The sequence below is a fragment of the Halobacterium rubrum genome (assembly GCF_021729015.1).
GTDB classification, from domain to species: Archaea; Halobacteriota; Halobacteria; order Halobacteriales; family Halobacteriaceae; genus Halobacterium; species Halobacterium rubrum.
In genome coordinates, this window is record NZ_JAJQQZ010000004.1 from 222,453 (window position 1) to 266,234 (window position 43,782).

Consider the following 43,782-nt stretch of genomic DNA (forward strand, 5'->3'; position numbering starts at 1 on the left):
ACGCGCAGGGCATCCGCATCGACCCGGAGGCAGAGGCCGAACACCCGCCGCGCCGTACGGTCATCTCGGCGCTGGTCGAACACGAGCCCGGCGTGCTCGCGCGTGTCTCCGGGCTGTTCAGCCGCCGGCAGTTCAACATCGAGTCGCTGACCGTCGCGGACACCCAGAACGACGACTGGGCGCGCATCACCGTCGTCGTGGAGGAGCCGGACCCGGGCATCGACCAGGTCGAGAAGCAGCTCGCGAAGGTCGTCCCCGTCATCCACGTCCGGGAACTCGAAGCCGACGCGCTCGCCCGCGAGCTCGTCGTCGTGAAAGTGGACGCGGACCGCCCGGAGGAGGTCCACGCCATCACGGAGATGTACGGCGGGAAGACGCTCGACGCCGGCCCGCGGACGGTGACGGTCGAGCTCACCGGTGACGAACAGAAGATCGACGACGCCATCGACGCCTTCCGCCAGTTCGGCATCCGCGAGATCGCCCGGACCGGACAGACGGCGCTGGCGCGCGGCGAGACCAAGACAGCAGTCGTTCCAGACCACCTCAAATGACCGATTCAGCAGCCACCAGTACTGACACAGCAGACGCCCAGTTCACGCAGCCAGTGTACCACGAGTCCGACGCCGACCGACGACACGTCGACGAGAAGACCGTCGCCGTACTCGGCTACGGCAGCCAGGGCCACGCACACGCCCAGAATCTCGCCGACAGCGGCGTCGACGTCGTCGTCGGCCTGCGCGAGGACTCTGCCTCGCGGACGGCAGCGGAAGCCGACGGCCTGCGCGTGGCGACACCCGTCGATGCGGCCAGCGAGGCGGACGTCGTCTCGGTGCTCGTGCCGGACACCGTCCAGCCGGACGTGTTCGACGCCATCGAACCCGAACTCGACGCCGGCGACACGCTCCAGTTCGCGCACGGCTTCAACGTCCACTACGGCCAGATCGAGCCGCCCGAGCGCGTCGACGTGACGATGATCGCGCCGAAGTCCCCGGGCCACCTCGTGCGCCGGAACTACGAGGCCGGCGAGGGCACGCCCGCCCTGCTGGCGGTCTACCAGAACGCCACCGGGGATGCCCGCCAGGAGGCGCTGGCGTACGCCGACGCCATCGGCTGCGCGCGAGCGGGCGTCGTGGAGACGACGTTCCGCGAGGAGACCGAGACCGACCTGTTCGGCGAGCAAGCCGTGCTCTGTGGCGGCGTCGCCGAGCTCACGAAGGCGGGCTACGAGACGCTGGTCGACGCCGGCTACAGCCCCGAGATGGCGTACTTCGAGTGCCTGAACGAGCTCAAACTCATCGTCGACCTGATGTACGAGGGCGGCATCGGCGCGATGTGGGACTCCGTCTCGGACACGGCCGAGTACGGTGGACTGACGCGCGGCGAGGCAGTCGTCGACGAGTCCGTCCGGGAGAACATGGAGGAGGTGCTGGAAGAAGTCCAGAACGGCGCGTTCGCGACGGAGTGGGTGGCCGAGAACCAGGCCGGCCGGCCGTCCTACAAACAGCGCCGGCAGGCCGAACAGGACCACGACATCGAGGACGTCGGCGAGCGCCTGCGGTCGCTGTTCGCGTGGGCCGAAGACGACGAGACCGAGGCTGGCGCCGAGCGGGAGCCGGAGGTGTCCGCGGATGACTGAGCGCACGATGCGGTCGGTCAGTCAGCGCAACCCCGCCGACCCCGAGCACGCCGTCGGCACGGTGTTCCGACGCGGGCCGGCGGTGGTCGCGGACGGCGGCGAGCGCGGCGGCGGTGCCACGCAGCGGCCCGACGGCGGGGAGGACGGCGACGACGCCGAAAGGGAGGGCCGGCGGCTGGCCGACGGCCCGAAGATGAAAGACGTCGACCAGACGCCCCCGGACGAGGACGCGAGCGCGAACCGCGTCTGGGAGCGCGGCGGCGAACCGCCAGCATCGAGCGGCGACGACGACCACGACGACCACGACGAGACTGTAGCCGATGAGTGAGGGCACGCTGTACGAGAAGGTCTGGGACCGACACGCAGTCACCGAGCTGCCGACCGGCCAGTCCCAGCTGTTCGTCGGGCTCCACCTCGTCCACGAGGTGACGAGCCCGCAGGCGTTCGGGATGCTCGAAGAGCGCGGGCTGGATGTGGCGTACCCCGAGCGGACGCACGCGACCGTCGACCACATCGTGCCGACGGCCGACCAGTCCCGGCCGTACAGCGACGACGCCGCCGAGGAGATGATGGCGGAACTGGAGGCCAACGTCGGCGAGGCCGACATCGACTTCGACGACCCGACGACCGGCCGGCAGGGCATCGTGCACGTCGTCGGCCCCGAACGGGGGCTCACGCAGCCCGGGATGACCATCGTCTGCGGGGACTCCCACACGGCCACGCACGGCGCGTTCGGCGCGCTGGCGTTCGGTATCGGCACGTCCCAGATTCGGGACGTGCTGGCCACCGGCTGCGTCGCGATGGAGAAACAGCAGGTCCGCCGCATCGAGGTCACGGGCGAACTGGGCGACGGCGTCACCCCGAAAGACGTGATACTGACCGTCATCCGGAAGCTCGGCACCGACGGCGGCGTCGGCTACGTCTACGAGTACGGCGGCGAGGCCGTCGAGGCGATGGACATGGCGGGCCGGATGAGCATCTGCAACATGAGCATCGAGGGCGGCGCTCGCGCGGGCTACGTGAACCCCGACGAGACCACCTTCGAGTACCTGCGGGGCCGCGACGACGTCCCCGAGGGCGAGACGTTCGAGGAGCTCAGGGAGTACTGGGCGTCGGTCGCCAGCGAGCCCGACGCCGAGTACGACGACGTGGTCACTATCGACGGCGACGACCTCGAACCGACGGTCACGTGGGGGACGACGCCCGGCCAGAGCGTCGGCGTCTCGGAGCCGATTCCGGCTCCCGGGGACCTGCCGGCGGACAAGCGGGACACCGCCCGGAGCGCACAGGCACACATGGACGTCGAGCCCGGCGACACGATGGCGGGCTACCCCGTCGACGTTGCGTTCCTGGGCAGCTGTACGAACGCCCGGTTGCCGGACCTCCGCGAGGCCGCCGCAGTCGTCCGGGGCCGCGAGGTCCACGACGACGTCCGCGCGATGGTCGTCCCCGGCAGCCAGCGCGTGAAAGCCGCCGCCGAAGCCGAGGGCCTCGACGACGTGTTCACCGAGGCGGGGTTCGACTGGCGGAACGCCGGCTGCTCGATGTGTCTGGGCATGAACGAGGACCAGCTCGTCGGCGACGAGCGCTGCGCGTCCTCGTCGAACCGGAACTTCGTCGGCCGGCAGGGCTCGAAGGAGGGCCGAACGGTCCTGATGAGTCCCCCGATGGTCGCCGCTGCGGCCGTCGAAGGCGAAGTGACCGACGTCCGCGAACTGGAGCCGGTCCCGGAGGTGCGAGCGTGAGCCCGAACGCCGACGGTTCGGACGGCGGCCCCGCCGACACGGTCCGACAGGTGACTGGGACGGGCGTGCCGGTGCGCGGGAACGACGTGGACACGGACGAGATCATCCCGGCGCGCTTCCTCAAAGTCGTCACGTTCGACGGCCTCGGGCAGTTCGCGTTCTTCGACGAGCGATTCGGCGACGACGACCAGCCCCTCGAGCACCCGTTCAACGACGACCGGTTCCAGGGGGCGTCCGTGCTCGCCGTGAACGCGAACTTCGGCTGCGGGTCCTCTCGCGAGCACGCGCCGCAGGCGCTGATGCGGTGGGGCATCGACGCCGTCGTCGGCGAGTCGTTCGCCGAGATATTCGCGGGGAACTGCCTCGCGCTCGGCATCCCGACCGTCACGGCGGCCCGGGAGGACGTCGAGGCGCTGCAGGCGTTTATCGACGAGCACCCAGATGCCGAAATCGAGGTGGACGTCGCCGCGGAGGAGGTCCGGTACGGCGACACCACTATCGACGCCTCGGTCGACGACGCCCAGCGCCGGGCGCTCGTGGACGGCGTCTGGGACACGACCGCGCTGATGGGCGCGAACGCCGACAGCGTCGACGCGACCGCCGCGAGCCTCCCCTACACCGATGACTGAGGAGATCGCAGTCGTGCCCGGCGACGGCATCGGCCGGGAAGTCACGCCGGTCGCCGTCGACGTGCTGGACGCCGTCGGCGACTTCGAGTTCGTGCACGCCGAGGCGGGCGACGCCGTCGCCGATGAGCGCGGGACCCCGCTCCCCGAGGAGACCCGGGAGGCCGTCGAGACGGCCGATGCGACGCTGTTCGGCGCGGCGGGGGAGTCGGCGGCTGACGTCATCCTGCCGCTGCGCTCGGCCGTCGACTCGTTCGTGAACGTCCGGCCTGCCCGGACGTATCCGGGCGTCGACGCCGTCCAGCCCGAGACCGACCTCGTCTTCCTCCGTGAGAACACGGAAGGCGTCTACGCCGGCCACGAGGCCGAGGTCGCCGACGGCGTCACGACCTGCACCCGAGTCGTCACAGAGGACGCGAGCCGCCGGCTCGCCCAGTACGCCTGCGAGTACGCGCCAGCGGGGTTCACCGTCGCGCACAAGGCCAACGTGATGCGCGTCACGGACGGCCTCTTCCGGGAGACCGTCGAGGACGTCGCGGCCGCCAACGGTGTCGACACCGAAGCGGCGCTGATGGACGCGCTCGCGATGCACCTCGTGGAGCGCCCCGAGCAGTACGACGTCGTGGTCTGTCCGAACCTCGCCGGCGACGTGCTCTCGGACCTCGCGGCGGGTCTGGTGGGCGGTCTCGGCTTGCTGCCGTCGGCGAACGTCGGACCCGAGCGCGGCGTCTTCGAGCCCGTCCACGGCACCGCCCCGGACATCGCCGGCGACGGCGTCGCGAACCCGGCGGCGGCCGTGCTGTCGGCCGCGATGCTGCTGGAGTTCCTCGGCCACGACGCCGCGGGCGCCCGCGTCCGCAGCGCGGTCGAGGACGTACTGGAACACGGGCCGACGACGCCAGACCTCGGCGGCGAGGCGACGACGCGCGAGGTCGGTGCAGCGATACTGGAGGGGGTCTGAGTGCCGGGGCTATCGCTGGCAACACCTGTGCCGTCGGGGGACTTTACCAGTCGCGGCTGCGAGGTGAGACCATGACCGGACAGAAGGACCCCGACCTGCCGAGCGCGGACGTCACCGAAGGGCCAGAGCGCGCCCCACACCGCGCGATGTTCCGCGCGATGGGCTACGACGACGCCGACTTCTCGTCGCCGATGGTCGGCGTTGCCAACCCCGCCGCGGACATCACGCCCTGTAACGTCCACCTCGACGACGTGGCCGAGTCGGCCGTCGACGGCGTCGAGGCCGGCGACGGGATGCCCATCGAGTTCGGCACCATCACCATCTCGGACGCCATCTCGATGGGGACCGAGGGGATGCGCGCCTCGCTGATCTCCCGCGAGGTCATCGCCGACTCCGTGGAGCTCGTGGCGTTCGGCGAGCGCATGGACGCACTCGTCACGGTCGCGGGCTGCGACAAGAACCTCCCGGGGATGATGATGGCCGCCATCCGCACGGACCTGCCGTCCGTATTCCTCTACGGCGGCTCCATCATGCCCGGCGAGCACGACGGCCGCGAAATCACGGTCCAGAACGTCTTCGAGGGCGTCGGCGCGGTCGCCTCCGGCGACATGACCGAGGACGAACTCGAGGAGATGGAGCGGGACGCCTGCCCGGGCGCCGGGTCCTGTGGCGGAATGTTCACCGCCAACACGATGGCGGCCATCTCCGAGGCACTCGGGCTCGCACCGCTCGGCTCCGCGAGCCCGCCCGCCGAGTCGGAGGGCCGCTACGAGGTCGCCGAGCGCGCCGGCCGGCTCGCCGCCGAGTGCGTGCGAGAAGACCGCCGGCCGTCGGACATCCTGACCCGGGAGAGCTTCGAGAACGCCATCGCCGTACAGGTGGCCCTGGGCGGCTCGACGAACGCCGTCCTCCACTTGCTCGGGCTCGCCGCCGAGGCGGGCGTCGACCTCGACGTCGAGGACTTCAACAGGATCAGCGACCGCACACCCAAAATCGCGAACCTCCAGCCCGGCGGCACTCGCGTGATGAACGACCTCCACGAGGTCGGCGGCGTTCCGGTCGTCCTCGCGCGCCTGCTCGAAGCCGGCCTGATTCACGGCGACGCGACGACCGTGACGGGCCGCACCATCGCCGAGGAGCTCGAGCACCTGGGCGAGGACGGTTCGGTCGAGGGGGACGTGGACTTCCTCCGGCCGGTCGACGACCCGTTCCACGAGACTGGCGCCATCACCGTCCTCACCGGGAACCTCGCGCCGGACGGGGCGGTACTCAAAGTCACTGGGAAGGACGAGACCCAGCACACCGGCCCGGCGCGCGTCTTCGAGTCCGAGGAGGACGCCATGGCGTACGTTCAGGAGGGCCACATCGAGTCCGGCGATGTCATCGCCATCCGGAACGAGGGCCCCCGGGGCGGCCCCGGGATGCGGGAGATGCTCGGCGTCACTGCCGCGGTCGTTGGGCAGGGCCACGAAGACGACGTCGCGCTCCTCACCGACGGCCGCTTCTCGGGGGCTACCCGCGGTCCGATGGTCGGTCACGTCGCCCCCGAAGCGGCCGACGGCGGCCCAATCGCGCTCATCGAGGACGGCGACGAGGTGACCGTCGACGTCCCGAACCGCGAGCTCTCCGTCGACGTCTCCGACGACGAACTTGCTGCGCGACGTGAGACCTGGTCGGCGCCCGACGCCCGGTATGACTCGGGTGTCCTCCGCAAGTACGGCGACCAGTTCGGGTCCGCCGCCCACGGCGCCGTCACCAACCCCGCCGCCAAGCAGGACGACTGACGACCCCGCCCCCACTTTTTTCACCTTGCTCGACGAGGCAAGGATGCATGGAGGTACGCGAGACTCCGTTCCACGACGCCGCAGGCGACGCCCTCAGGTCCCTGGCAGCCTACGACAGAGCGGAGCTGGAGCTCGTGTACGAACGCGACGACGTCGCCACCAAGGACCGCGTCATCGACGACATCCACGAAGAACTCATCCTCGACGACATCGGCATCGGCCGCCTCGAAGACCTCTTCGGTGTCGGCGAGTGGCACTGCACCATGCACCGCTTCGAGGACGCCGTCTGCATCCACCACTCCACCGGCGACTACCGGGGCGTCCTCGTCAGCGTCGACACTAACGCCGGCGTGGATTTGGAAGCCGTGGCGAGGACGTGCGACGACGTGTGAGAGCGCTGTTGCGCACGACAGGACACACGCGTCGCTCCGCGGTGAAGTGTTGAAGCAGTGGGGCCGGAGAGGTTCACCCCGAGTTCCGGGTGTTCAGTGAGCAAAATTCCTTCGGTCAGGGCCGCGTGTACGCGACGAGTATACGTATCTGAACTCTCGGCAAGATTCTTGGTTTATTATGGAAATTAAATCCACATAGCGCCAGTATTCTGAATTCTGCAAGCGATGTCTCGACGGATATTCCGTAGGTAGTTGTTTGGTGAGCAAGTCGAGATCTGCGGCGAGGTCCGCAAACAACTGTTCAATTTGATGAGGGGTCAGGCATCTGCGGAGTCGTTGGTAATGGTTGGCCGGCACGCAGGAACGGAGTAACTCTCAGATACGGTAAGAGAGGCTGTTCCCGCGCGGACCAGGCAGCGAGTTATCGTATCTAATCTGCGCCCCTGGTGAAACGTGTCGACATCAATGTCGAGGTTCGCCATGCGTTCTCTGAATCGGGATGATTCGAGCAGACCGAAATGAAGTCCTCGTCTTCCCAGTTGTGGCGAATAATGCCGACTAGAACCGCTAGACTGTCGACTTTGTCGTACAGCGAACCCGCGGTGTCGTTTATGAGTGGATGAAGTCGTCTTCTTCTTCCAGGAGCTCTTGAATCTCCTCGGGTGTGTTGTTCAGGAGCTCGGAGGGCCGTATTGCCTTGTCGTCGACGTAGAAGCCCTCGTGACCACACCACGGCTTCCCGTAGTGAATCTCGTCGTAAGGGATATCGTGTTCATCCAACCACTGCAGAAGCGTCTTCGCGGTATCCGCATTGATCTTGCCGAGACGCCCCTCATGCGTATTCATATTCCGTGCCGTATAGAGCATGATGTAGTACCCCTGCTCGTCGTATTCGCGGAGCGTCTCGACGACGTCCGGGTGGGGAACACGGTCTTCGTAGTCACGGTTACCGTCCTTCTTGCAGATGACACCGTCTATATCGAACACCACTCGCTTATCTTTTGGCGGAGTCACGTTTAGACCCGATTACCGGAAGTATAGAAAAGTAGCGGTTAGGGGGTGTGTGGAGCGAACTTCTCGATGCCCTGCGCGAGCATACACTGCTGCCGCTGGAAACTGTCGCCGTGCAGCGGCACCATGCTCAAGAACAACAGCGCCTCGATGAGTTGTACCGCTTTGACGTCGGCGTCAGTCTCGGCGGCCAGCATCGTGTCGAACCGTTGCTCTCGTTCTTTCTGGCCGTCCGTCGTGTAGATGTTGTAGGTCAACGCGGTGTCGTTCTCGCTGCCGCTGGCCTCGAATCTACCGTTGATGAGGTGTTCGTAGTGGCCGACGACACTATGCCGGAGTTTCGCCAGGTCGTACCGTGGATCGCCGTAGATGTCGAATGGCCCGAACTCGCCACGCGGGTCAATGAGCTTCAGAATCTCGTTGCGTGGGTCGTAGAGGACATTCGGGAGACAGAGATCGCCGTGGATGACAGAAACCGAGTCCATATCAAGCAACCCGACGTCCGCGACCACGTCATCCAGGCAGTCCAGTATTTGGCTGAGGCCGGGGTGGGGTTCGCCGTTTATGTGGACGGTATCAGCGTCGAAGAACGGCTGGAATCGGGCATTCTCGCGTAGACGGTCGAGGCGACGCCGAGTCTTCCCCAAGTACATATCGCGAAGCGCGCTCTGGATTTCCGCTTGGCTGGCGTCTGCGCTGTACGTCATGAACTCCGCGTGCATACTGAACAGCCGGTCGAATACGTCATTCCAAATGTGCTGGCGGTGAGACCCGTACAGTTGTAGGTCACTCAACGATGGATACCCGATGTACTCCATCTTTACGTACGCGTCTGCAGGTGAAGTTGAGGCGTCGTAGATTCGTGGAAGATACGGCTGCAGGCCAGTAGGGATGTTCTCGTACCAGGAAATCTCGTTGATGAGCGTCTCGGTGTCGTTGCTGCGTTTCGTGATTACGTTTTTCCCGTGGTTCTCAAGCTCGTTGAACTCACGAGCGTTCAGGAACCGCTTTTTTGCCCGGTGGTAGGTGTCGAGGTGGCCGACGTCCAGCCACGTTTCGGGCTGGTAGAGTTCGTACGTTCGCGGTTCGAGGTAAGAGAGTAGTGCCCGGTAGAAGTAGTCGAGACCGCTGTCCAACTCGGCCGGCGTGTCCTGCATCGCGTCGAAGAACGCGCCGGCATCAGCAAGCCCGAACTGGCCTGTGAAGCACGGCTGCGGACAATCCTGCGACCGCTTGTTTTTCTGGGTCGCGTTGGTGATGCGGTCGCTCTCGATGTCGAACGTTGTCCAGCGGTACGTCCGGTCGCGCTCCTGGTAGGCGACAATGCTCCTGTCATCAACCGTTCGCAGTGGTGAGATGAGCGTATCTGCGAAGTTCAGGTACACTGAGCGGTCTATAAGCGACTCCTCGTTAAAGGCATCCAGAGCCGTGTAGACCGTTTCGCCGAGCGACTGGGTGCCTGTGGCGTCTACCACCGTCCACTCGTAGTCACTCCGGGCGACGTACGTCTCGATGGAGTCAGCCGACTCGCCAACGGCGACGACCCGCGTTACGTCGTGGTCGCTGTAGGCTTCCGCGAGCCGTTCCAGCATCGGTTTCCCGTCGAGAGGAATCATCCCCGTTGGTACGGCGCCGACGTCGAGGCGGAGCTCGTCAGCAACTTGAATCGCGGACGGGACGATAAGGAGGTCGTCCCCAGGGTCGGTTGGCGTGGGCATAGTAGGTTCGAGAGCGTTATTCAGGCGTGAACTCGGGGTCGAATTCGCGGAGGTCTTCAGGGGTACCTAGAACGTGAACGTCGTCTCGATCCAAGTCGTAGGGAAGCACCGTCTTCCCGTGGTCAATCAGGTAGTTGTAGAGCGGGGCGACGTATGTTTCGCCGTACTCCCGTTCAACCTGGGCCGCGCTGTGCTCGTATGCGTCGACGAGCTCCGCCCACTGGTCGAAGTAGTAGAAGCCGGCAGTCGCAAGGTCGGAGATTTTCTCTTTCTCAGACACCTCTGTGGCGTGGCCGTCGTCGTCCGTCTTGATGAAGCTCCACCGTTCGCCCGACGCCGTGAACGACGGGATGAACCCGTCGCCGTCGATGTCTTCGGGAGTCAGCGATCCTTCTTCGATGTAGGTGTCGATATTGTAGATTGCGACCGCGTTATCGTCATTAATATGATCGTCGGCGGCGAGCGCGGTCTGTGCTTGACCGTTGGTGTACTCGTCGAGCACGACTTCGGTGTAGTCCGCGATGCCAAGTTGCGAGCATGCGTCAGCGAGGAAGCCAGAGGCGTCGTGGTCGGCATGCGTGACGAAGATGAACTCCTCGTTGTAGAATGCCTCGAGGCTCCGCATTGCCCAATCGAACATAGGGTCTCCTTTAACGAGGATTTCGTGCTTCGGAGACGTGACACCGACTTCCCTGAAGCGGCTGCCTCGTCCCGCCATCGTCACGAGAACTTTCATATCCTGAGCCAACTCTTTCAGAACCTATTATTGTGTCGCCTTCCGCTTCGGAAGCCCATGTAGCGACATATTTCTGCCCCGCCAACGGTTGATGATTCTATGCCACAGGTACGAACGTCGGCTTGCGAAATCCGTTCACCGTTTGGAGACTGGTATACGACCGTTCGCGATCCTAGAGTTTCGGTTACGGCTGCGGAACTGTGGGGAGTATCTTGGAATTTCGGCCTAACTACATCTCTAACGGGGAAATCTAATCCCGAAAGAACTGAAGAGCTACCAACTTACTGCATTTCGTGGCTATTCACACCGCCCGATGCGTCACCGTGTCGAAACTCGTTACAATCGTAACGGGGGAGTGCTTGCGGTTGCGTTTGGAAATCGTCCTGCTGTATGTCTCTCGATTCGACATTAAAACTGAACAAGCACCCGGCGTCGTCGAGGACGCCGCGGGTATACTCCGTGAACGTATGGAACCCACCATACGGATAACAGAACGTTCTCACATCTAACCCGTCAACTACCGTTGAAAGGTAGTCAAAAGACGAAATAATCTCGTCTCGTTGGGCTGACTGCGATAGTTTTGAGAATACTCGGTGCGTGATAGAGTGGGACCCAAGGATCATCCCAGCGTCCTGCATTTCTCTAAGTTCTGCTGGCCGCAGATAGAATGTCTCAGAGTCAAGGTTTGCGGCGGGGAACTGCTCGCAGAGCGTGTTCAAAACGTCTTCGCGGTGCTCATAGGCGATGAAGTAGTTGAGAATACGCTTGACTGTGGTGACGCTCTCGCGGTTATTCTGGTTCTGGTAGGTTTCAGTGTGGAACTCTTCACGGCGCGCGTCCGGTACCATCTCCTCGTTTACAACGTTTAGCAGCGGTTCAAGAACTGCGTCGCCACCGTACTTCCCGACGAGTGCGTGGACACGATGCACACTCAACGCCTTCTCTTGGGTGTAGGGGCTGGTCGGAACATAGAAGATACCCCAGAGACCTCGGCGCTGTAATTCCGGGAACACCCACTCATAGTGGTCAGAGAGTCCATCATCGAACGTAAGAACAACACCGTCCGGTAGGTCAGCGTCTCCACGGACTGCGGCAAGGAACGCGTCCCGATCGACGAACCCGTACTCGTCCTCAAAGTAGTCGAGCTGCGCCCGAAAATCCTCAATATCGAGATGATAGTACCAGGGCGCGTTGGATACGTCTGGCCGGACGTAGTGATACATCACCGCCTTCATCGCGACTTGACGACAGGGTTTTTCACAAGCGGTACGTCCGTTGTCCGTTCGGCCTGTTCTGCGAGGTAGTCATCAACCAACCCATCCTCAAAGTTCTTATACAGTTGGTCCGTCGCTTCTGTCGAATAGTCAGACGTCGTGTAGTAGTGCTCGTTGTCGGGCATCTCAGGTTGTTTCATCTTCTCCAAGTCACCAAACTTTGTGATAATCTCGCGATACGGCCAGACTATGTCCGCGATGAGACGGTTCCCGATTTGGTGGGGGGTATCGCCGGGTTTGACGCGCGCTCGGATTTGATGGATGATGTCGCCTGTGTCGACACCTGCGTCAAGGTGCATGAATGTCGCGCCAACGCACTCCGGTTCGCCATTGACGAGCGGCCAGAAGTTCGTCCCCGTTCCCCGGTAATAGGGCGAGAGGCCAAGGTGAACGTTCAAGAACCGTCCCTCGTATTCGGAGAGAAGAGGGTCTTCTATGATAGAGCAACCGTAGGCGACTAGCAGGTCGGGGTCAAGGTTGACGATTTCCTCGTAGTACTGCTCTTCGTTAATCTCGCCGTTTGGAATCTCCTTGGGATTTGAGTGGTCGGGAGTATAGTCAACGAAGTGCCGGAAGAAGTCGTCTTCAGACTCTGCACGCGCTTCTAGATGTTGGACTTTGACCTCGTCGCCTTCCTCACGAACGCGGTCAAGCGTTGACCCCTCAGTACTCTCGCAGTAGGTACGCAGAACGTTGATATCGTCATCAAGCGCGATTGCTTTTCGGACAAATTGGTGGCGGAGTTCGGAGTTTGTTAGGATAATTACGTCAGCCATACTCCGCCTCAGATGGAGGATGCATTTAGAAATTTCTGATTTCCCACTAGATATAGGACTCGGTACGAGTGACTGGAGATCACCCAACGTACCACATTAAACGCCTCTACTTTGGCTGTCTTCACTTCCCCTACAAGCATAAATCCAGTGGTAGATGTGTCTTACGCAGGGAGTCACTAGGATACATGTTGAAGAATTCAGAAACCCGAGTGGTCGTGGTTGCCAGACACACAAACCCGGCCATTGATGCCGCCGGGCGAGATCTCGACGACGAGACGGTCGGCGCAGTCTGTGCAGCACCGGATCACGGGCGGCACACCCCGGATTCGCGGGCGGCGCAGAACTGCCCCTCGTAGCCGATCCAGCAGCCGCAGTACCGACAGATGTCTCTCTCGTCGGTATCAGTGCGGCTACTCACCACGACCACCCCCGTTCAGACGGGCGTGGCTACTGGTGAACGATGCAGCGAAGAAAGCGGCAAAAGCAGCCGCTTTACTTTTATATGAAGTGGGGCCGTAGGGACAACGTCGGCGTCTCCGCAGGTGCCGGCGACGATTGATTCTTTCAGGTGTGGCTAAGGCCACCAATTCAAAGCACACCGTACAGTCCACAGACGCGGATATAGATTCTACGTACTTCCAACGTTGAGAACGGAAAATGGACCGGGTAGGGTCGTTCTCGCTGAAAGCTATTGTAGCGAGATTAGTTCGCTACTTACAGCGTAACGGCGTTCTTGTCTTTGAGGGATTCGGGGACGGTTGCCCAGTAGGTTGTCTTCGACCCGTACTGGGTTGTTAGCGTCAGCTGGACCTCGTCACCTGCACCGAGACCGTCGGTAATGCCGATTTCGGGGTCACTAGTGGATTTGTTAGTTTGATTCGTTCCTCCCGCGAAGAGGACCACAGAGATACGGTCGGACTGCTGGACCAGCACGTCACTATTGTCGCCCTTGACGTTCTCTGTGTAGAACTCGTCGGAACTGTTCAGGGCGTTAGCTGAAGTGTTGTGGGTGAGCGTGACTGCCTTGTCTGGACCAATCCACTGGATAGTGGATTTGCTGAGGTTGATGTTGTCCGCACCAGCGGCCTGCCGCACTGTCAGGTTCACGAAGTCAACGGATTCACCACTGACGTTACCGTAGGCGGAGACGACGTCGATGCGGTTAGAGACCTGTGCGCTGGCTTCTTCCCCGGTCGCGCTGCCTTTCGACTGGAGGAAGCCAGCCGTGTTGATGAGGACACCGGCGGCAATGGCGGCGACCAGCACCATCGCGATGAACACGATGAGTGTGCCGATCCCGACCTGACCGCGCTCGTCCTCGTCGTTGATAAACTCGAACATTCTGGCTACAACCATATGGCAGCAGAGTACCCTAAATAAACCCTCGCTCGTAATTATCTAGACTGGAAATTGGAGGAGCGACACGGGTAGTACAAAGTTTGCAACCAATGCTGATTTTCCAATAGTCTCACACCTACGTGGGGTTACGCGTCCGAGAACGTGCTCGCCCGAATATGCACACGAACTCGCGCCCACTCGTGTGCATATTCGCGCTCGGTCGTCCTCGCGCACCCGTAGACCTACCGCGTCCGTGATAGGAAAACGGCGAATCACCCCTATATTCGGGTGTTCAGTGAGCCAAATTCGTTCGGTTATCCGGGGTCGTGTGCACGAGACGAGTATGCGAATTCGAACTGACGGCGAGTATGCGCACCGGAAGGACACGATAGAGGCGGCAGCGGAGCGCCTGGACTGTAACAAGACTCACGCCGTGCTTGTCTCCTGCGAGGTCGTCGGCGACGTCCTGGACGGTGTGGAGGACGCACTGGAGCATCCCGATCTCCCGCCGAGTCTCCGCGACGAGCTCGCCGAGACCATCTCCACTCGGCGCGTCGACGTCGATGCTTCCGAGCCCGAGGTGGATATGAATCTGGATTAGTCCTCTCCCTCAGAATCCCGGTACCTCTCGAATGGCCTCAACAATTTCACTGCCATAATTATGTAGAGAAAGAGCCCGATGCCGATATAGAAATTCGTGGTGTTGTAGAACTCTTGTAGTGCGACAACCGGCGTTATCAGGGCACCGAGTACGTAGTAGAGTAGTGAGATAAACAAGAGACTCTGAACCCAATCAGGACCGTCAATCTTGTATCGTATGTTGCTCTCTCCAGAGTGTTCCTTCCCAGCTACAGCGAGGTCATGAACCGCGGCTGAAATGGCTACGAACACTCCAGATAGAGCAATCATCAGGAAATCCTGATGCAGATATGAGATATAGGAAATCAGTGCGGGCGGTAAGAATACCATTCGCGGACGGAAGCGAGTGGCAGACTCAATCAGATTGCTCGGCATCCAGTTTCAACCTAGAAATGCAAGTGCCGGCAGGGGATTATAAAACCGTGCTGTCGGGTCCTCATGGGGGCGGTTGCGGGTGCGGCTGCGGAACGGTGGGGAGTGTTTTGGAATTGTGGCCTTAGCCACACCCCTAACGGGGAATGTAACCCCCCGGGTTGGATTCGCCGAGCGCGGCCTCCTGGAGACCGCGTCGACGCTATGCACGAAGAAAACTCTGGTTGAAGTGGGGCTGTAGGTTGCACTACTGGACTTGTCTAACTTCATCTGGAGAACAGTGTTGCCACTCTGCCGTCGGGCGCTACAGGTCGCGGAACGCCGGGTAGCTACCGCCTGCGCCGAGCGGGCGACTGTAGACAACGGTCGCCTGTCGGAGCGTCGCCGGGTCCTGGTCGGCGTCGATCCAGAGGCGGTACGCCTGACGAACGAATCCGCCCGGGTCGGCGTCGTCGTCGGGGTCGATCTCCCCGAGGTCCAGCGTGACGTCGTCGCCGCGGCGCCGGAAGTCGATGCCGTGCCGGTCACACCACGCCTGCCATTTCGCCCAGGCCTCGCTGACGCGCTCCTGGTCGGCGGCGTCGACGACGGTCTTCGCTGCGTTGGTCACGGCCTCGCGGGCGTCGGCAATCGCCTGATAGACCATCTCCCCGATGAACTCCGAGCGGAGGCCAACCTCGCCGTAGCCGCGCTCGACGAGCTCCTCAATGCCCCGAAGGGCGCGGCGGACGCTCCCCACGTGGCGGTCGTGCTCGTCGGCAATGTCGTCAGGGGAGACGTGGCCGCCGTCGGTGACGAGCGTCTCCAGGCTCTCCACCTGGACGTCGCTGAGCCCGTCGCTCAGGTACTCGATTACCATGTTCTTCTGTTCCTGCTTGATGCTCGCGAGGTCCAGGGTCGTCGGTGGAGTCGCCGGTTCGTGGAGGCTGGCGTCGAAGTACGCATCTTCGACGAATACTCCGCCGCCGCGCTGGGGTGCCGAGTCCAGCCCGGCGTTCTCCAGGACGGAGTGAACGGCTTCCTCCAGCTCGCGGTTCAGCTTCTCCAGGTCGTCCCAGCGGAGCGTGGCGTCCCAGCGGGAGACCTGATAGGAGGCGCCGAGTTTCGGGTGGGCGAGCGGGTTGTCCGGGTCGGCCTGGAACGCCTCGCGAGCGTAGTAGTGTTTCACCTCCTTCGGTAGATCGTGCTCGGGCCACGCCTCGCTCATGCGGTGCGCGTCCAGCGTCACCGTGTGGTAGTAGCCCGGGAGGTCGTTCCCGTGGTCGTCGGTGTCCTTCTGGACGAGCTTCCGGTAGCCCGACCGGTCGGACTCCAGAACGTGCGCGAGCCCGACGAGCGGCCCGTCGCGCGCGTGTATGGGGCCGCTGCTATCTCGGTGGACGCGGACGTACCGCTCGGCGTCCTGGATGTTGCTGAACGGGTGGACGTCGTCGAAGTAGTACGCGTTGACGTCGAGGGCATCGGCGGCCAGCTGGAGGAGCGGGAGGTAGCGGTCGAACTCGATGTTCGCGCCCTGGACGCGGACGTTGATTCCCTCCAGGAAGCCGTCGGGGACGGGAATCTCGACGCGCGACCCGTCGGCGCGCTCTCCCTCCATGCCGTTCCAGCGCGGCGTGACGTGGGCGACGAACTTCTGTTCGCCGACGCCGTCCTCGTCGCGCCGCCGAGAGACCTTTATCCGCATTTCTTTGATCTCCTCGATTTGGAACGGCGTTCCCTGCGGGGTCTCGTCGCCGGGGTTGACGAGATTCGAGTCCTGGTAGGAGAGGCGCGCGAGCCACGTCTCACCGTTGTGTTCGAAGCTGGCGGTCTTACTGCCGCCGCCAGCCTTCCGCTCCCTGTCCAGGGCGAAGAACGGCTGAAGCCCGTCCTCGTTGAACAGGAGGTTCGCGTCGAACTCGTGGGGCGCGGTACGAATCCGCTTCACTGCGACCCCTCCCACAGTTCGCGACAGGCAGCGCAGAGGTCGACGCGCTCTCCGTCACGTTCCGGGAGACGCACCCGACGACAGTCGGGGCCGTCGGCGCCGCACACACGGCACTCATCGGCTTCTGGCGCGTCCTGGGAGACTGTCTCCCAGTAATCTTCCCGGCATGCCTGTGGGCCGCCGTCGGCCCGCAGCGCCGACGCACGGACGAACTCGTGGGGTTCGTCGCCGTCGGGGCTCACAGGCAGACACCTCCGTGGAGCGGGCCGTCGGCGGACTCGTCGCGCTCACCGAGCGGGGAGAGACCGAAGTCCTCGGGCCGGTGGTCCTCCAGGAAGTGCTTCCAACGGTTCTCGTTCGGGTCGAAAACGTAGCCGCACGGGCACGCAGTAAGCGTGTGGACGCGACGTCCACGGGCGTAGACGTCCGTGGACAGGCTCACGCGGACCACCCCGTAGAGCCGGCGCTATTGGGGTTTACGTGAGGTAAGCGGAAGGCGGCAAATGCCTCCGCAATACTTTTTTGCAGTATGGGGCCGGAGGGATTTGAACCCCCGATCGACTGATATCTCCGGTGCGCCTCGGAACTCCAGAGGGTCGTCAACGCGGTCCGATGATCAGTCGGCCGCTCGGTATACCAGTCTGGAGTGTCGTCCCGGGCGCGTAGCCTCTGGAGTCAGTCGCCATGCCTGGCTTGGCCACAGCCCCTCGCGTCTCTCCTTTGGGAGATTTTCTTCAAGAGGGTTTCGGTTCGGGGTGGGGGAGTGAAGTACTCGCGAGCCGAACGCCTCGGCGTGATTGCACGCGTGTGGCGTGGCTGGACTGCGGCAGACGGGTCGGACGCCAGCGAGTACGAGGCGTTTGTCTCCGGGACGGTGTTCCCGGAGGCGGCGGCCGAGATTCCGGGGCTGGTGGACTGGGAGGTGTTGCGCCGCGAGGAAGATGGCGAGCGCGTCGAGTTCGTGACGGTGGCGTACTTCGAGTCGTGGGCGGCCGTGGAGGCGTTCGCGGGCGAGCGCCGGGAGCGAGCACACGTCCCGGACCGGGCGGAGGCGTTGCTCGACGATTACGAGGACGAGGTGACACACTACGAGGTCTGCGAGTGAGAGCGACGAGGACGACGACGACGGGGTTCGGGACGGGGCGTCGCGTGCGGGAAGCGATTGGATTTTCCAGACGGGCCGCCAATCCGGGAGTATGCCAGAGTACCCGATCGTGGTGCGGGAGCTCGGCGGCGAGAACCGCCTGGGCGTGGAGGAAGCCGACGCGTTCGAGGGCGACCTGCGGGACGTCGTCGTCGAGGGCTACGAGCGCGTGGACGTCGCGAGCTGTGCGGACGGCGAGCAGGTTGGAGTGGTCGTGGCGGCGTCGGAGACAGAAATCGACGAAATCCGGTGGACGAAGACGGAAGCGGCGGAGTAGTTAGTTACTCCTCGCGGGCGCTCCAGTCGCAGTCCTGGCACTTGTAGCCGGTGACGAATTCGGTCACGGAGGGCATGTAGCCGACCGAGATGACGTCGCTGCCGCAGTCGGGGCAGTCGCGGTCGGTGTCCTCGATCGGTTCGGCGTCCATGACGGAGCCGCCCTCGACGAGTTCGGCGAGCTTCTTGGGGGTCACCATGCGGCCCTGCACGACCCGGTTGTCGGCCATACCTGTGCGTGGACGGCGGCACGGGAAAGCTTGTCGTCGTCCGGGCGGTCCGCGTTCGACTTCGGCTTACAGCCAGGGGGCGCGTTCTTCGGCGGCGTCCTCGCCGGGGTAGCCGTAGGCGGCTTCGTCGGGGTCCTGTTCGCCGCTGCCGCCGTCGGTGGCGGCGGGCGTCGCGGGCTGGGGGTCGGGGCCGTCGTCGGCCGTGACAGCGAGGTCGTCCGGGCTCGAAGAGTCGGGTTCGTCGTCGTCGTCGTTGTCGTCACCGTCCTTGCTCGCGGTGGCGGGGTCGTCGACGCCGGCCTGGTCGGGGTCGAAGGCGAGCACGCCGGCGACGGCGAACACCATCAGGGGCGCTTCCGAGGGCACCACTTCCGGGAGGAAGATCGACACCGCGAGCGTCGCCAGCGCGACCGCCGAGCCGAAGCGGAAGCGGTCGATGGCGACGATACGGCGTAGCGACGGGCCGAGCGCGACGACTGCGAGCGCGAACGTGACGGCGACGCCGCCCGCGGCGGCGGCGTGCAGCAGCAGGTCGACGTCGTAGCGGGCGACGAACGCGGCGCCGCTGGGGTTCACGCTCGCGAGGAAGCCGAGGCCGATGATGACACCGGGCGAGGGGAGGTACTCGCCGATTGTCGCGCTGGCGGTCTTCGCCGCGATGGCGAGGATGACCAGCGCGGCGAAGCGCTCGAAGGTCGGGATGTCGAGGATGGTCGCGACGGTGGGTGCGAGTGCGGCCTCGACGGCGGCGATGACGATCAGCGGGATGCCGACGACGAGCACGCTGGTCGCCTGTTCGCGGCGGCTGCCGCCCATCTCGGCGAGGATGACGGCGAGGGTCGCGCTGCCGCCGAAGACGAGCAGCCCGACCTGGAGGACGCCTGCCCAGGTCTCGAGCTGGCCGGCGAGCACGAGTGCGGCGAAGATACCGTCGACCAGCGGCAGCAGCATGACGGTGGCCAGCAGCTTCGTCGCACCACCTACCTGTTGCTCGAGGCGGAGCGCGACGGGGTGACGTGAACTACTCATGTACTAGCAGGCCAACGTGGGTGACTGCGTCTGGTCGGAGCGGCGATACACGCGGGAGGCCGCGTTGGGTCCGAGCCAGAGTGTCCGTCGGCAGGCCACTGTCCCGAGGAGAAATTTCGGTACGTCCGGGGCGATGGCGCTGTGGTCGCCGGCCGTACGCGGCGTCTCGGGACTAGTGGAGTCCATACCCACAACGACGACAGTCGGGAGCATAAAGATTGTGTGAGAGAGCGGCACAAATGGTGTGAGACTCACGGCGGTTTTTAAGTACTCGGTTTGGTGTGTTCGGCTCTTCTGGCCGTTTGTCGAGAACACTGCGGCGTACTGGACGGATGCCGTCCAAGTCGGGCGCGTCCACAGCCAGAACTGAACGCGCGTCGAAGCGCGCGTGACAATGCACGACCGTGTGTGTCGACGCGTCCCACAGCCCTGATTCGGGTCACGTTCGGCCAATCTCGCAACGCTTTTGGAACCCCGCCCCGACCGGTTTACATGGCGAACGATTCCTCGACGGACGGCCGATTCTCCGAGAAGCTCCGCGTCCCGGAAGCGCTCACCTTCGACGACGTACTGCTGCGACCCGCCGAGAGCCGGGTCGAGCCCGACGAGGCCGACGTGTCGACCCGCGTCTCTACGAACGTCGAGCTCGAAGTCCCTATCCTCTCGGCGGCGATGGACACGGTCACCGAGTCGGACCTCGCAATCGCGATGGCGCGCGAGGGCGGCATCGGCGTGCTCCACCAGAACATGGACACCGAGACGGTCGTCACCGAGGTCGAACGCGTCAAGCGCGCCGACGAGCTCGTCATCGACCGCGAGAACGTCGTCACCGCCGCTCCCGACCAGACGGTCGAGGAGGTCGACGCGATGATGAACCGCGCCGACGTCTCCGGCGCGCCCGTCGTCGACGACGACGACACCGTCCTCGGCATCATCTCCGGCACCGACATCCGCCCCTACCTCGAGGTCGGCGAGTCCGACGCCGTCCGCGAGGCCATGACGGACGAAGTCATCACCGCAAGCGAGGACGTCACCGCCCGTGACGCCCTCGAACTCATGTACGAGCACAAGATCGAGCGCGTCCCCATCGTGGACGACGACGACCGCCTCGTCGGCCTCGTCACGATGCAGGGCATCCTCGCACGCCGCGAACACGGGAACGCCGCCCGCGACGACGACGGCCGCCTCCGCGTCGGCGTCGCCGTCGGCCCGTTCGAGACCGAGCGCGCGACGGCCGTCGACGAGGCCGGCGCAGACATCGTCTTCATCGACTGCGCGCACGCACACAATCTCAACGTCATCGACGCCGCGCGCGACATCGAGGCGTCCGTCGACGCCGACGTCGTCGTCGGGAACGTCGGCACCCGTGAGGCCGCCGAGGCCGTCGTCGACTTCGCGGACGGCATCAAGGTGGGCATCGGCCCGGGCTCCATCTGCACGACCCGCGTCGTCACCGGCGCAGGCATGCCCCAGATTACGGCCGTCTCCGAGGTCGCCGACGTCGCGGCCCCGGAGGGCGTTCCCGTCATCGCGGACGGCGGCATCCGGTACTCCGGCGACGCAGCGAAAGCCATCGCCGCCGGCGCCGACGCCGTGATGCTGGGGTCGTACTTCGCCGGCACCGACGAGGCGCCGGGCCGCGTCATCACGATGAACGGCAAGAAGTACAAGCAGTACCGCGGCATGGGCTCCGTCGGCGCGATGCAGTCCGGCGGCGGCGACCGCTACCTCAAGGAGGACGAGGAAGACGAGGAGTACGTGCCCGAGGGCGTCGAGGCCGCGACGCCGTACAAGGGGTCGCTTGCGTCCGAACTCCACCAGCTCGTCGGCGGCATCCAGTCCGGCATGGGGTACGTTGGCGCGGAGACGCTGCCCGCGTTCAAGCGCGAAGCCGAGTTCGTCCGCGTCTCCTCGGCCGGCCAGACCGAGGGCCACCCCCACGACGTGATGATCACGGACGAGGCGCCGAACTACAGCCCGCAGAACGACTGAGTCAGAGGTCTCTGGACTCCGTCTCGCACTCGGGACTGCAGTACTTCGTCTCCGCCGCGCGGGCGTCCGGGTGGGCGGCGAACTCGTCCTCGCAGTACGCGCACTCGTAGGTCTCGAGCGCCATACGCGTGCTCACAGGAACCAGCGAGAAGTGTCTTCCGGCGTCACCGTTTTGCTCTGTCGGCACTCACTCGTACTCGTGAACTGCACGTACTGCGGCGAGGGCCTCGCAGCGTACGACCCCGTGTTCGTCGACCGAGAGCGCGACGGCGAGCGCACCGAGGAGGGCGCGTTCTGTAACTACGGCTGCCTCTCCGCGTGGCTCGACGAGACGGAAGCAGCGACCGGCGCGTGCTGCCGGATCTGAGTCAGTCGCCGTCGCCGCCGCTGCCGGTCACGACCACCGGCCGGTCCGCGTTCAGGATGACCGACTGCGTGGTGGACCCGAAGATGACCTTGCCGGCCGGCGAGCGCTTCCGGCCGCCGAGCACGATGGCGTCGGCGTCGAGGGCCTCGGCCTCGTCGATGATGTCGTCGATGGTGTCCCCGGAGTCGTCTCGCACCTGAGTCTGGACGCCCGCCTCGTCAAGACGTTCCCGTGCGCGACGCACGGACTGGATTCGGTCGGCGGTCTTGAACTGCCGGTACTCCGAGGGGATGTCTTCGCTGTTTCCGGTGAACACGAACAAGAGCGTCGCCTCGACGGCCTCGTCGGCCGACGGCAGGTCGGCGACGTAGTCGGCCTGTGCGAGCGCGCGGTCGACGTCGTCGTCGACCGGCACGAGTACGCGGTACATGCACCCGTAGAGGGGGCTACAGGGCTTAAAACCACCTCCCGGTTCCACCCCGCCGGGCCGCCGTCAGGCGGGCTGGCGGCCCCAGGCGATGTTGCTCCAGAGGCGCTCCCAGAGGTAGTACAGCACCGTCTTCCCGACGGCGGCGGAGACGCCGATCTTCGCCGCGGAGCCGAACTCTCCCGTGTAGAGGAACGCGATGGCGAACACCATCGTCGTGGCGAACACGCGGTACGAGGCCGCCTTCACAGCCGACCGGTAGTGGGACTCTGCCATCGGGGACTCACTCCACGTACCCGAGTTCGGCGAGCTTCTGGCCGAGTTCGCGGGCCTCTTGCTCGGTGATCTCGTCGTCGTCCTCCATCTCGCGGACGACCAGGTGTTTCACGAACTCCTTCGGGGAGCCGAAGGGCTCGTCCTCGATGTACTCCTCGACGTCCCGGACGAAGTCCTTCTTCAGGGAGATGGTGGTGTAGTCGGACACGACCCGACCGTCTCGCGCACCCACATTAAGTGTTGTTACATGTAATTACGGCGCGGACGAGGCCAGCTACGGCGTCACGACGAGCTTCCCGAGGAACGAGTCCTCGAGGACCGCTCGCTGGGCCTCGCCGGCCTCCCCGAGGTCGTAGGTCTCGGCGAGCTGGATGGACAGCCGGTCGTCGGCCAGCAGGTGGGCGACGCCCCGGAGCGGCACCCGGAGGTCCGGCGTGTTGAACATGCTCATGAACTGGTAGGAGACGTCCTTCGAGCGCGCCGCGCCGTCGTCCGTGAAGCCGGGGTCCGGGCTGTTCTCACCGATGCCGACCACGCGAGCCCGCTGCGCCGCGACGTCGGCGTCGAACTGGAGGTAGTCGTCCAGCCGGTGGTCCAGCACCACGTCGACGCCGCCGTCCGAGGCGTCGCGCACGGCGTCCGCGAGGTCGTCGCGGCCGTAGTCGAGGACGGTGTCGGCGCCCAGCGCCGACACGCTGTCGTGGTACTCGGGGCCGGCCGTCGTGTGGACCTTCGCGCTGACGGCGTCCGCAATCTGGACGGCCGCGTGCCCGACCCCGCCGGCACCGCCGTGGACGAGCACGTCCTCGGCCGGGTCGAGGCCGGCGTGGTCCACGAGCGCCCGCCACGCCGTCACGGCGACGACCCCCGCCGCACCGGCCTCGGTCAGGTCGGCGCCGTCGGGCAGGTGGACCGTCCGGTCGGTTGGCACGGTCGCGTACTCGGCGCAGGCACCCTGATAGCCGGCGTTCCCGATGCCGGTACCGAACACCCGGTCGCCTGCCTCGAAGCCCTCGACGCCGTCCCCGACCGCCGCGACCGTGCCGGCGTAGTCGACCCCGGGCGTGAACGGGAGGCCGACCGGCTCGTAGGAGCCGTCCCGGAAGTAGGTGTCCACGGGGTTGACGCTCGCCGCCGCCACCTCGACGAGGAGTTCGCCCTCGCCCGGCGTCGGCCGGTCGACGCCGTCCTCGACTGTCAGTACGTCCGGACCGCCGTGCTCGTGGAGCCTGACTGCGCGCATGTGCGACTCATCACCGTACTGGGGGATAAGCGTGAGCGTCCCTGCAGCCATCGCCCCCACAGCCTGCTCGTGCGCAGCGAACGTCAGGGTCGCCGCCTGCGGTACAGTTACGGGCCGGCGGGGCGACCGCCCGGTATGCGCGCGGCAGTCCTGCGGGAGTACGGCGAACCGCTGTCCGTCGAGGACGTGCCAGCCCCGGAGCCGCCCGACCACGGCATCGTCGTCGACGTCGAGGCCTGTGGCATCTGCCGGAGCGACTGGCACGCCTGGATGGGCCACGGCGAGTGGGCCGACGACCAGGTCGACCCCGGCCAGATTCTCGGCCACGAGCCGGCCGGCGAAGTCGCCGCCGTCGGGAGAGACGTCGACGCCCTCTCGGTCGGCGACCGGGTGGCCGTCCCGTTCAATCTCGGCGAGGGGTCGTGTCCGGCGTGCCGGCGCGGCCACGGGAACGTCTGCGAGGACGGCTACGCTCTCGGGTTCGAGCAGACCGCGCAGGGCGCGTTCGCCGAGCAGGTCGCCGTCCCGCACGCCGAGTTCAACGTCGCCCAGATTCCGGACGGCGTCGGACTCGACGCCGTCGCCGCGCTGGGCTGCCGGTACGCGACAGCGTTCCACGCGCTCGCGCACCGCGCCGACCTCTCCGGCGGCGACTGGGTGGCCGTCCACGGCTGCGGCGGCCTCGGCCTCGCAGCCGTCCAGATTGCGACTGCGCTCGGCGGCAGCGTCGTCGCGGTCGACGTCCGCGACGACCCCCTCGACCTCGCCGAGCAGGTCGGCGCCGCCGAGACCGTCAGGGCCGACCAGACCGGCGACGTCTCCGGCGCGGTTCGGGCGCTCACGGACGGCGGCGCACACGTCTCCGTGGACGCCCTCGGGCGCGCGGAGACCTGCCGGAACAGCGTCGACTGCCTGCGAGCCCGCGGCAAGCACGTCCAGGTCGGCCTGACGACCGAGGCGGAGAAAGGCGAAATCTCGCTGCCCGTCGACGAGATCACGCGCTGGGACGTCTCCGTGCTCGGCTCCCGGGGGATGCCGCCGTCGCGGTACGACGAACTGCTCCGCCTGGTCGACTCGGGCCGCCTCGACCCCGGCGCGCTCGTCACGCAGCGGGTCGGGCTCGACGACGTCTCCGACCGCCTCGCCGCGATGACCGACTACGACACCCGGGGCATCGAACTCGCGACGGAGTTCTGACCGGCACCAGCCGATTCCCGCGGCCGCCCCGAGACTACCGGGGCCTTGCCGGTTGCTGAACGCATATGCGTGGCTCCACTGTACTCCGAGACGACCATGAGTGACAGCGACGAGACGCCCGTCGACTTCGTGCAGTTCGGGGACGCGGGCATCCAGACGAGCGAACTCCAGTTCGGCACGTGGCGGTTCGGCAAACGGACCGAGTCCGGCGACCTCGAGATCGGCGAGGACCGCGCGCACGAACTGCTGGACGCGTACGCCGACGCCGGCGGCCGGTACATCGACACCGCCGACGTGTACGGCGGCGGCGACAGCGAGGAGTGGATTGGCGACTGGCTGTCGGACCGCGACCGCGAACGCTACACCATCGCGTCGAAGATCTACTGGCAGATCCGAGAGGGCGACCCGAACAGCCGCGGCACGAACCGGAAGAACGTCCGCGACCGCATCGACGCGCTGCTCGACCGCCTCGGCACTGACTACGTGGACGTCCTCTACATCCACCGCTGGGACGACGAGACGCCCACACGGGAGCTGATGAAGACCCTGAACGGCCTCGTCGAGGACGGCAAGGTCCACTACCTCGGCGCGTCGACGCTCCGCCCGAACGCCTGGAAGGTCGCGAAGGCCAACGAGATCGCGAAGAAGGAGGGCTGGGAGCCGTTCGCCGCGCTCCAGCCGCGGTACAACCTCGTCGACCGCGAGATCGAGGGAGACTACCTCGAGTTCGCGCGCGAGGAGGGGCTCGCGGTCTGCCCGTGGAGCCCCCTCGGGCAGGGCTTCCTCACCGGGAAGTACGACCGGGAGGACGGCCTCACCGGCGAGTCGAAAGCCAGCGACTCCAGCCGCTGGGAGGACAACTACCTCACCGAGGAGAACTTCGACCTCCACGACGAACTCGACGCCGTCGCCGACGAGGTCGACGCTTCGCCCGCGCAGGTCGCGCTCGCGTGGCTGACCCACCGCGACGGCGTCACCGCGCCCATCGTCGGCGCGCGCACTGTCGATCAGCTCGAGGAGAACCTCGCGGCGGCCGCCATCGACCTCTCCGACGAACAGGTCCAGCGCCTCACTGAGGCCAAGGGCGGCCCGTACGCCGGACTGTAGGTCGGCGGACGACCGTCGAAGAATTGGCCGGCTGGACGCCGGTTACTCGCCGTTCGATTCTCGCGCGAACTCCAGCGACATCGCGAAGCCGTAGTAGGCGACGACGCCGCTGGCGAGCGCGCCGTAGTAGACGAGGTCGGGCGCGCCGAACCCCCGGAACAGGAGTGTGACGACGGTCACCCACGCGATGGCGAACACGAGGTCGAACAGCATCCCGTCGTGGTGTTCCGCGACGTGGTCGACCAGGGTGTCGGCGAGGCTCACGGCTGACCGCCTCCACCGTAGCCGTCGGCACCGCGTCGCGTCGTTCCGGTGTGTGTCGTGTGAGTCATCGGCTGTGGCTGGTCACTCGCCGCCGTCGTCCTCGTGGACGTCCACGACGAGCACGGGCAGGCGGGTGCGGCGCAGTACCTTCTCGGCGACGCTGCCCAGCACCACCCGGGAGAGCCCGGAGCGGCCGTGGCTCCCCATGACGACGATGTCGATGTCGTTGTCCTCGACGAACTTCCGGATGGCCCGCGACGGCGAGCCCGCGCTCACGTGCTCCTCGACGCGGACGCCGTGTTCGCTGGCGATGGCGGCTACCTGCCCGGTCGCCTCCTCTGCCTCCGCTTTTACTTCCGGCATCTCGTCGAGGCGACCCTGTCGGATGCGGTCGACCTGCTCGGTGCCCAGCGTGAGGTTCGTCGCGTCGACGTCCACCACGTAGAGCGCGTGGACCGTCGCGTCGTACTTCGCCGCGAGGTCGACCGCGCGGTCGACCGCGTTGCGGGCCGCGTCACTGCCGTCCGTCGGAACGAGGATGTTGTCGTACATTGTCGATCAGTCGTCTGCCGGCGCGTCGCCACCGCTGCCGTCGGTGACGACGTCTTCGGCGGTCTGTTGCTGGTCCATCGGCTCCGGGCTGTGGCACTGCCGCACCATCTGCTTGGTCTCCATCGGCGGCTCTGCGGTCGCCAGGGAGACGGCGACAGTCACCGCGAACACGAGCGGGACGGCGACCAGCGCCGACCCGATGGCGGGCACCCACTGTGCGAGCGTCGCCGACAGCACGCCGTCGGCGCCCGCGGCCTCGGCGAAGAACCCGTAGGCCGGAACGACCTCGTTGACCATCGGGATGGCCCAGATGACCAGCCCCGTGGTCATGCCGGCGAGCGCGCCCTGGCGGTTCGTGTTCTCCCACCAGAGTCCGAGGAAGAACATCGGGAAGAGCACGGCGCCCGCCAGCGAGAACGCGTAGGAGACGAGCGCGGCGATGGGTGCGGCGGGGTCGAGCGCGGCGAGCGTGGTGATGACGCCGAGCGTGACGATGCTCAGCCGGCCGACCAGCACCTGCTGGCGCTGGGTCGCGTCCGGATTGACGAGGCCCTTGTAGATGTCGTGGGAGATTGCCGACGACCCCGCGATGAAGAGGCCGGCGGTGGTCGCGATGGCGGCCGCGATGCCGCCCGCGGCGACGAGGCCGACGAACCACTCGGGGAGCTGGGAGAGCTGCGCGGCGAGCACGACGACGACGTCGGCGGCGGCGTCGGTCATCCCGGCCGAGTTCGCCGTCTCGTAGACCGGCCCGATCTCGCTGGCGTAGAGGTCGGTGCCGAACGCGGCGAACGCGGGCGCGCTGAGGTACAGCAGGAGGATGAAGCCGAGTCCCCAGACCGTCGACCAGCGCGCGGTGCGTTCGTTCTCGACGGTGTAGAACCGGACGAGGACGTGTGGTAACCCACACGTCCCGACCACGAGCGAGAACGCCGTCGCGATCCAGAGGTAGAACCCCCCGTTGACGAACGGCTCACTGAACTCCCGGCTCAGCTCCGAGAACAGCGCGCCGTACTCGATGTGCGGGAGCACCGTCGAGTAGCCGTTCGTGAACCCGACGACGTAGAGGCCGGCGAGGAACGCGACGATGAGGATGACGTACTGGACGGCCATGTTCTTCGTCGCGCCTAGCATCCCGGACAGCGTGAGGTAGCCGACCGTGATGGCCATCATCGCGACGACCATCGACTGGTAGCCGGTGAGTCCGGGGATGCCGAGGTCGCCGAAGATGTAGAGGCCGACCAGTCCCATACCGCGGGCCTGCCCGATGGCGTACACGAACCCGATGAGGAACGTGGTGACGGCGGCGATGGCGCGCGCGGTGTCGGAGTTGAAGCGGTCGCCGACGAAGTCGGGGGCGGTGTACTTCCCGAACCGCCGCATCTGGGCGGCCATGAAGATGAGGAGGATGAAGTACCCCGTCGACCAGCCGACGACGAACGACAGGCCGTAGAACCCGGAGGTGGCGATGAGCGCCGCCATTCCGAGGTAGCTCGCGGCGGACATCCAGTTCGCGCCGATGGCCATGCCGTTCTCGACGTTCCCGATGGAGCGCCCGGCGACCCACATCCCCTCGGTGTCGGCGACCTTGAAGACGTAGCCGATGGCGAGGAAGATGGCGAGCATCGCCGAGACGAGGATGGCGGGCAGCAGTTTGAACGAGACGTTCAGCCCCTCGGGCAGCAGGCCGGCCTGTGCGGGCGCCGTCGCCGCTGTTGCGGCCAGCAGGTCGACGCTCATGCGTCGTCACCCCCGTGGGTGATGCCGTACTTGGCGTCGAGCTCGTCGCGCTTGCGGGCGTACCAGAACGCCAGCACCAGCGCCCCGCCGGGGGCGCCGATTGCCACGAGGAAGTAGTGCAGTGGGAAGCCGACGACGGGCATCGTCGTCGTCATCACGTCGGGTGCGAGGAACGTCGCCGTCACCGGCCCGAAGACGATGAGCGCCCAGGCGGCGAACCCCGTCCAGATGATGCGGAGGTGGTCGCGCATGAACGGCGTGCTCGGCTTCAGGAGGTTCACCTCCGAGCCGAGGTAGTCGGTGTCGGCGTGCGCCTGCCCTGCGGTCGCGACGCCGCCGTCCGTCGCCGGCGTCGACTGTGCGTCGTCCGTCGAATCGTGCGTGTCGTTGTCTGTCATTGTTGTCGTCGGTCGCGGTTGTCGACAGTCTGATTGTCAGTTACTGGCACGTTTCGTCAGATTGCAGTGTGTCCCGGGTGCGTGGCGGTGGTGGTGGTGGAAAATCGAGTGGTGTGGTCAGTCCTCGGTGACCTTCGCCTGGATGTCCTCGACGACGTCCGGGTTCCGGAGCGTCGACGTGTCACCGAGCTCTTCGCCGTTCGCGATGTCCTCCAGCAGCCGGCGCATGATCTTCCCGGAGCGAGTTTTCGGGAGTTCCGGCGAGAACACGACCGCTTCCGGCCGCGCGATGGGGCCGATGGCGTCCTCCACGCTCTCCACGATGCGGGCGCGGAGCTCGTCGGTGCCGTCCTGCCCGTCCTCGGTGAGGACGTACGTGTAGACGGCTTCGCCTTTCACCTCGTGGTCGCCGCCGACGACGGCGGCCTCGGCGACGCCATCGACGTCGACGATGGCCGACTCGATTTCCATCGTGCCGAGGCGGTGCCCGGAGACGTTCAGCACGTCGTCGACCCGGCCGAGGACGGTGATGTAGCCGTCGTCGTCGATTTTCGCCCCGTCCTCCGGGAAGTACACCCAGTCCTCGGGGTCGTCGCTGTCGGTGTCCGAGTACTCCGCCCAGTACTCGTTCACGAAGCGCTCGTCGTTCTTGTAGAGGGTCTGGAGCATCCCCGGCCACGGTTTGTCCACAGTGAGGTAGCCGGCGCGACCGGCCTCGACCTCCTCGCCGGAGACGTCGACGACCCGGGCGTCGACGCCGGGCAGCGGTCGTCCGGCCGACCCCGGCTTCATCGTGGAGACGCCCGGCAGCCCGGTGACCATCATGCCGCCGGTCTCGGTCTGCCACCACGTGTCCACGATGGGTGCAGACTCGTCGCCGATGTGCTTGTAGTACCACTTCCACGCGCGCGGATTGATTGGCTCGCCCACCGTTCCGAGCAGGCGCAGGCTGGAGAGGTCGTGGGCCTCGGGGTACTCCTCGCCCCACTTCATGAACGCGCGGATGGCGGTCGGCGCGGTGTACAGCTGGGTCGCCTCGTAGTCCTCGATGATCTCCCAGAGCCGGTCCTTGTCGGGGTAGTCCGGCGTCCCCTCGTACATCATCGTCGTCGTCCCGAGCGCCAGCGGCCCGTAGACGATGTAGGAGTGGCCGGTGATCCAGCCGATGTCCGCCGAGCAGAAGTACGTGTCATCGGGCTCGATGTCCAGTACCGCCTGACTCGTCCAGGCAGCCCACGAGAGGTAGCCGCCCGTGGAGTGTTTGACGCCCTTCGGCTGGCCGGTCGTCCCCGACGTGTACATCAGGAACAGCATGTCGGTGGCGTCCCGCTCGACCGGGTCGACCTCCGCGCCCTCGTGGTCGGCGACGAGGTCGTCGTAGTCGTGGTGGGTGTCGGCGAGGTCGTGGCCGAAGCTGTCGCCGTTCGCGCCGAGACGGTCGACGACCACGACGTCGCTGACCTCGTGGTCGACGCCACCGAGGCCCTCGGTGGCCTTCTCGTAGTGGTCGAGGGGGTCACCGCGCCGGTAGTAGCCGTCGCAGGTGACGAGGTACTCGGAGTCGGCGGCGTTCATCCGCGTGGCGAGCGCGTCGGCGGAGAACCCTGCGAACACGACGGAGTGTGGTGCGCCGATGCGAGCGCACGCGAGCATGGCGATGGGGAGCTCGGGTACCATCGGCATGTACATCGTGACGACGTCGTCTTCGCCGACGCCCATGTCGCGGAGCGCCGCCGCGAACTCGTTGACCTCGCGGTGGAGTTCCTCGTACGTGTACGTGCGGTTGGCCTCGTCCGTCGGCTCGCCCACCCACTCGATGGCGGCCTCGTCGCCGCGCTCGTCGAGGTGGCGGTCCAGGCAGTTCGCGCTGGCGTTCAGGCCGCCGCCGTCGAACCACTCGTAGAACGGCGGGTTCGAGTCGTCGAGCACCTGGTCGTAGTCGGTCTCCCAGTCGAGGAGGTCGGCCGCGCCCGCCCAGCACTCCGGCCAGTTCTGTTCGAACTCGTCGTAGATGCCCGGGTCCGAGACGTTCGCCTGCTCGACGAACGACTCTGGCGGCTCGAACTCGTCCTGCTCGGCGAGTCGCGCCTCCAGTTCCGGGGATTCGCTGTCGTCGCTCATGTACCAGTCGAAAGAAAACCCACCACCCCAATAAGGACGGGCGCTAATTATGCTAATCGTCCACACGAGACCGGCGCGGCCACTCGCTCACGACGACACCAGCCGTCTCCGGGCGGCTGGCGCCACCGAGCGCCAGTTCACGCCGTCGCCCTTCCACCGCAGGCCGGACACAGCTGGACGACCGGCCCTGCTCTGGGAGGGCCACACCCTAGACAGTTAGTCCGGCGCGTCCGGCCACGGCGAGTCGGCGCGGCGGCCGGCGGCGTCGTCGTCGAAGAACGCCGTGAGGAGCTTCTGCTGGGCGCGCCGCAGGTGGTTGTGGAGGGTGGGGGACGTGACGCCGATGGCGTCCGCGAGCTCCTCTGCCGTCGACCCCCGGGGCCACTCGAAGTAGCCGGCGTGGAACCCCGCCCGCAGGACGGCCGCCTGCTTGTCAGTCAGGGCGTCGTGCAGCGACGCCCGGAACGCCGTCGACGGCTCGTCGGCGCGCTCGCGCTCGCGCTTCGACGCCAGCGAGAGGTCGGGGAACTCGCCCGACAGGTCGGCGGCGAGCGCGCGCACGTCTGCCTCCGGGGAGACGTCGGCGACGACGCGCTCCCCGCCCGGGTCGGCGGTGAGGTCGCGGACGGTCGCGCCGTGGGCGGCGAGCGCCGTCGCGAGGTCGCCGCCCGACAGCACGACCTCGAGCAGGGCGTCGTCGCCGTGGTCGCGGACGAGCCGCGAATCCACGACCGCCTCTCGCTCGCTCGCCCACGAGAGCACGTCGTCCGGCGTGGCGCCCTCGAGCGTGACGAAGAACACGAGCGAGCGGTCGTCGCCCGGGACGACGCCCTCGAAGGAGAACGAACACCCGTGCTCGGCGGCCGCTCGCGCGAACAGCGAGTCCTCGCCGACCTCGAAGGCGACCTCGACAACGGTGTCCGCGAGCAGGAGGCGGCGTTGCTCGGCGAGCGCGACGGCCTGTCCCACCCGGCGGCCGAGGTCCACCAGGAGGTCGCGCTCGCGCCCACCGAACTCACCCGTGGACGCCCCCACTCCGAGCACGCTCTGGGTGGTTTCGTCGTCGGAGACGGGGACGACGGCCGCAGCGCTGGCGCCGGCCGCCTCGGCGTGGTCGCGCACGCCAGCGAACTCGGCGTCGGCGTGCACGTCACCAGTGAATCGGGGTTCGCCGTCCTCGAGCACGCGCTCGACGAGCGACGCGTCGGCGTCGTCGCTGCCGAACGGCGCACGGTCGGCACCCGCAGCGGCCGAGACCGCCACGCCGTCGGTGGTCGGTCGAGCCAGCCACGCCGTCTCGTAGGCGTCGCTGTCGGCGAGCGCCTCGCAGACCGACGCTGCGACGGTCTCCCGTGCGGTCGCGTCCGAGAGGGCGTCTCCGGCAGCGACGACGGCGTCGACGGCTGCGTCGGAACGGCCACCGACGGACCCCTCGGCTGGCTGCTGGGCCTGCTGGGGTGCCCGGTCCGTTCCGGCGAACGCGTCGGCGGCCGCGTCCCGGTCCACGGCGTCGTGGTCGACGTACTGGTCGAGGCTGGCCAGCCGCGACCACCCGCCGACGGCGGCCACCACGCGCGGGTCGACGCCCGCGTCCCCGAGCAGCTGGCGCGCGAAGAACGCCCGCAGGCTCCGCGTGGAGACCTCGCGGAGCGCGGAGGCGTCCGCGCGGTCGGCTGCCCGGTCCGCGACCTCGGCGACGAGCATCTGGACGCGGCGCGCCGACACGTCGACCAGCCGGCCGTCCGCGGTCAGGTCGGCAGTCTCCGCGTACTGCCGGAGGTCGTGTTCGACGTCGGGTGGGAGGTAGGCGTGGCGGTCGACGCCACTGCCGTCCTCGGCGGGGACGGCGAGGAAGTGGTGGTCGACGCCGTCGCGCTCGTGGGTCTCGACGTCGCCGGGCGTGACGCGCGTCACCTCGGCGGGCGTCAGCCCGACCTCGCCGGCGAGCCGCAACACCAGTTCCTCCCTGTGGGTCTCCGTCGCGCGTCGCAGCCGCCGGTACGCGCCCGGCGTCAGCGCCTCGGCTTCGTCGATACGGCTCACGTTTCGCGAGAATTTAGGGTCACGAACCATCAACGTTTGGTACTGGGGGTTCCACTCGGGCTTCTGGGAGAGTAGCACAGAATTTGCCACAGAATCGTTTCGGATTGTTTGTCGTTTCCGAAATCACGTGGGCGGGTCGTCGAGCGCGGACTCGATCTCCCCGACCACCTCCGGGTTCCGGAGCGCGCTCGTGTCCCCGAGGTCGTCGCCGTGCGTCACCGCCTCCAGCAGCCGACGCATGATCTTCCCCGACCGCGTCTTCGGGAGGTCGGGCGTGAACACCACGACGTCCGGCACTGCGATGGCGCCGATGGCGTCCTCGACGGCGTCGTGGACGGCCGCCCGGAGGTCGTCCTCGGAGACGCCCTCGGCGGCGCTCACGTAGGCGTAGAGGGCCTCTCCCTTGAGGTCGTCGGGGCCGCTCACGACGGCCGCCTCGGCGACTCCCTCGACGTCCGCCAGCACGCGCTCGATCTCCATCGTCCCGAACCGGTGGCCGGCGACGTTGATGACGTCGTCCACGCGCCCGAGGAGGGTGACGTAGCCGTCCTCGTCGACGGTCGCGCCGTCTTCCGTGAAGTACGCCCAGTCGAAGCGCTCCAGCGACGGCCGGACCGACTCCCGCTGGGCGAACCAGCCGTCCTGTTCGGCCATCGACTCCGGCATCCCCGGCCACGGCCGCGTGAGCACGAGGTACCCGGTCTCACCCGGGTCCACCGGGTCGCCGTCGGCGTCGACGACCTCGGCCCCGACGCCGGGCAGCGGCTTGCCCGCCGACCCCGGCTTCATGTCGTCGACGCCGGGCAGCGTCGACACCATCGCCCCGCCCGTCTCGGTCTGCCACCACGTGTCCACGATGGGGCACTCCCCGCCCCCGATGTGCTCGTGGTACCACCGCCACGCCCGGGGGTTGATTGGCTCGCCGACGGTCCCGAGCAGCCGCAGACTGGAGAGGTCGTGGGCGTCGGGGTACTCCTCGCCCCACTTCATGAACGCGCGGACCGCCGTCGGCGCGGTGTAGAACACGTCCACGGCGTTGCGCTCGATGAGGTCCCAGACCCGGTCTTTCTCCGGGTAGTCCGGCGTCCCCTCGTACAGCATCGTCGTCGCCCCCAGCGCCAGCGGCCCGTACACGGTGTACGTGTGCCCGGTGATCCACCCGATGTCCGCCGAACACCAGTGGGTGTCCTCGGGCTTGATGTCCAGGACCGCCTGCGCCGTCCACGCGGCGTACGCGAGGTACCCCCCGGTCGTGTGCCGCACGCCCGTCGGCTCCCCGGTCGTCCCCGACGTGTAGATGCGGAACAGCCGGTCGCTGGCCGCCCGCGGCACCGGGTCGACGGTCGCGCCGCGGTGCTCGGCGACGAGGTCGTCGTAGTCGTACTCGCCGTCACCCAGCGGCGCGCCGTTGCCCAGCCGGTCCACGACCACGGTGGCCTCGACGTCGCCCTCGCGCTCGATGGCGGCGTTGTCGGCCGTGTTCTTCTGGTGGATGGGCGCCCCGCGCCGGTAGTAGCCGTCGCAGGTGACGAGGTACTCCGAGTCGGCGGCGTCCATCCGCGTCGCCAGCGCGTCAGCCGAGAACCCCGCGAACACGACGGAGTGTGGCGCGCCGATGCGCGCACACGCCAGCATGGCGATTGGGAGCTCGGGCACCATCGGCAGGTACAGCGTCACCACGTCGTCCGCCCCGACACCCAGCTCCCGCAACGCGGCGGCGAACTCGTTGACCTCCCGGTGGAGGTCGAGATAGGAGTACGTCCGCGACTCGCCGAGCCGGCCCTCCCACTGGAGCGCGACCTGGTTCTTCCGGTCTTCGAGGTGGCGGTCCAGACAGTTCGCGCTCGCGTTCAGCCGTCCACCCTCGAACCACCGGAACGGCGGGCCGTCGCCGCCCAGCACCCGGTCGTAGTCCGTCTCCCAGTCGAGGCTGTCGCCGGCGGCCGCCCAGCACTCCGGCCAGTCCGCCTCGAACTCGTCGTAGATGCCCGGGTCCGAGACGTTCGCCTGCTCGACGAACGACGCCGGCGGCGACACCCGCTCGCCGCTCAACGCCCCTGCGGCACCGTGCTCCTCCCGCTGCTCGTCCGGCATTCGCCGTACACTCGGCCCGGCCCGCGAATAAACGTTCGGCCTCCCCTCAACCCTGCCGGGCGTCTGTCAGTCGGCGCCCTCGGCCGCCGGCACCGGCGCCCGCCGCGACCGCCACTCGCGGACGACGAACGCCGCACCTGCGAGGACGAACAGCGACACCTCCAGCGCCGTCTCCCCGGTCAACGCCACGTTCCGGAAGTACGACAGGACGCCGTAATCGCCCGCCGGCTCCGGGAGCGCGACCAGTGGATACGCCAGAAACGTCACCTCCCCCACTGCGCCCTCGGCCAGCGGATACACCACGTCCCCCACGAGGTGGCTCACCCACCCCGCCAGCAGCGGCACTCGAACCCGGACCGGAGCGGACAGCACGGACAGGACGACGGCGACGGCGCCGACCACCAGCAGCGAGTGCATCACCGCCCGCCCGTACGGCAACACCCCGAACGTCCACGCCAGCGGCTTGTCCACGAGATCCGGGAGCTGTGTGCCGACGGCCAGCACCACGAGCGCGACGTAATCGCCGTCGAGATCGTAGTGCTCCAGCAGCGGCAACGCCAGCAAGTAGCCGAGACCGAGGTGTCCCCAGGGCCACATGTGCTCGTCTACCCCGACGGCCACAGCCAGTAAAACCAGTTCGGTTCCGATGGAGCCACGGCGCCCCCAGGCACTTGCGACGACAGGCAGACCCTCTCAACGCTGGCTGCCCAACGAACCAGCGACTCGTGTCTCTCTCACCCGAAACCCACCAATCGCCGAGCAGCGGTGACATCGAGGCCCGCCTCCAGCACGTCGGCCGCTACTCGCGGTTCGTCGCTGCCAGCCTCTCGATCATCCTGCTCGCGTTCGCCCTCGCGCTGTTCGTGGTCCTCCCCTAGAACACCGATTCGTTCGCGAGCGCTGTCGACGTGATGCTGCAGCCACTGATTTTAACGGCATGGGACTCTGCTGTTCGTTATCGGCATGCACCTCTACCTCATGCACCTGAATCTGGTGCGGCAGCTACGGATGGGCGACGACGAAGGCTGATTAGCCGAACCCCCATTTGATCTATATCTTACATAAATTCCAGGAGGACCGCTCTCCGTTAATAATATATCCAACTTTCTTGAAGTCAGGAAAGTTTGAAGCAATTAGTAGAAATGTGATTCTTGAATGAAGATGGCCGAATCCGACGAAACATCCCTCCAATAAACGTGGTTTCCCTCAGCCACATCGTAAATACTCTTACAGCGCTATTCAAATTCGGTATCGTTGTTATTGGCAGCTTTAACCACTACAACTTCACCCTATTTACCAAACAGTCAATCAATATCATCACATACAGCATCAGGGAAACGACTAGGGTAATCACCCTCGTCCAACTTGTCATTATACCATTGGTGTATGTTTTCTTCCATTTCATCATCTCTGAAGTATTTGGACAGAGCTAGTTTGCCATAAGTATCCGCCACCTTTTTTATTTTATTTCTAAATGGGCTTCTAAGAAAGTCTTCTATGTGATTCACATTACGGCCAAAGCTCTCGGATGACAGTCCATACCAACGTAAGCGCTTATCGAGGGAATCAAAATACTCGTTGATTCGATTGAAAAGTTCCTCCTCTGGAATGCTGTATGAATCTAAGTGTGACTTCACTCGTGGACCATCCGATATACCATGCTTATTTAAATAGTATGCCTGGAGCGATTTCCCTAAGTCTTGGTCGAAGTCTTCTGTTGCAATATGTACTTGTTCATATTTTGGATTATATAGCATGGGTCTTGCCGGGTTTCTAACGTCAAATATTGGCTTTCCATCCCAGTGCATTTCCTCACTTCGTGTTGAATAATGATATATCTCGTCCCAACCGAATTTCACCAGGGAAATCATAGGTAAGATCTGGTGGATTACATAGTCTGGCGGGAAGTCTAGCGCTTTTCTTTGGAAAAGATCGGCAGATTTAGCAGCATCTGCATCGTATACGATAAACTGATCGCTAAAATGACCGGGAGTATAGCGGTTTCTAAAGAAGCGAGTTCTTGCTTTGAAGCCAATGGAAGCATTTCGCTCTGACACCTCGTCGATCAATTTATGCAATTTCTTTTCTGAGAGCGGCCAAGCATCGGCGTGCAGATGCATCATATATTCGACGCCGTCTGCTGAAAGTGCTCCCCGACACGCCGTTCTTATAGTATTGTAAACCCTATATTTGAGATTTACACTCTTCCGATACTCATCCATTGAATCGTCGTAATTAATGTCTGCTCCTTTTTCGAAATAATCAATATCGTATCCGAGTTCAGATATCCGTTTTTCAGCCTCGGGGTGGTTTGAACAGACCGATATGAAGTAATCCTCCTCCCAATTTTCCCTAATAATGTCGATTAGTACACCCAAGTCTTCGAACTTATCATACAAAGAGACCGAGATGCCGATCATGTCTGACGATAGTACTGAAACCTTCCCACTTCCAAATACCTTATTGATTCCCCAGAGATTTATATGGTTCTATTTTTACGTTATCCCATTTTTCGCAAAATTTGTTTGGTGATGATGGTGTCTTAACACATCTCCACAATCATTCTCTGGGCTACATTTCATTATGCTATTTTATAAATTATCTTAATGTAACGGTTAGGGCGAAGCCACATTAAGACAAACCCCGACGAGGACAACGGCCGGAAGTCTGGCACACCCAGAGCGAAGTTAGCGTGTTCCCGTGGACGGCTATCGACAGCAAATAACGTATCGTGTTCAGATTATGCACTTCCGTCCGCCCTGCGCTGCGAGGAGATCGGTGACCTCACTCCACGCGACATCACGAGTGGGCCAGCGGACTGGTTCCTGAGTGTTTAGCACGGGCATTCGTCTTTAGCTAAGCCTCACACCTCGGTTGCCTAGCGGTGAGGGTGTCATAGAACGAGTAGCACACCAAAGAGCAGGGTGAACGCTGAGGTGGATGAGTTCAGCGACCCTGCAAGATGATCCGTCGGTAGAGTCGTTCTTCAATGTCGCGGAGACCGAGACGCTAGCGCTGTTTGAGCATCTCTCCTTCGAGTTTCTCGACGAGTTCGACGTGTTCGCCCCGGCGCAGACGGGGCGAACACGAGAGCACGAACCACCAGAGTTGATGCGTGGATTCCTCCATTGCTACTACCACGACATCTACGGCATTCGCCCCGTTGAACGAGAACTTCGGAACACGATTGTCTGGCTGAGCTGTGGCTTCGATCGACCGCCGTCCAGAGACGCCGTCGATCGTTTCCTTACCGACCTCGACCACGTCGTCGACGAGGTCTTTGACCGACTCGTCGAGCAGGCCGCGGCGGGCGGCCTGCTCGACGTGACCTACTGTATCGATTCAACTGACGTGAGGGCGATGCCCGCCGATCAAGACGCGTCGAAGTGCTACGATCCAACCGAAGACGAGTACTACTACGGCTATGGTTGCACGATCGTCTCGACCGGGCAAAAGATCCCGATTGCAGCCGAGTTCACCGAGAGTAAGCAAGCGCCAGAGGAGACGGCGATGCGCGTCACACGTGACGCGCTCGCCGTCGCCAAGCCGATCTGGATGGTCGGTGACAGCGCCTACGACACGCTCGACTGGCACGACCACCTGCTGGCCGCAGGGGTCGTGCCAGTCGCTCCATACAACGCGCGAAACACTGACGACCCGAAAGACATCGAGTACCGGGTCGAAGACCGCATCAACGAACACAGCGAGGACGTGCAGCTGAAGCAGTCCACGTTGGATGAGACGTACAACCGCCGGACAGGAGTCGAACGAACCAACGAATCAGTGAAGGACTGCGGCCTCGGGCGAACACACGCCCGAGGCCGCGTCCACGCACGAGCGCAGGTGTTTCTTGCCCTGTGCCTTCGCCTCGTCGTCGGTATCACCAACTACGAGCGTGGAGACAATCCGGGAAGTACGATCATCACGGTGTGACAAGAGTTCTATGACACCCTCAATGAAAAGTAAATTAGTTGAATGGGTGCGATATAGTCGTACTGTGAGTATGCCGAAAATGCTGTGAGTGGGCTGTATAGGGCCTCTACCCCGTGTTTTGGCTAACTATTTTCCGTGGCAGGAGTCTATTATAGAGTGATGAGGCTATCTCCGTTTGAACCACCAGTTGACGACAGCTGGCTTCCCGGCGCTGACCTGTATGGCGGTCGAATAGAACCACCGCAACCACACGGTCCATTCACGTTCGAAGTGATCCCGGTTCCGTCCGACGCTGACCCACCGTTCGATTGGTATCAACGAATCCCACGAGAGATGGATGACTACGACCAACAGCCAATCGAGTTCAACATTCCGGACGCCAATACAAGCGAAGACTACGTACAGATGATTACGGCCGGTGAGCAGCCCCGACTACGCTGGTACTCCCGAAGCCAATTCAAAACCCGATTCCAGTACGACCCATTGAACCCTCCCAGACCGACTGGCGTTAACCCCGACCACTGGAAAACCCAAGCTGAAAACCGCCTAAAGAGCAAACCGGACCCGACCGTCACCCTCAACGACGACCGGCGCACACTGTTGCAACGCATCGCGCGACTCTGGAATGGCGAAGTCGTCTGTGGCGTCCACTTACTGGCCGACCACTGCCCCCGCATCACAGAACTGACGACAGATCTAAACGAAGACACCCTCAACCGCCTGTACTACAATACAGACCTCGGCAAACACGTCATCCTCGCATTCGAAGCCGCCGACTGGTTCAACCGCCCAAACTCATTCCTCAAACCAAATACCCTCTTACGAAAGCAAGCGTGGTACGACCTGGGACAGAAAGGCCGCACCCTCATCAACGGCCGCAACGACCTCCCCAATCTCCACGGCGATCCCCACGAAGGACTCGTCCACCGCGTCACCACCGGTCTCGTACGACTCCACGACGAACTCCGCGACTGGCACAGCACCTCGTACCGCCCCTGGCAAGACTACGTCATCGACGTCTTGGGAACCGATCAAGACGGCCAAGTGTACGCCCGAGAAGTCATGACCGAACATCACAACTGGAAGCTCTACCGGAGGACGTACTGGAAGCTCAAAACCCTCAACGAACACGACGTCAAACCAGTCGCAGTCTTCGATTCACGCGAAACGGCATATACTGTCTTCAACCACTGGTTCCGCGCCGGCCTAGCCGAACTCCCAAATGGAACATTTGATTCCGACTTCAATATCTCCGACGGGCAGGAAGAAACCGAGGATGCCTACGAGAATGATGCTTATGACTGGCCAGTCGCTGACTGGACGACCACTTGGAAACTCAAAGAGAAAACCCTAGAGTCAACCGACCCAGCACTCACCCGAAACCAGATAGTGTCGCTTGATTGGTAGAAGAACTTCCGCAGCCCATCCCTTATCGCCCCTCAATGGGGGACAATAGTGTATTATTACTGGTCCGAATTCCATGGGTGGATTTACCGATATTCGTGGCCCTGGACGTCTTCCAGAGTCCGTTTTGGCTGCGGAACACATGAGCCGGAAACCACCGATGATAGAATTCAGATACATTGGAATCACCGGCACTGTCTAGTTCTGCACCGCCTCGATCGGCGTTTGTCCGTCGAGCGCTTGATGTGGTCTGTGGCGGTTATAGTAGTGCACGAACTGTTCAAGCCACTCGCGGACGCTTGACCGACTGCCCACCCATGAATTATGGAAGCGGTCGATACGCATTTTGAGGGTGTGAAACCATTTTTCGATGAGGTTTCGATCGATGTAGTTGACCTGACCGCTCAATCTTAACCGAGCAAGGGCAGTCCGATAGCCGAATTGATCGACGAGAAACTCAGCCTCGGAGAGATCGTGTTTCTCGCGGAGTCCAGCAAGGAACGCAGCTGCTGGATCGGTGCCATGCTGCCCAAACAACGCGACATCGAGGATCAACTTTGTCTCGATGTCTATTGCAGCGTACAACCAAGACCACTCACCGTTGATCTTGACAGCGGTCTCGTCAACAGCGACCCGCGACGGCGACGCCGTCGGCGGGTCGCGTCCGCTGTCAGCCAGCCGATGCACCCAATTCCAAACCGCTCCATGAGAGCGTTGTACGCCTAATTCGGCGAGAATTGTTGTTGTTTCCCGAAGCGAGCAACCGGTCTGATGGAGGCGGACGGCGAATGCCCTGACGGGCGTCGCCGTCCGCTCATTCTCCCAAGATTCTTCTAAACCCGGTTCATAACTCTCGCTGAGCAGGTCTGCGAGCATCTTTGGACAAGACACTCAACGACCTGCTCGTTTCTCAAACTAGCTCAACTAGACAGTGCCGAATCACCAGTGTATGATGGAAAACCGGGAGATGGCGCTGTGATGGCCGCTAATTGAATGTTACAATGGCTTCCGTAATATGGCTGGACTGGAGTACGAGACTTCCGGTTGTACTGAAACCAATTATCCCAGGATCAGACGAACCGAATAATGTATGTTCAATTGAAATGCTCCACGGTCCCTGTAAAACCGCAAGCAAGCGACGGTAATTGAAACCTGAAATGAGTAATTCAAATCCGGATACCAGCGGTAGAATGTTAGAAATTCCCGGTGCTATTCTTCTTTGTATCTATAGCCCCACTCGCGGAGCTCATCTGCGACCTCGTCGATATGTGCTGCGCCGATGCGAACGAGCGCTTCACGAAGGTCGGTAAGGTACACGTCTGTATTGAGCTCCTGTTCAACAGCGCGTTTCGCATCCGCTTCGATGTCTTCTGTCTCTTCTCTCAAGAAGTATTGAACCATCGTCCGATTATCCTTGACTCCGTCTCGCTCGAAGATGTAGGGGAGATCGTCACTATTACTCGGACTCTCTGATGCGGACGCTTCGGCACGGCTGGGTTCGCTATCCGGTGGTGATCCAGTATCAGCTCCCGAGTTGGTCGAGGAGTCAGACTCCTGTGGCCCATCGTTGTTCACGTCGGAGGCTTGTTCGTCGCTGTTGGAGTCGTCAGCGAATGGGTCACTGCCGGCTCCGGATTTCATGCCATCCGTCATTGGTCACCAGCCTCCTGAATATGCGTGGCCAGGTCTCGTAATTTGTCGAGCGTTTCGACTTCGTAGTCACGCCGTCGGCTGCGATGGTACCCGGCGTAGTGGAATGCTGTGCAACGCTGGTCCCAACAGCCTTCAAAGAGGGAGGACCGGTCACGCAACGCAACGGGGGCATTATAACCAAGTTCTCGAATCTGTCCGAGGTACTGTTCTTGGTTCGAGGTCTTGCCAATCCCGTTTGGTACCACCGCTAGTACTCCAACGTCGAATCCGAGCTTCTCGCTGAGATTCGTAACCACATCCTCAATGCCTTCGATCGACTGCATGCCCTTTCCAGTCGGTTCAACCGGGAGGACGAGTGATCGAGTCGCCGCCACCGCGTTGTATAGATGAGGACCTACTGTGGCGGGTGGATCAATGATGATTGTATCGTATTCCGCTGGAATGCCAGCGTCAGCTAGTACATCACGGAGTCGCGTGTTCGGTTCGAACGATTCCCCCATGTCGGTCGCCATCTCTTCGGCTTTGGTGAGGAGACTGGGGAGCCGCTCTAACATGTTGTGCGATGGGATGACGTCGAAGCCGTAGGGAGTGTCGTGGATGAGCGCCGAAAATTCGTCCTTTGGGCGATCAATAAGATGGCGCGCGAGATTGTCGGCGTCGCCGTCTTCACGTGGGGTGGTAATGCCGAGTAAGTACGTGAGAGAACCTTGTTGTGGGTCGAGATCTATTGCTAGCACGTCTCGCCCTTGCTGTGCATGAGCGTCAGCGAGGTTGGCGGCGAGGGTACTTTTCCCCACCCCACCTGCCTCAGAATACGTCGTGTACGTCAGCATAGACACCAGTAAGCTCCACACACGTAAAAAAGTAATTAGACTATCTAGTTAGACTGTCCAGTTAGAGTAACTAGTTATACTGTATAATTAGACTGGATGGTTAGTCTGTTGGACTGAACCATCTAACTAGACCTCCAAGGATAGCAGATTGGATTCAAGTCACGCAGAAGTAACTCAACGGATCTGGGAGTTGGGCAGATTGTGCATCTGAACGACGTTATCCACGATTCGTGTTAGTAGTAGTAGTAGGGCTTCCCAGGGGAGTCACGGGTAAGAGCGAACAATACCCGATGAGTGAGGGCGTACCCGTCGAGTAAAACTGAGCCGCGTTCAGGAGATGGGTAGACAAAACCGGAGTGCGCTTGCCGGCAATCCAAGCAGCGCGCGCGGACGCAGGGGTAGTGTTCAGATAAGCTGATTCCATGCGAAGCTGAACGATCTGAGCCAATCTTCGGCAGTTTCTGCTTTGGCGTGGCTGAAACAGTTTGAGAACGAGGAAGTTCGTTGTTTTATCTCTCGAAAGA

47 protein-coding genes, 1 tRNA gene and 1 pseudogene (1 of these 49 cut by a window edge) are annotated in these 43,782 nt (G+C 64.0%); 18 read left to right on the forward strand and 31 right to left on the reverse strand.

Going from position 1 to position 43,782, the window contains the following annotated elements:
* The 8 genes from ilvN to LT971_RS15160 form a co-directional block, all read left to right on the forward strand.
* A protein-coding gene (ilvN, locus tag LT971_RS15125) for an acetolactate synthase small subunit (protein WP_237007780.1) crosses the window boundary here: on the forward strand, positions 1-551 show its 3' portion. The gene continues 76 nt to the left of window position 1, outside the view; 551 of the gene's 627 nt are visible here — the last part of the coding sequence; its start codon lies beyond the left edge, outside the window; the stop codon is at positions 549-551.
* On the forward strand, positions 548-1,636 hold the full coding sequence (gene ilvC / locus LT971_RS15130) for a ketol-acid reductoisomerase (protein ID WP_237007781.1): 1,089 nt from the start codon (positions 548-550) through the stop codon (positions 1,634-1,636). The genes ilvN and ilvC overlap by 4 nt, the downstream gene beginning before the upstream one ends.
* On the forward strand, positions 1,629-1,964 hold the full coding sequence (locus tag LT971_RS15135) for a DUF7989 family protein (protein WP_237007782.1): 336 nt from the start codon (positions 1,629-1,631) through the stop codon (positions 1,962-1,964). Before ilvC ends, LT971_RS15135 begins: the two co-directional genes overlap by 8 nt.
* The gene (gene leuC, locus LT971_RS15140) at positions 1,957-3,381 is read left to right on the forward strand and encodes a 3-isopropylmalate dehydratase large subunit (RefSeq protein WP_237007783.1); all 1,425 of its coding nucleotides are present in this window, start codon (positions 1,957-1,959) and stop codon (positions 3,379-3,381) included. The genes LT971_RS15135 and leuC overlap by 8 nt, the downstream gene beginning before the upstream one ends.
* Positions 3,378-4,010 carry a 3-isopropylmalate dehydratase small subunit gene (leuD, locus tag LT971_RS15145; RefSeq protein WP_237007784.1) on the forward strand — a complete coding sequence of 211 codons (633 nt, stop codon included), beginning with the start codon at positions 3,378-3,380 and terminating at the stop codon, positions 4,008-4,010. The genes leuC and leuD overlap by 4 nt, the downstream gene beginning before the upstream one ends.
* Complete coding sequence (locus tag LT971_RS15150; protein ID WP_237007785.1) at positions 4,003-4,968, forward strand: isocitrate/isopropylmalate dehydrogenase family protein; 966 nt, start codon at positions 4,003-4,005, stop codon at positions 4,966-4,968. Before leuD ends, LT971_RS15150 begins: the two co-directional genes overlap by 8 nt.
* A 71-nt stretch (positions 4,969-5,039) precedes the next feature.
* On the forward strand, positions 5,040-6,752 hold the full coding sequence (gene ilvD, locus LT971_RS15155; protein ID WP_237007786.1) for a dihydroxy-acid dehydratase: 1,713 nt from the start codon (positions 5,040-5,042) through the stop codon (positions 6,750-6,752).
* Positions 6,753-6,799: 47 nt separating this feature from the next.
* On the forward strand, positions 6,800-7,144 hold the full coding sequence (locus LT971_RS15160; RefSeq protein WP_237007787.1) for a DUF7522 family protein: 345 nt from the start codon (positions 6,800-6,802) through the stop codon (positions 7,142-7,144).
* 609 nt (positions 7,145-7,753) lie between these two features.
* Here the strand turns inward: LT971_RS15160 and LT971_RS15165 are convergent.
* The 6 genes from LT971_RS15165 to LT971_RS15190 all read right to left on the reverse strand — a co-directional run bounded on the left by LT971_RS15165 (position 7,754) and on the right by LT971_RS15190 (position 14,000).
* Positions 7,754-8,131, reverse strand: a complete 378-nt coding sequence (locus LT971_RS15165) for an HAD family hydrolase (protein WP_237007788.1) — start codon at positions 8,129-8,131, stop codon at positions 7,754-7,756.
* Between the two features lie 65 nt (positions 8,132-8,196).
* Positions 8,197-9,873 (reverse strand): NTP transferase domain-containing protein, encoded by a 1,677-nt coding sequence (locus tag LT971_RS15170; RefSeq protein WP_237007789.1) that lies wholly within the window; start codon positions 9,871-9,873, stop codon positions 8,197-8,199.
* A 16-nt stretch (positions 9,874-9,889) separates the two neighbouring features.
* Entirely contained in the window at positions 9,890-10,609 is a 720-nt protein-coding gene (locus LT971_RS15175; RefSeq protein ID WP_237007790.1) for a glycosyltransferase family 2 protein, read from the reverse strand.
* A gap of 281 nt (positions 10,610-10,890) precedes the next feature.
* Positions 10,891-11,844: a polysaccharide deacetylase family protein gene (locus LT971_RS15180; RefSeq protein WP_237007791.1), complete on the reverse strand. Its 954-nt coding sequence runs from the start codon at positions 11,842-11,844 to the stop codon at positions 10,891-10,893.
* Entirely contained in the window at positions 11,841-12,659 is an 819-nt protein-coding gene (locus LT971_RS15185) for a formyl transferase (RefSeq protein WP_237007792.1), read from the reverse strand. The genes LT971_RS15180 and LT971_RS15185 overlap by 4 nt, the downstream gene beginning before the upstream one ends.
* Positions 12,660-13,373: 714 nt before the next feature.
* Positions 13,374-14,000 carry a flagellin gene (locus LT971_RS15190; protein ID WP_237007829.1) on the reverse strand — a complete coding sequence of 209 codons (627 nt, stop codon included), beginning with the start codon at positions 13,998-14,000 and terminating at the stop codon, positions 13,374-13,376.
* Positions 14,001-14,340: 340 nt separating this feature from the next.
* On the opposite strand from LT971_RS15190, the gene LT971_RS15195 reads away from it, so the two are divergent.
* Positions 14,341-14,598, forward strand: coding sequence for a DUF7692 domain-containing protein (locus tag LT971_RS15195; protein ID WP_237007793.1), 258 nt, complete (start codon positions 14,341-14,343; stop codon positions 14,596-14,598).
* On the opposite strand, the gene LT971_RS15200 is transcribed toward LT971_RS15195, so the two are convergent.
* The 5 genes from LT971_RS15200 to LT971_RS15220 form a co-directional block, all read right to left on the reverse strand.
* On the reverse strand, positions 14,595-14,906 hold the full coding sequence (locus LT971_RS15200) for a hypothetical protein (RefSeq protein ID WP_237007794.1): 312 nt from the start codon (positions 14,904-14,906) through the stop codon (positions 14,595-14,597). The genes LT971_RS15195 and LT971_RS15200 overlap by 4 nt on opposite strands.
* Positions 14,907-15,312: 406 nt before the next feature.
* Complete coding sequence (locus LT971_RS15205) at positions 15,313-16,935, reverse strand: DUF7845 domain-containing protein (RefSeq protein ID WP_237007795.1); 1,623 nt, start codon at positions 16,933-16,935, stop codon at positions 15,313-15,315.
* A complete protein-coding gene (locus LT971_RS15210; RefSeq protein ID WP_237007796.1) occupies positions 16,932-17,177 on the reverse strand; it encodes a hypothetical protein in 246 nt (81 codons plus the stop codon). The genes LT971_RS15205 and LT971_RS15210 overlap by 4 nt, the downstream gene beginning before the upstream one ends.
* Positions 17,174-17,377: a hypothetical protein gene (locus LT971_RS15215; RefSeq protein ID WP_237007797.1), complete on the reverse strand. Its 204-nt coding sequence runs from the start codon at positions 17,375-17,377 to the stop codon at positions 17,174-17,176. The genes LT971_RS15210 and LT971_RS15215 overlap by 4 nt, the downstream gene beginning before the upstream one ends.
* A gap of 88 nt (positions 17,378-17,465) precedes the next feature.
* Positions 17,466-17,642, reverse strand: a tRNA-Trp gene (locus LT971_RS15220).
* Between the two features lie 56 nt (positions 17,643-17,698).
* On the opposite strand from LT971_RS15220, the gene LT971_RS15225 reads away from it, so the two are divergent.
* Positions 17,699-18,040: a hypothetical protein gene (locus LT971_RS15225; protein WP_237007798.1), complete on the forward strand. Its 342-nt coding sequence runs from the start codon at positions 17,699-17,701 to the stop codon at positions 18,038-18,040.
* 91 nt (positions 18,041-18,131) lie between these two features.
* Entirely contained in the window at positions 18,132-18,356 is a 225-nt protein-coding gene (locus LT971_RS15230; RefSeq protein ID WP_237007799.1) for a hypothetical protein, read from the forward strand.
* 4 nt (positions 18,357-18,360) lie between these two features.
* Here LT971_RS15230 and LT971_RS15235 read toward each other — a convergent pair whose 3' ends face one another.
* Both LT971_RS15235 and LT971_RS15240 read right to left on the reverse strand, forming a co-directional pair.
* Entirely contained in the window at positions 18,361-18,585 is a 225-nt protein-coding gene (locus tag LT971_RS15235) for a DUF5795 family protein (RefSeq protein ID WP_237007800.1), read from the reverse strand.
* Between the two features lie 66 nt (positions 18,586-18,651).
* Positions 18,652-19,614, reverse strand: a complete 963-nt coding sequence (locus LT971_RS15240) for a DUF5794 domain-containing protein (RefSeq protein WP_237007801.1) — start codon at positions 19,612-19,614, stop codon at positions 18,652-18,654.
* A gap of 492 nt (positions 19,615-20,106) precedes the next feature.
* Between LT971_RS15240 and guaB the strand changes: the two genes are divergently transcribed.
* Positions 20,107-21,606: an IMP dehydrogenase gene (guaB, locus tag LT971_RS15245; protein ID WP_237007802.1), complete on the forward strand. Its 1,500-nt coding sequence runs from the start codon at positions 20,107-20,109 to the stop codon at positions 21,604-21,606.
* Position 21,607: 1 nt separating this feature from the next.
* On the opposite strand, the gene LT971_RS16475 is transcribed toward guaB, so the two are convergent.
* The gene (locus tag LT971_RS16475) at positions 21,608-21,730 is read right to left on the reverse strand and encodes a hypothetical protein (RefSeq protein WP_272904885.1); all 123 of its coding nucleotides are present in this window, start codon (positions 21,728-21,730) and stop codon (positions 21,608-21,610) included.
* Positions 21,731-21,805: 75 nt separating this feature from the next.
* Between LT971_RS16475 and LT971_RS15250 the strand changes: the two genes are divergently transcribed.
* The gene (locus LT971_RS15250; RefSeq protein WP_237007803.1) at positions 21,806-21,973 is read left to right on the forward strand and encodes a hypothetical protein; all 168 of its coding nucleotides are present in this window, start codon (positions 21,806-21,808) and stop codon (positions 21,971-21,973) included.
* 1 nt (position 21,974) lies between these two features.
* Here the strand turns inward: LT971_RS15250 and LT971_RS15255 are convergent, their stop codons facing one another.
* The 4 genes from LT971_RS15255 to LT971_RS15270 form a co-directional block, all read right to left on the reverse strand.
* On the reverse strand, positions 21,975-22,403 hold the full coding sequence (locus LT971_RS15255; protein ID WP_237007804.1) for a universal stress protein: 429 nt from the start codon (positions 22,401-22,403) through the stop codon (positions 21,975-21,977).
* A 63-nt stretch (positions 22,404-22,466) separates the two neighbouring features.
* Positions 22,467-22,676, reverse strand: coding sequence for a DUF2061 domain-containing protein (locus LT971_RS15260; protein WP_237007805.1), 210 nt, complete (start codon positions 22,674-22,676; stop codon positions 22,467-22,469).
* Positions 22,677-22,683: 7 nt separating this feature from the next.
* A complete protein-coding gene (locus LT971_RS15265) occupies positions 22,684-22,884 on the reverse strand; it encodes a hypothetical protein (RefSeq protein WP_237007806.1) in 201 nt (66 codons plus the stop codon).
* A 66-nt stretch (positions 22,885-22,950) separates the two neighbouring features.
* Positions 22,951-23,919: an NADPH:quinone reductase gene (locus LT971_RS15270; RefSeq protein ID WP_237007807.1), complete on the reverse strand. Its 969-nt coding sequence runs from the start codon at positions 23,917-23,919 to the stop codon at positions 22,951-22,953.
* 135 nt (positions 23,920-24,054) lie between these two features.
* On the opposite strand from LT971_RS15270, the gene LT971_RS15275 reads away from it, so the two are divergent.
* Together LT971_RS15275 and LT971_RS15280 are read left to right on the forward strand one after the other, a co-directional pair.
* Entirely contained in the window at positions 24,055-25,116 is a 1,062-nt protein-coding gene (locus LT971_RS15275; protein WP_237007808.1) for a zinc-dependent alcohol dehydrogenase family protein, read from the forward strand.
* Positions 25,117-25,212: 96 nt separating this feature from the next.
* Positions 25,213-26,223: an aldo/keto reductase gene (locus LT971_RS15280; protein WP_237007809.1), complete on the forward strand. Its 1,011-nt coding sequence runs from the start codon at positions 25,213-25,215 to the stop codon at positions 26,221-26,223.
* A 42-nt stretch (positions 26,224-26,265) separates the two neighbouring features.
* On the opposite strand, the gene LT971_RS15285 is transcribed toward LT971_RS15280, so the two are convergent.
* The 8 genes from LT971_RS15285 to LT971_RS15320 form a co-directional block, all read right to left on the reverse strand.
* Positions 26,266-26,487, reverse strand: a complete 222-nt coding sequence (locus tag LT971_RS15285) for a DUF8119 family protein (RefSeq protein ID WP_237007810.1) — start codon at positions 26,485-26,487, stop codon at positions 26,266-26,268.
* Between the two features lie 81 nt (positions 26,488-26,568).
* Positions 26,569-27,039, reverse strand: coding sequence for a universal stress protein (locus tag LT971_RS15290; protein WP_237007811.1), 471 nt, complete (start codon positions 27,037-27,039; stop codon positions 26,569-26,571).
* Positions 27,040-27,045: 6 nt separating this feature from the next.
* Positions 27,046-28,779 (reverse strand): sodium:solute symporter family transporter, encoded by a 1,734-nt coding sequence (locus tag LT971_RS15295; RefSeq protein ID WP_237007812.1) that lies wholly within the window; start codon positions 28,777-28,779, stop codon positions 27,046-27,048.
* Entirely contained in the window at positions 28,776-29,177 is a 402-nt protein-coding gene (locus LT971_RS15300) for a DUF4212 domain-containing protein (RefSeq protein ID WP_237007813.1), read from the reverse strand. The genes LT971_RS15295 and LT971_RS15300 overlap by 4 nt, the downstream gene beginning before the upstream one ends.
* Before the next feature lie 117 nt (positions 29,178-29,294).
* Positions 29,295-31,298, reverse strand: coding sequence for an acetate--CoA ligase (gene acs / locus LT971_RS15305; protein WP_237007814.1), 2,004 nt, complete (start codon positions 31,296-31,298; stop codon positions 29,295-29,297).
* A gap of 216 nt (positions 31,299-31,514) precedes the next feature.
* The gene (locus tag LT971_RS15310; protein ID WP_237007815.1) at positions 31,515-33,341 is read right to left on the reverse strand and encodes a bacterio-opsin activator domain-containing protein; all 1,827 of its coding nucleotides are present in this window, start codon (positions 33,339-33,341) and stop codon (positions 31,515-31,517) included.
* A 123-nt stretch (positions 33,342-33,464) separates the two neighbouring features.
* Positions 33,465-35,435 (reverse strand): acetate--CoA ligase, encoded by a 1,971-nt coding sequence (acs, locus tag LT971_RS15315; RefSeq protein ID WP_237007816.1) that lies wholly within the window; start codon positions 35,433-35,435, stop codon positions 33,465-33,467.
* Between the two features lie 66 nt (positions 35,436-35,501).
* Positions 35,502-36,032 (reverse strand): metal-dependent hydrolase, encoded by a 531-nt coding sequence (locus tag LT971_RS15320; RefSeq protein ID WP_237007817.1) that lies wholly within the window; start codon positions 36,030-36,032, stop codon positions 35,502-35,504.
* A gap of 128 nt (positions 36,033-36,160) precedes the next feature.
* Between LT971_RS15320 and LT971_RS15325 the strand changes: the two genes are divergently transcribed.
* Positions 36,161-36,313 (forward strand): hypothetical protein, encoded by a 153-nt coding sequence (locus LT971_RS15325; RefSeq protein ID WP_237007818.1) that lies wholly within the window; start codon positions 36,161-36,163, stop codon positions 36,311-36,313.
* A gap of 426 nt (positions 36,314-36,739) precedes the next feature.
* Here LT971_RS15325 and LT971_RS15330 read toward each other — a convergent pair whose 3' ends face one another.
* Positions 36,740-37,855: a hypothetical protein gene (locus tag LT971_RS15330; RefSeq protein WP_237007819.1), complete on the reverse strand. Its 1,116-nt coding sequence runs from the start codon at positions 37,853-37,855 to the stop codon at positions 36,740-36,742.
* A gap of 520 nt (positions 37,856-38,375) precedes the next feature.
* Here LT971_RS15330 and LT971_RS15335 point away from each other — a divergent pair.
* Together LT971_RS15335 and LT971_RS15340 are read left to right on the forward strand one after the other, a co-directional pair.
* Entirely contained in the window at positions 38,376-39,368 is a 993-nt protein-coding gene (locus tag LT971_RS15335) for a transposase (RefSeq protein ID WP_237007820.1), read from the forward strand.
* Positions 39,369-39,701: 333 nt separating this feature from the next.
* Positions 39,702-40,775, forward strand: a complete 1,074-nt coding sequence (locus tag LT971_RS15340) for a hypothetical protein (RefSeq protein WP_237007821.1) — start codon at positions 39,702-39,704, stop codon at positions 40,773-40,775.
* 195 nt (positions 40,776-40,970) lie between these two features.
* On the opposite strand, the gene LT971_RS15345 is transcribed toward LT971_RS15340, so the two are convergent.
* From LT971_RS15345 to LT971_RS15360, 4 genes and pseudogenes are all read right to left on the reverse strand, one after another.
* Positions 40,971-41,648 carry an IS6 family transposase gene (locus tag LT971_RS15345; protein WP_237007822.1) on the reverse strand — a complete coding sequence of 226 codons (678 nt, stop codon included), beginning with the start codon at positions 41,646-41,648 and terminating at the stop codon, positions 40,971-40,973.
* A 333-nt stretch (positions 41,649-41,981) separates the two neighbouring features.
* On the reverse strand, positions 41,982-42,425 hold the full coding sequence (locus LT971_RS15350) for a DUF7970 domain-containing protein (RefSeq protein ID WP_237007823.1): 444 nt from the start codon (positions 42,423-42,425) through the stop codon (positions 41,982-41,984).
* Positions 42,422-43,258 (reverse strand): ParA family protein, encoded by an 837-nt coding sequence (locus LT971_RS15355; protein ID WP_237007824.1) that lies wholly within the window; start codon positions 43,256-43,258, stop codon positions 42,422-42,424. The genes LT971_RS15350 and LT971_RS15355 overlap by 4 nt, the downstream gene beginning before the upstream one ends.
* Before the next feature lie 405 nt (positions 43,259-43,663).
* Positions 43,664-43,782 (reverse strand): annotated as a pseudogene (locus LT971_RS15360) (IS6 family transposase); the annotation flags it as partial.

Excerpts from the sequence above, each read along its gene's own strand:
- guaB (WP_237007802.1), top strand. The coding sequence starts at position 20,107 with ATGGCGAACGATTCCTCGACGGACGGCCGATTCTCCGAGAAGCTCCGC.
- LT971_RS15335 (WP_237007820.1), top strand. The coding sequence starts at position 38,376 with ATGAGTTCAGCGACCCTGCAAGATGATCCGTCGGTAGAGTCGTTCTTC.
- LT971_RS15320 (WP_237007817.1), bottom strand. The coding sequence starts at position 36,032 with ATGTGGCCCTGGGGACACCTCGGTCTCGGCTACTTGCTGGCGTTGCCG.
- LT971_RS15290 (WP_237007811.1), bottom strand. The coding sequence starts at position 27,039 with ATGTACGACAACATCCTCGTTCCGACGGACGGCAGTGACGCGGCCCGC.
- LT971_RS15350 (WP_237007823.1), bottom strand. The coding sequence starts at position 42,425 with ATGACGGATGGCATGAAATCCGGAGCCGGCAGTGACCCATTCGCTGAC.
- LT971_RS15235 (WP_237007800.1), bottom strand. The coding sequence starts at position 18,585 with ATGGCCGACAACCGGGTCGTGCAGGGCCGCATGGTGACCCCCAAGAAG.
- LT971_RS15275 (WP_237007808.1), top strand. The coding sequence starts at position 24,055 with ATGCGCGCGGCAGTCCTGCGGGAGTACGGCGAACCGCTGTCCGTCGAG.
- LT971_RS15255 (WP_237007804.1), bottom strand. The coding sequence starts at position 22,403 with ATGTACCGCGTACTCGTGCCGGTCGACGACGACGTCGACCGCGCGCTC.
- acs (WP_237007816.1), bottom strand. The coding sequence starts at position 35,435 with ATGCCGGACGAGCAGCGGGAGGAGCACGGTGCCGCAGGGGCGTTGAGC.
- LT971_RS15150 (WP_237007785.1), top strand. The coding sequence starts at position 4,003 with ATGACTGAGGAGATCGCAGTCGTGCCCGGCGACGGCATCGGCCGGGAA.
- LT971_RS15190 (WP_237007829.1), bottom strand. The coding sequence starts at position 14,000 with ATGTTCGAGTTTATCAACGACGAGGACGAGCGCGGTCAGGTCGGGATC.
- LT971_RS16475 (WP_272904885.1), bottom strand. The coding sequence starts at position 21,730 with ATGGCGCTCGAGACCTACGAGTGCGCGTACTGCGAGGACGAGTTCGCC.
- LT971_RS15270 (WP_237007807.1), bottom strand. The coding sequence starts at position 23,919 with ATGCGCGCAGTCAGGCTCCACGAGCACGGCGGTCCGGACGTACTGACA.
- LT971_RS15340 (WP_237007821.1), top strand. The coding sequence starts at position 39,702 with ATGGATGACTACGACCAACAGCCAATCGAGTTCAACATTCCGGACGCC.
- LT971_RS15160 (WP_237007787.1), top strand. The coding sequence starts at position 6,800 with ATGGAGGTACGCGAGACTCCGTTCCACGACGCCGCAGGCGACGCCCTC.
- leuC (WP_237007783.1), top strand. The coding sequence starts at position 1,957 with ATGAGTGAGGGCACGCTGTACGAGAAGGTCTGGGACCGACACGCAGTC.
- ilvC (WP_237007781.1), top strand. The coding sequence starts at position 548 with ATGACCGATTCAGCAGCCACCAGTACTGACACAGCAGACGCCCAGTTC.
- LT971_RS15240 (WP_237007801.1), bottom strand. The coding sequence starts at position 19,614 with ATGAGTAGTTCACGTCACCCCGTCGCGCTCCGCCTCGAGCAACAGGTA.
- LT971_RS15185 (WP_237007792.1), bottom strand. The coding sequence starts at position 12,659 with ATGGCTGACGTAATTATCCTAACAAACTCCGAACTCCGCCACCAATTT.
- ilvD (WP_237007786.1), top strand. The coding sequence starts at position 5,040 with ATGACCGGACAGAAGGACCCCGACCTGCCGAGCGCGGACGTCACCGAA.
- LT971_RS15180 (WP_237007791.1), bottom strand. The coding sequence starts at position 11,844 with ATGAAGGCGGTGATGTATCACTACGTCCGGCCAGACGTATCCAACGCG.
- LT971_RS15260 (WP_237007805.1), bottom strand. The coding sequence starts at position 22,676 with ATGGCAGAGTCCCACTACCGGTCGGCTGTGAAGGCGGCCTCGTACCGC.
- LT971_RS15200 (WP_237007794.1), bottom strand. The coding sequence starts at position 14,906 with ATGATTGCTCTATCTGGAGTGTTCGTAGCCATTTCAGCCGCGGTTCAT.
- LT971_RS15230 (WP_237007799.1), top strand. The coding sequence starts at position 18,132 with ATGCCAGAGTACCCGATCGTGGTGCGGGAGCTCGGCGGCGAGAACCGC.
- LT971_RS15300 (WP_237007813.1), bottom strand. The coding sequence starts at position 29,177 with ATGACAGACAACGACACGCACGATTCGACGGACGACGCACAGTCGACG.
- LT971_RS15295 (WP_237007812.1), bottom strand. The coding sequence starts at position 28,779 with ATGAGCGTCGACCTGCTGGCCGCAACAGCGGCGACGGCGCCCGCACAG.
- LT971_RS15135 (WP_237007782.1), top strand. The coding sequence starts at position 1,629 with ATGACTGAGCGCACGATGCGGTCGGTCAGTCAGCGCAACCCCGCCGAC.
- LT971_RS15195 (WP_237007793.1), top strand. The coding sequence starts at position 14,341 with ATGCGAATTCGAACTGACGGCGAGTATGCGCACCGGAAGGACACGATA.
- LT971_RS15345 (WP_237007822.1), bottom strand. The coding sequence starts at position 41,648 with ATGCTCGCAGACCTGCTCAGCGAGAGTTATGAACCGGGTTTAGAAGAA.
- LT971_RS15170 (WP_237007789.1), bottom strand. The coding sequence starts at position 9,873 with ATGCCCACGCCAACCGACCCTGGGGACGACCTCCTTATCGTCCCGTCC.
- acs (WP_237007814.1), bottom strand. The coding sequence starts at position 31,298 with ATGAGCGACGACAGCGAATCCCCGGAACTGGAGGCGCGACTCGCCGAG.
- LT971_RS15175 (WP_237007790.1), bottom strand. The coding sequence starts at position 10,609 with ATGAAAGTTCTCGTGACGATGGCGGGACGAGGCAGCCGCTTCAGGGAA.
- LT971_RS15330 (WP_237007819.1), bottom strand. The coding sequence starts at position 37,855 with ATGATCGGCATCTCGGTCTCTTTGTATGATAAGTTCGAAGACTTGGGT.
- LT971_RS15355 (WP_237007824.1), bottom strand. The coding sequence starts at position 43,258 with ATGCTGACGTACACGACGTATTCTGAGGCAGGTGGGGTGGGGAAAAGT.
- LT971_RS15280 (WP_237007809.1), top strand. The coding sequence starts at position 25,213 with ATGAGTGACAGCGACGAGACGCCCGTCGACTTCGTGCAGTTCGGGGAC.